The sequence below is a fragment of the Colwellia sp. MB3u-4 genome, from assembly GCF_014077065.1.
Lineage (GTDB): Bacteria > Pseudomonadota > Gammaproteobacteria > Enterobacterales > Alteromonadaceae > Cognaticolwellia.
The window spans coordinates 346,029-403,699 of record NZ_JACGVE010000075.1 but is presented as its reverse complement, the minus strand read 5'-3'; the positions used below and the strand labels follow the sequence as shown (position 1 = coordinate 403,699).

General features: G+C 39.4%; 52 protein-coding genes, 1 other RNA gene and 1 pseudogene (1 of these 54 only partly in view). 27 read left to right on the top strand and 27 right to left on the bottom strand.

Features of this window, described 5'->3' with window-relative positions; genetic code table 11:
* Positions 1-183: 183 nt before the first annotated feature.
* Complete coding sequence (locus H4J61_RS07910) at positions 184-1,152, bottom strand: class 1 fructose-bisphosphatase (RefSeq protein WP_182138138.1); 969 nt, start codon at positions 1,150-1,152, stop codon at positions 184-186.
* Positions 1,153-1,576: 424 nt separating this feature from the next.
* Here H4J61_RS07910 and H4J61_RS07905 point away from each other — a divergent pair, with 424 nt between their 5' ends.
* Together H4J61_RS07905 and speB are read left to right on the top strand one after the other, a co-directional pair.
* The gene (locus H4J61_RS07905; protein ID WP_182184612.1) at positions 1,577-4,012 is read left to right on the top strand and encodes a zinc-dependent metalloprotease; all 2,436 of its coding nucleotides are present in this window, start codon (positions 1,577-1,579) and stop codon (positions 4,010-4,012) included.
* A gap of 149 nt (positions 4,013-4,161) precedes the next feature.
* On the top strand, positions 4,162-4,977 hold the full coding sequence (gene speB / locus H4J61_RS07900; protein ID WP_182184611.1) for an agmatinase: 816 nt from the start codon (positions 4,162-4,164) through the stop codon (positions 4,975-4,977).
* 327 nt (positions 4,978-5,304) lie between these two features.
* Here the strand turns inward: speB and H4J61_RS07895 are convergent, their stop codons facing one another.
* Complete coding sequence (locus H4J61_RS07895) at positions 5,305-6,267, bottom strand: DMT family transporter (RefSeq protein ID WP_182184610.1); 963 nt, start codon at positions 6,265-6,267, stop codon at positions 5,305-5,307.
* A gap of 392 nt (positions 6,268-6,659) precedes the next feature.
* Here H4J61_RS07895 and H4J61_RS07890 point away from each other — a divergent pair, with 392 nt between their 5' ends.
* The 3 genes from H4J61_RS07890 to elbB are packed head-to-tail and all read left to right on the top strand — an operon-like array spanning position 6,660 to position 9,973.
* Positions 6,660-8,105: a PLP-dependent aminotransferase family protein gene (locus H4J61_RS07890; protein ID WP_182138142.1), complete on the top strand. Its 1,446-nt coding sequence runs from the start codon at positions 6,660-6,662 to the stop codon at positions 8,103-8,105.
* A gap of 21 nt (positions 8,106-8,126) precedes the next feature.
* Complete coding sequence (locus tag H4J61_RS07885) at positions 8,127-9,320, top strand: multidrug effflux MFS transporter (protein ID WP_182184609.1); 1,194 nt, start codon at positions 8,127-8,129, stop codon at positions 9,318-9,320.
* Entirely contained in the window at positions 9,317-9,973 is a 657-nt protein-coding gene (elbB, locus tag H4J61_RS07880; RefSeq protein WP_310649833.1) for an isoprenoid biosynthesis glyoxalase ElbB, read from the top strand. The genes H4J61_RS07885 and elbB overlap by 4 nt, the downstream gene beginning before the upstream one ends.
* Positions 9,974-10,038: 65 nt before the next feature.
* On the opposite strand, the gene H4J61_RS07875 is transcribed toward elbB, so the two are convergent.
* The 6 genes from H4J61_RS07875 to H4J61_RS17915 form a co-directional block, all read right to left on the bottom strand.
* Complete coding sequence (locus H4J61_RS07875; protein WP_182138144.1) at positions 10,039-10,230, bottom strand: oxidoreductase-like domain-containing protein; 192 nt, start codon at positions 10,228-10,230, stop codon at positions 10,039-10,041.
* Between the two features lie 123 nt (positions 10,231-10,353).
* Entirely contained in the window at positions 10,354-11,700 is a 1,347-nt protein-coding gene (gene accC / locus H4J61_RS07870; protein WP_182184608.1) for an acetyl-CoA carboxylase biotin carboxylase subunit, read from the bottom strand.
* A gap of 23 nt (positions 11,701-11,723) precedes the next feature.
* Complete coding sequence (gene accB / locus H4J61_RS07865) at positions 11,724-12,176, bottom strand: acetyl-CoA carboxylase biotin carboxyl carrier protein (protein ID WP_182138146.1); 453 nt, start codon at positions 12,174-12,176, stop codon at positions 11,724-11,726.
* Between the two features lie 85 nt (positions 12,177-12,261).
* Positions 12,262-12,717, bottom strand: a complete 456-nt coding sequence (aroQ, locus tag H4J61_RS07860; protein WP_182184607.1) for a type II 3-dehydroquinate dehydratase — start codon at positions 12,715-12,717, stop codon at positions 12,262-12,264.
* 596 nt (positions 12,718-13,313) lie between these two features.
* Positions 13,314-15,203 (bottom strand): protein-disulfide reductase DsbD, encoded by a 1,890-nt coding sequence (locus H4J61_RS07855; protein ID WP_182184606.1) that lies wholly within the window; start codon positions 15,201-15,203, stop codon positions 13,314-13,316.
* A complete protein-coding gene (locus tag H4J61_RS17915; protein WP_310650046.1) occupies positions 15,200-15,274 on the bottom strand; it encodes a hypothetical protein in 75 nt (24 codons plus the stop codon). Before H4J61_RS17915 ends, H4J61_RS07855 begins: the two co-directional genes overlap by 4 nt.
* 473 nt (positions 15,275-15,747) lie before the next feature.
* On the opposite strand from H4J61_RS17915, the gene H4J61_RS07845 reads away from it, so the two are divergent.
* The 8 genes from H4J61_RS07845 to H4J61_RS07815 all read left to right on the top strand — a co-directional run bounded on the left by H4J61_RS07845 (position 15,748) and on the right by H4J61_RS07815 (position 22,520).
* Positions 15,748-16,269 (top strand): FxsA family protein, encoded by a 522-nt coding sequence (locus H4J61_RS07845; protein WP_182184605.1) that lies wholly within the window; start codon positions 15,748-15,750, stop codon positions 16,267-16,269.
* Between the two features lie 118 nt (positions 16,270-16,387).
* Positions 16,388-16,678: a co-chaperone GroES gene (locus tag H4J61_RS07840; RefSeq protein WP_182138150.1), complete on the top strand. Its 291-nt coding sequence runs from the start codon at positions 16,388-16,390 to the stop codon at positions 16,676-16,678.
* Positions 16,679-16,749: 71 nt separating this feature from the next.
* Positions 16,750-18,396, top strand: coding sequence for a chaperonin GroEL (groL, locus tag H4J61_RS07835; protein ID WP_182138151.1), 1,647 nt, complete (start codon positions 16,750-16,752; stop codon positions 18,394-18,396).
* A 249-nt stretch (positions 18,397-18,645) separates the two neighbouring features.
* Positions 18,646-18,921 (top strand): type II toxin-antitoxin system ParD family antitoxin, encoded by a 276-nt coding sequence (locus H4J61_RS07830; protein ID WP_182138152.1) that lies wholly within the window; start codon positions 18,646-18,648, stop codon positions 18,919-18,921.
* Positions 18,908-19,198 (top strand): type II toxin-antitoxin system RelE/ParE family toxin, encoded by a 291-nt coding sequence (locus H4J61_RS07825; protein WP_182184604.1) that lies wholly within the window; start codon positions 18,908-18,910, stop codon positions 19,196-19,198. Before H4J61_RS07830 ends, H4J61_RS07825 begins: the two co-directional genes overlap by 14 nt.
* 24 nt (positions 19,199-19,222) lie before the next feature.
* Positions 19,223-20,311 carry a TOTE conflict system archaeo-eukaryotic primase domain-containing protein gene (locus H4J61_RS17910; protein WP_259363184.1) on the top strand — a complete coding sequence of 363 codons (1,089 nt, stop codon included), beginning with the start codon at positions 19,223-19,225 and terminating at the stop codon, positions 20,309-20,311.
* Positions 20,312-20,317: 6 nt separating this feature from the next.
* Positions 20,318-21,595, top strand: a complete 1,278-nt coding sequence (locus H4J61_RS18070; RefSeq protein ID WP_310650045.1) for a DEAD/DEAH box helicase — start codon at positions 20,318-20,320, stop codon at positions 21,593-21,595.
* Positions 21,596-22,016: 421 nt separating this feature from the next.
* Positions 22,017-22,520 (top strand): DUF3016 domain-containing protein, encoded by a 504-nt coding sequence (locus H4J61_RS07815; RefSeq protein ID WP_259363183.1) that lies wholly within the window; start codon positions 22,017-22,019, stop codon positions 22,518-22,520.
* Positions 22,521-22,714: 194 nt separating this feature from the next.
* On the opposite strand, the gene H4J61_RS07810 is transcribed toward H4J61_RS07815, so the two are convergent.
* On the bottom strand, positions 22,715-23,011 hold the full coding sequence (locus H4J61_RS07810) for a hypothetical protein (protein WP_182184603.1): 297 nt from the start codon (positions 23,009-23,011) through the stop codon (positions 22,715-22,717).
* Positions 23,012-23,329: 318 nt separating this feature from the next.
* Positions 23,330-24,358: an EF-P beta-lysylation protein EpmB gene (epmB, locus tag H4J61_RS07805; RefSeq protein ID WP_310650043.1), complete on the bottom strand. Its 1,029-nt coding sequence runs from the start codon at positions 24,356-24,358 to the stop codon at positions 23,330-23,332.
* Positions 24,359-24,404: 46 nt separating this feature from the next.
* On the opposite strand from epmB, the gene efp reads away from it, so the two are divergent.
* From efp to panP, 5 genes are all read left to right on the top strand, one after another.
* Positions 24,405-24,977 carry an elongation factor P gene (gene efp, locus H4J61_RS07800; RefSeq protein WP_182138155.1) on the top strand — a complete coding sequence of 191 codons (573 nt, stop codon included), beginning with the start codon at positions 24,405-24,407 and terminating at the stop codon, positions 24,975-24,977.
* 256 nt (positions 24,978-25,233) lie between these two features.
* Positions 25,234-26,175, top strand: a complete 942-nt coding sequence (locus H4J61_RS07795; RefSeq protein ID WP_182138156.1) for an ABC transporter ATP-binding protein — start codon at positions 25,234-25,236, stop codon at positions 26,173-26,175.
* A gap of 5 nt (positions 26,176-26,180) precedes the next feature.
* On the top strand, positions 26,181-26,954 hold the full coding sequence (locus H4J61_RS07790) for an ABC transporter permease (RefSeq protein ID WP_182138157.1): 774 nt from the start codon (positions 26,181-26,183) through the stop codon (positions 26,952-26,954).
* Between the two features lie 44 nt (positions 26,955-26,998).
* Entirely contained in the window at positions 26,999-27,688 is a 690-nt protein-coding gene (locus tag H4J61_RS07785; protein ID WP_182184602.1) for a tRNA (guanosine(46)-N(7))-methyltransferase TrmB, read from the top strand.
* 469 nt (positions 27,689-28,157) lie between these two features.
* Complete coding sequence (gene panP / locus H4J61_RS07780) at positions 28,158-29,786, top strand: pyridoxal-dependent aspartate 1-decarboxylase PanP (protein WP_182184601.1); 1,629 nt, start codon at positions 28,158-28,160, stop codon at positions 29,784-29,786.
* A gap of 115 nt (positions 29,787-29,901) precedes the next feature.
* On the opposite strand, the gene panC is transcribed toward panP, so the two are convergent.
* The 7 genes from panC to sfsA all read right to left on the bottom strand — a co-directional run bounded on the left by panC (position 29,902) and on the right by sfsA (position 36,122).
* The gene (gene panC / locus H4J61_RS07775; protein ID WP_182184600.1) at positions 29,902-30,750 is read right to left on the bottom strand and encodes a pantoate--beta-alanine ligase; all 849 of its coding nucleotides are present in this window, start codon (positions 30,748-30,750) and stop codon (positions 29,902-29,904) included.
* A 142-nt stretch (positions 30,751-30,892) separates the two neighbouring features.
* On the bottom strand, positions 30,893-31,687 hold the full coding sequence (gene panB, locus H4J61_RS07770; RefSeq protein WP_182138161.1) for a 3-methyl-2-oxobutanoate hydroxymethyltransferase: 795 nt from the start codon (positions 31,685-31,687) through the stop codon (positions 30,893-30,895).
* Positions 31,688-31,744: 57 nt separating this feature from the next.
* Positions 31,745-32,236, bottom strand: a complete 492-nt coding sequence (gene folK, locus H4J61_RS07765) for a 2-amino-4-hydroxy-6-hydroxymethyldihydropteridine diphosphokinase (protein ID WP_182184599.1) — start codon at positions 32,234-32,236, stop codon at positions 31,745-31,747.
* Positions 32,236-33,645 (bottom strand): polynucleotide adenylyltransferase PcnB, encoded by a 1,410-nt coding sequence (gene pcnB / locus H4J61_RS07760; RefSeq protein ID WP_220461212.1) that lies wholly within the window; start codon positions 33,643-33,645, stop codon positions 32,236-32,238. Before pcnB ends, folK begins: the two co-directional genes overlap by 1 nt.
* 120 nt (positions 33,646-33,765) lie before the next feature.
* The gene (gene gluQRS, locus H4J61_RS07755; protein ID WP_310650044.1) at positions 33,766-34,662 is read right to left on the bottom strand and encodes a tRNA glutamyl-Q(34) synthetase GluQRS; all 897 of its coding nucleotides are present in this window, start codon (positions 34,660-34,662) and stop codon (positions 33,766-33,768) included.
* 21 nt (positions 34,663-34,683) lie between these two features.
* Positions 34,684-35,124: an RNA polymerase-binding protein DksA gene (dksA, locus tag H4J61_RS07750; protein WP_182138163.1), complete on the bottom strand. Its 441-nt coding sequence runs from the start codon at positions 35,122-35,124 to the stop codon at positions 34,684-34,686.
* A 287-nt stretch (positions 35,125-35,411) separates the two neighbouring features.
* Positions 35,412-36,122: a DNA/RNA nuclease SfsA gene (gene sfsA / locus H4J61_RS07745; RefSeq protein ID WP_182184598.1), complete on the bottom strand. Its 711-nt coding sequence runs from the start codon at positions 36,120-36,122 to the stop codon at positions 35,412-35,414.
* A gap of 340 nt (positions 36,123-36,462) precedes the next feature.
* Here sfsA and pepB point away from each other — a divergent pair, with 340 nt between their 5' ends.
* Positions 36,463-37,770, top strand: a complete 1,308-nt coding sequence (pepB, locus tag H4J61_RS07740) for an aminopeptidase PepB (RefSeq protein WP_182184597.1) — start codon at positions 36,463-36,465, stop codon at positions 37,768-37,770.
* Positions 37,771-38,020: 250 nt separating this feature from the next.
* On the opposite strand, the gene H4J61_RS07735 is transcribed toward pepB, so the two are convergent.
* The 3 genes from H4J61_RS07735 to H4J61_RS07725 all read right to left on the bottom strand — a co-directional run bounded on the left by H4J61_RS07735 (position 38,021) and on the right by H4J61_RS07725 (position 39,530).
* Positions 38,021-38,422 carry a hypothetical protein gene (locus H4J61_RS07735; protein ID WP_182138166.1) on the bottom strand — a complete coding sequence of 134 codons (402 nt, stop codon included), beginning with the start codon at positions 38,420-38,422 and terminating at the stop codon, positions 38,021-38,023.
* A gap of 114 nt (positions 38,423-38,536) precedes the next feature.
* The gene (gene thpR / locus H4J61_RS07730) at positions 38,537-39,112 is read right to left on the bottom strand and encodes an RNA 2',3'-cyclic phosphodiesterase (protein ID WP_182184596.1); all 576 of its coding nucleotides are present in this window, start codon (positions 39,110-39,112) and stop codon (positions 38,537-38,539) included.
* A 211-nt stretch (positions 39,113-39,323) separates the two neighbouring features.
* The gene (locus tag H4J61_RS07725) at positions 39,324-39,530 is read right to left on the bottom strand and encodes a hypothetical protein (protein WP_220461210.1); all 207 of its coding nucleotides are present in this window, start codon (positions 39,528-39,530) and stop codon (positions 39,324-39,326) included.
* Positions 39,531-39,874: 344 nt separating this feature from the next.
* On the opposite strand from H4J61_RS07725, the gene hrpB reads away from it, so the two are divergent.
* The 3 genes from hrpB to H4J61_RS07710 all read left to right on the top strand — a co-directional run bounded on the left by hrpB (position 39,875) and on the right by H4J61_RS07710 (position 45,127).
* A complete protein-coding gene (gene hrpB, locus H4J61_RS07720; RefSeq protein WP_220461209.1) occupies positions 39,875-42,451 on the top strand; it encodes an ATP-dependent helicase HrpB in 2,577 nt (858 codons plus the stop codon).
* A gap of 218 nt (positions 42,452-42,669) precedes the next feature.
* On the top strand, positions 42,670-44,457 hold the full coding sequence (locus tag H4J61_RS07715) for an ABC transporter transmembrane domain-containing protein (protein WP_182184642.1): 1,788 nt from the start codon (positions 42,670-42,672) through the stop codon (positions 44,455-44,457).
* Positions 44,458-44,794: 337 nt separating this feature from the next.
* Positions 44,795-45,127, top strand: coding sequence for a PBPRA1643 family SWIM/SEC-C metal-binding motif protein (locus H4J61_RS07710; protein WP_182138169.1), 333 nt, complete (start codon positions 44,795-44,797; stop codon positions 45,125-45,127).
* 181 nt (positions 45,128-45,308) lie between these two features.
* On the opposite strand, the gene miaA is transcribed toward H4J61_RS07710, so the two are convergent.
* Positions 45,309-46,244, bottom strand: a complete 936-nt coding sequence (gene miaA / locus H4J61_RS07705; protein WP_182184595.1) for a tRNA (adenosine(37)-N6)-dimethylallyltransferase MiaA — start codon at positions 46,242-46,244, stop codon at positions 45,309-45,311.
* A gap of 175 nt (positions 46,245-46,419) precedes the next feature.
* On the opposite strand from miaA, the gene mrcB reads away from it, so the two are divergent.
* Together mrcB and H4J61_RS07695 are read left to right on the top strand one after the other, a co-directional pair.
* Positions 46,420-48,783, top strand: coding sequence for a penicillin-binding protein 1B (mrcB, locus tag H4J61_RS07700; RefSeq protein ID WP_182184594.1), 2,364 nt, complete (start codon positions 46,420-46,422; stop codon positions 48,781-48,783).
* A gap of 206 nt (positions 48,784-48,989) precedes the next feature.
* The gene (locus H4J61_RS07695) at positions 48,990-49,400 is read left to right on the top strand and encodes a hypothetical protein (RefSeq protein ID WP_182184593.1); all 411 of its coding nucleotides are present in this window, start codon (positions 48,990-48,992) and stop codon (positions 49,398-49,400) included.
* Between the two features lie 227 nt (positions 49,401-49,627).
* Here H4J61_RS07695 and H4J61_RS07690 read toward each other — a convergent pair whose 3' ends face one another.
* From H4J61_RS07690 to H4J61_RS07675, 4 genes are read right to left on the bottom strand one after another with little or no spacing between them, the layout of a single operon-like run.
* Entirely contained in the window at positions 49,628-50,200 is a 573-nt protein-coding gene (locus tag H4J61_RS07690; protein WP_182184592.1) for a BON domain-containing protein, read from the bottom strand.
* A 1-nt stretch (position 50,201) separates the two neighbouring features.
* Complete coding sequence (locus H4J61_RS07685; RefSeq protein ID WP_182138174.1) at positions 50,202-50,792, bottom strand: phosphoheptose isomerase; 591 nt, start codon at positions 50,790-50,792, stop codon at positions 50,202-50,204.
* Positions 50,793-50,834: 42 nt separating this feature from the next.
* Entirely contained in the window at positions 50,835-51,209 is a 375-nt protein-coding gene (locus H4J61_RS07680) for a YraN family protein (protein ID WP_182138175.1), read from the bottom strand.
* Complete coding sequence (locus H4J61_RS07675; protein ID WP_182184591.1) at positions 51,193-53,058, bottom strand: penicillin-binding protein activator; 1,866 nt, start codon at positions 53,056-53,058, stop codon at positions 51,193-51,195. Before H4J61_RS07675 ends, H4J61_RS07680 begins: the two co-directional genes overlap by 17 nt.
* Positions 53,059-53,135: 77 nt before the next feature.
* Here H4J61_RS07675 and rsmI point away from each other — a divergent pair, with 77 nt between their 5' ends.
* Complete coding sequence (gene rsmI / locus H4J61_RS07670; RefSeq protein ID WP_182184590.1) at positions 53,136-53,987, top strand: 16S rRNA (cytidine(1402)-2'-O)-methyltransferase; 852 nt, start codon at positions 53,136-53,138, stop codon at positions 53,985-53,987.
* 4 nt (positions 53,988-53,991) lie between these two features.
* Here the strand turns inward: rsmI and H4J61_RS07665 are convergent, their stop codons facing one another.
* Positions 53,992-54,645 (bottom strand): glutathione S-transferase family protein, encoded by a 654-nt coding sequence (locus H4J61_RS07665; protein WP_220461208.1) that lies wholly within the window; start codon positions 54,643-54,645, stop codon positions 53,992-53,994.
* A gap of 98 nt (positions 54,646-54,743) precedes the next feature.
* On the opposite strand from H4J61_RS07665, the gene rnpB reads away from it, so the two are divergent.
* Positions 54,744-55,179: RNase P RNA component class A (gene rnpB / locus H4J61_RS07660), an RNA gene on the top strand.
* 752 nt (positions 55,180-55,931) lie between these two features.
* Positions 55,932-56,285, top strand: a complete 354-nt coding sequence (locus tag H4J61_RS07655) for a hypothetical protein (protein WP_182184589.1) — start codon at positions 55,932-55,934, stop codon at positions 56,283-56,285.
* Positions 56,286-56,953: 668 nt separating this feature from the next.
* Here the strand turns inward: H4J61_RS07655 and H4J61_RS07650 are convergent.
* A pseudogene (locus H4J61_RS07650) lies at positions 56,954-57,671 on the bottom strand (IS3 family transposase) (it continues 401 nt past the right edge of the window).

The following is a 57,671-nucleotide window of genomic DNA, read 5'->3' as shown; positions in this document are numbered from 1 at the left end:
TGCTCTTGCCAAGGTTATTACTTTACCAACAACACAAAACTCCTGCCTTGTTCACCTGTTCTGTCGAGGTCTATAACAGTGTTTAATAACCATAAATCAGCCCAGTTAGCACAAATAAAAACACCTGAAATATTCAGGTGTTTTAATGCTTATATACATTGTTATATCGAGTAACTTTTAAGCTTATTTGTAATAAGCTAAACAGGCTTCAACTTCATTTTTAGAACCCATGATCACTTCAACACGTTGATGAATATCTGTTGGCTCAATATCCATGATACGCCCTTGGCTAGTCATGGCTAAACCACCGGCTTGTTCAATTAAAAAGCTCATTGGGTTGGCTTCATACATTAAACGTAACTTGTAGGGTTTTTCTGGGTTTCTATTATCAGCCGGATAGGTAAATATACCCCCACGGGTGAGAACACGATGAATATCACCTACCATAGCGGCAATCCAACGCATATTGAAGTTTTTACCACGTGGGCCAGTATCACCGGCAAGTAAATCACTAATGTAGTTTTGCATAGGTTGTTGCCAGAAACGTTGGTTTGACATATTAATAGCAAACTCTTGCGTATCTTCTGGCACTTGTAAATTGCGCTCAACTAATAAATAACCGCCATGCGTGCGGTCTAAAACATAAAAGTGCGTACCGCTGCCTGTGGTCATCACTAAGGTTGTTGATGGACCATAAAGTACATAGCCCGCGCAAACTTGGTGATTACCTGATTGTTTAAACATATCAGGATTGCTAGCGGCCATATCTGTTGGCGCTTGGTGAATGGAGAAAATAGTACCAATTAACGAGTTAATATCGATATTTGAGCTGCCATCTAAGGGATCAAATGAAACGATATATTTGCCATCTTCGACACCCGCCACTGACGTGTCTTCTTCTTCAGAAGACACGGCTTTGACAAAGCCTGATTCTAACAAAATATCTTTAAATAACTCGTTGGCAACAATATCGAGTTTCTTTTGCACTTCACCTTGAATATTTTCATCTAAGGTCGAGCCCATTGAGTCACTTAAGTGCCCTTGGCTAACTCGAAAGGAAATTTCTTTGGTGGCAGCTAAAATAGTTTCTATTAATGAAATTAAATCTAACGGTACATTGTCTTCACGTAAAGCGGGAGCTAGTCGTTGCATAGGGTTACCTAATTACTTTAGAGTCATACTCTTATGATAGAGCATATCGTATTTTATTTTCGATGTTATGATGTAGTATACCCATTACAATAAATAATCGAACATATAAAGTGTCCTAAATATCCAATATCTACGTTACTTTTAATCACATACGCTAGCTATGGTTCAATCAAGCCTAGGCTATATCGATGTAGGTACTGATGTTTAGTCTGCAACAATAAAATGTGTTCTTGAATATTTATTATTACTACTTGTTTATTACTTATTATTGCTCACTGATTTAATTCAATGGGTATTATCAAAAAATCAAAAGTTAATTTTGAACTGATTATAACAAAAATAAGCGTATTTTCAGTACTTCTAATCATTTTAATTTTAACTAAGCAGATAATTTATTTAGCTTTACTGACTACAAGGAGATGCAATGAGGTTTTTTATTAGGCTAATGGTGTTATTTTTTTACTGTGGCTTGTCAGCGCAAGTGCAGGCAAAAACAGAAAAAAGTTATACTGAATTTATTCAAGACAAACAGAGCCATCAAGGTTACTTTTCTTTTTATCTTGATGATAAAACAGGCAAAGTGTTTTTAGAAGTAGATAACTTTGAGCAAGAATTTTTATTTCAAAGTGGCTTGCCACAGGGGGTGGGTTCAAATGATATTGGTTTAGACCGTGGCCAATTGGGCGATACTCGGTTAGTGCGTTTTGAAAGAGTGGGTGATAAAGTGTTTCTGCGCCAACTCAACACTGATTATCGTGCTAATAGCGATAACCTCCTTGAACAGCAAGCGATAGATGAAGCCTTTGCTAGCTCGATTATCTGGGGCTTTAAGGTGAGTCATAGCTCAGCAGATAACCGTAAAACCTTAATTGATTACACGCCATTTTTACTCTCAGATATTCATAACTTGTCGGCACAATTAAAGCGTACTCAACAAGGCAGTTTTAAGATTGATGCCACGCGCAGTGGGGTTTATAAAAAGCGTACAAAAGCTTTTCCAAACAATACCGAATTAGAGGCTACTGTGACTTATAAAGGCACAGACGCTGGAGTGCACTTGCGCTCAGTAACGCCTGATGCCTCAGCGGTTACGGTTAACTTGCACCACTCGCTCATTAAGTTGCCAGATAATAGTTATCAAACACGAAAGTTTCATCCCTTTAGTGGCTTTTGGCAGCACGCCTATGCAGATTATGCCAGCGCCATTGATGAGCCATTGATTAAACGCAATATTCCTCGCCATCGTTTAGTTAAGAAAAACCCAGCCGCTAAAATAAGTGCAGCGGTAGAGCCGATTATTTATTACTTAGATGCCGGAGTCCCTGAGCCGATTAAAAGTGCCTTGCTAGATGGCGCGCGTTGGTGGGATCAAGCCTTTTCTGCTATTGGTTATAAAAATGCCTTTCAAGTTAAGCTGCTGCCAAGTGACGCTGACCCCATGGATGTTCGTTACAACGTTATTCAATGGGTACATCGCGCTACACGCGGTTGGTCTTATGGCTCATCAGTGATCGACCCGCGTACCGGCGAAATCATTAAAGGCCATGTCACCTTAGGCTCTTTACGTGTTCGCCAAGACTATTTAATTGCCTTAGGCTTAACGTCACCGTTTAAAAATGACAATACTGACACTAGCGCTATGAAAGCAATGGCTTTAGCGCGCATTCGTCAATTAGCGGCACATGAGGTTGGCCACACCTTAGGCATAGCGCATAATTTTGCCGCCAGTGTTAATAATCGAGCGTCAGTGATGGATTATCCCCATCCGTTAATTACCATTGAAAATGGCCAGATAAGCTTAGCTAATGCTTATGCCGAAGACATCGGTGAATGGGATAAATATGTGATTGCTTATGGTTATGCTGAGGTAGAAAAAGCGCAAGAAGCCCAGTTTTTGACTGAGTTAGTGTCAGCAACCCAGCAAAAGGGGCTGAAGTATATTTCTGACCCCGATGCACGATCGCAATCAAGCGCTCATGCTACAGGGCATTTGTGGGACAATGGTCAAGATGCGGCTACAGAGTTAAACCGTGTTTTAGCGGTTAGAGCACTAGCATTAGAAAACTTTGGTTTGAACAGCATACCGGTTGGTACGCCGATGTCTGAACTCGAAAAAATATTAGTGCCCATTTACAACTTTCATCGCTTTCAGGTACAAGCCGCAGCAAAATTAATTGCTGGTGTTAACTACGGCTATCAACTGCGCAGTGAACAATTTAGTAATCAGCAAACCAGGGTTGCAGGCAAATCTCAACAAGCAGCACTTGATGCCTTACTAGCAACGCTAACAGTAGAAACCTTAACACTGTCCGCTAAAATCACCGCCTTAATACCGCCTAAGGCCTATGGTTATAATCGCGATAGAGAAAGTTTTAATAGCCAAACAGGGGTAACTTTTGACCCCATCAGTGCCGCAGAGGCAAGTGCAAAACACACACTGTCGCTATTACTCAATGCCGAGCGACTAGCAAGATTGCAGCAACAAGCCATGCTTGATAACGATATTCCGTCAGTGGCATTTTTACTCAATAAACTGGTCAAAGGCACAGTAAAATCAGCGCCAAAAACCTCAACAGCCATGTTAGTGCAACAAAGGGTAAATCAGCAATTAATTGAGCATTTAATAGTGCTTTGGCATAGCCAAAATGTTGTGCCAGAAGTCAGAGCTGAAGTGTATGTAACATTAACGGATTTAGCCCTATGGTTAACCGATAAGCGCAGCACACGAAAATACCCAGGCTTTCGAGCGCACTTTCAGTTATTAGCTCAGCAAATTAATTACAGCTTAGCGCATGATAAGTCATCGACACCGGCATCCAATATAACACTACCACCTGGTTCACCAATTGGTAGCTATTAAATACTATTAGCTTAACGGCCAAACTGCATTGGTAATTAGAAAGAGTATAGATGAACCATGTTCAGTAGATAACTGAACATGCTTCATCATAAAAGGCTGTTACAAAAAGCTTATAAAAAGTTCACAAAAAATTCATAAAAGGCAATGAAATGGTAGAAAATCCAGTAGGTAAAGTCGCATTGTTAGGCGTACCATTTGATGACAACTCTTCCTTCGAGCGCGGCGCTGCCTTAGCGCCAAATAAGATTCGCGACGTGTTAAATCATGGTTCATTAAATGGTGCTACAGAATTAGGCGTGAACTTGCGCGAGTCAAAGCAATGGCTTGATGCCGGTGATGTCGACATAAGCTCGTCAGATAACTTTATCGATAAAATTGAACAAGGTTGTGACCAGTTACTCGCACAACAGACCCGTTTATTAACTTTAGGGGGCGATCACAGTATTAGTTATCCGATTCTAAAAAGTTACCGAAAATTTTTTGATAAAATCACCATATTACACATTGATGCCCATTCTGACTTGTATGATTCTTTTAAAGGCAATCGCTACTCAAACGCGTGTCCTTTTGCCCGCGTGATGGAAGACGGTTTATGTGAGCGCTTAGTACAGGTAGGTATACGGACATTAAATTTGCATCAAAATGAACAAATAGAAAAGTTTAAGGTTGAGTCATTAGAAATGCGCCATTGGCCTTTGGCCCAGCCGTTAGTATTTCAGCACCCAGTTTACTTATCACTTGATATTGATGGTATTGACCCCGCCTTTGCACCGGGCGTTTCACACCGAGAGCCGGGTGGTTTAACAAGTCGTGAAGTGATCAACCTTATCCATCAAATTAATACACCGCTGGTGGGCGCTGATATTGTCGAGTTTAATCCCAATAAAGATATCGATAATATGACCGCTCAGTTGGCGGCAAAGCTAGTAAAAGAGGTTGCGGGTAAAATGCTCATTGGTCTTTAATTTGACCTGTTATACCAATCTCACTAATTATCTGATCATTTTTACTGGTTAAAATAACCAACTACTGCGTTATTTATTTAATAATTAGAACAACTAGTTATTAAAATAAATGCCTTATATTTGGCCATTTTTCCTGCGTATAAAGTAGACCCCTAATTAATGAAATTGGTATTAATTTACACTAGCAAGGAAAAACAAGCACAGTAGCAGGGTAAGAAAAAACGGCGCTAAACCGGAAGGTGTTTAGCGCCGCGGTGCAATCGCACTTAGGGTAAAGTGAACTGTGCACAAAAAAGTTGACCGTTTGGAAAGTATTAAGCCTGATTATCAGCTCTGTGTCTTCAGTTTTGTTTGATTTACATCGGCTTCTTCTGCGCTATTTGTCTGTTTTTCTGTACAACTAGCAGCTGTTAGTTGCTTTTTAGAGCGAATGAGTACCACAAGATTACCGGCCAAAATAAATAATAAGCCTACGAAGGTATAAGTGGTCCATGCAAATCCTTCAACCACAGTTGAAATGATCACCGCCACCGCTGGAAACATCACTGAAGCATAAGAAGCCTTATGTGCACCAATGCGGTTAAGTAATGTTAGGTAGCTAGCAAAAGCAATAACAGAGCCAAAAATGCTTAAATAAAGTAATGAACTGATATAAGAAAATGTATAGTCAAAGCTGAAGTTTTTCCCCTGAGCCATAGCGATTATCGCCATAAAAATGGCACCGTAGGTCATGCCCCATGTCATTGCCGGTATTAGCGGTAGCTTTAGTTTTTGATTTCTCATTGACAGCATATTGCCAGTAGAGGCGACTAACGTACCCAGAATGCAAAATCCTAAGCCTAATAGCGTTTCAGCGCCTAATTGTGTGTCACTTACTTGTGGCCAAAACAGTGTCACTATGCCGAGTAATCCTAAGCTCCCCCCTAAGTAAACTTGTTTAGTGATATGAGTGCCGTACCAAATGCGAGCATTGAAGACATTAAAAAACATGATCATTGAAAAGGCAATGCAGGTTAATGCTGAGTTGATGTGTTGCTGTGCGCTATAGAGTAAATAATAGTTAAAGCTAAATAAAGTGACGCCAAAAAGAAAAAATTGAAGATGGTGACGCAAGGAAAACCTCAACCGCAAATTTTTAAGTTTACAGTAGGTAAATAAAACAATAGCAGCTAAACCAAAGCGATAGACGATAGACGCTTCTGGGGCAACATGACCTAATTGGTAATTAATCGCTATCCAGGTTGAGCCCCATATCAACACGGTAATTAAATATAAAAATGTGTTGTTCATTACAATCCCTTAGTATGTTTGCAAGTAAAGCACTCGCGATAAAAATTTAAATTACTCAGCTCAATACGGTAGTGATGACTTATGCACTGTGTAGTGATCGACATTATTTTTGTTTTTTGTTCTTTGTGCTTATTGTTTTTAACTAAGTAATAAAAGCTCAATACAACGAAGTGCTAAGGCATTAATCAATACGGTTTTATCCAATACTGTTTACCCGACATGCCATGTTGAACACCTTAGTTACCACTCTTATTCACTTTAATTTTAAACCTCATCACTAACATTAACAGGGCTTATGTTAAGTAAACGGTTTGTTAGTGACGGATAGACATTTTACCGATTTTTTGTTTTAATAACATATACAAAAAAATGAAAATGCAACCTATACAGTTATGCGATTAGTTGACAAATCATCCCCCTACTTTTTATATCAACAAGTGATCGACTTTGTTGAGTTTCAGCAACAAAGTGGCGCAATACGCCCAGGTGATAAACTACCCAGTTTACGTAAACTCAGTCGACAGTTTGAGATCAGTGTACCTACTGTCAAGCAGGCATACCTTGAACTTGAACGCCAAGGTAGTATTTCTGCTCGGCCACAATCGGGCTACTATTTAAAAGCTAAACAAGCACGTACTTTATTACCCATGCGGGCAATATGGGCGAGTTGTGAGCCGGCAGAAATATCATGCCGGAGTTTAATTGAGCAAGTTTATGACGCTGTGCATATGCCTGACTCAGTGGCATTAGGCATTTCTAATCCTGTTAATGCGCATCCGCCAGATAAAACCCTAGCAAGATTGATGCGCTCAGTGCTGAGTCGAGTGTCTGAAAAAGCGGTGAGTTATGGGCCGATTAATGGTGATCCTAAACTACGTTTGAATTTAGCCTTTCGTTATCAAGAACAGGGTGTTTCGGTTAATCACGAAGACTTAATTATTACCAATGGCGCACAAGAAGCCTTGTCTATTGCCCTGCAATGTGTGGCTGAACGCGGTGATATTATCGCGGTTGAATCACCTTGCTACTTTGGGCTTATCGAACTTATTGAAAGTTTGGGGATGAAGGCTTTAGAGGTTTACACCTGCACTGAAGACGGTGTTTGTGTTGTCGAATTAGCCAAGGTTATTAAACAACATTCAGTGAAAGTTTGCTTGTTTTCAAGCGCCATTAGTAACCCGCTAGGGTCAATGATGACCGATAAGCAACGACAAGCTATGGTCAAGTTACTAGAAAAAAATGACATTGTCTTAATTGAGGACGAAGTCTACAGCGACTTGTATTTTACTGAGCACCGGCCGGTGTCAGCACAGTTATACTCAGAAAAAGGCTTAGTATTAACCTGTTCATCTTTTTCAAAAACAGCGGCTCCGGGTTATCGAGTCGGTTGGTTGTTACCCGGTAAGTTTGAAGAAAAAGCTAAGCGTATCAAAAGGGCTCAATCATGCTCTACGTCAATGTTGCAACAATGGACATTAAGCGATTACTTGATGAGTGGCGAGTATGACCGGCACTTGCAGGTACTGAGAAAAACCCTGCGTTATAATTGTGAGCGCATGCGGGCGTTAATCGCCGAGCATTTTCCTGAGCAAGTGTGTATTTCAAAACCCAAGGGTGGCAGCGTTTTATGGGTACGTTGTCGTTCACATGTTGATACCAGCCAGTTTTTTAAACAAGCGATTGCCCAAGGCGTAAATTTTGCGCCCGGAGAGGTTTTTTCTCCCTCTGGAAAGTATAAAAACTATATGCGTATTAGCTATGGCGTACAATGGAGCGAAAAAATTGACCAAGCCATTCAAGTGCTAGGTCAATTAGTGTATGACTACCCTGAATCTTAAAAACACAAGGAAATAAGCGCAGTGACAGCGTACCGCACAAAAATATCATTAAAATTAATACTACCCTTATTAGCCGCTATTATCGCGGTATCTCCTTTGGCCATTGATATGTATCTTCCTGGCATGCCTGAGCTTACTCAATATTTTTCAACAAAAATGCCCTTAGTGCAAAATAGCTTAAGTATTTATTTATTGGGTTATGCAGTTGGCTTGTTAGTGTTTGGTCCCATGGCGGATAAGCATGCTCGTCGCACATTAGTCATGATAGGTTTATTGGGTTTTTTATTAACCACAGTGGCATTAACCTTTGCACAAAATATTGAACAATTTATAGCCTTACGCTTCTTTCAAGCGTTTATGAGTACAGCAGCCACAGTAGTTGTGCCCGGTATTATTCGACAGCTTTATGGCAAAGACACCGCGAAAGGACTGTCTTATGTCAGTATGATCATGATGTTGGCGCCCATGATAGCCCCCAGTATTGGCAGCGTATTACTGCTGCACAGTTGGCAAATGATTTTTTATGTCTTGGCGGGTTATGCTTTTGTTGTTTTTGTGTGCAGTTTTTATTATTTACCCGATGTTAAAACGATTAAATCGACAATCACCTATAGTGCCGTTGAGCGTTATAAAATTGTTTTTAGTAACCGTGCCGCTCGTTTTGATTTATTGACCGTTATGATGGCCTCGCTAGCCTTCTTCAGTTATATAACCGCCATTTCATTTGTTTATTTGACCGTATTTAAGGTTTCTGAATTTGAGTTTAGTTTGCTATTTGCGTTGAATATTTTGGCTTTAATGACCGCGCACTTTATCAACACACGGCTGGTGGGTAAGTTTGGATCTAGAAAAATGTTACGTTTTGGTGTTGTCCTCGCCTTTGTGGCGGTAACAAGTTTATTGCTGGCCAGTATATTTTCTTTATCGCTATATTATTATGTTGTGGCTATTTTGCCGTTAATGGGGAGTTTATCGATGATTTCGGTGAATGCTGACGCCTTAATTTTACAAGAATTTGCTGAACACGCTGGTACAGCCACAGCGGTAAATGGTACTTTGCGTTTTGGTATTGGCGCCCTAGCGGGTCCTATTTTAGCGATATTTTATAATGGCAGTACCTTACCCTTTGCCCTTTTAATGGCGGGGGCAGTTTATCTCGTGGTGATCTGTCAATTAATTCAAAGTAAGCTCAATGTAGCTTCGGAGGAAATGTGAAAAATATAGCGGTAATGTTATCAGGTTGTGGGGTCTACGACGGCTCTGAAATTCATGAGGCAGTGTTGACTCTGCTGGCGATTGAACAAGCGGGCGCTAAATATCGCTGCTTTGCGCCAAATATTAATCAACATCATGTGATTAATCATTTAACCGGTGAAGTGATGGCGAAAGAGCAACGTAATGTACTGGTAGAGTCTGCGCGTATTGCTCGTGGTGATGTTGAAGACTTAACAGAATTTTATATCGATGAGTTTGATGCCTTGATCGTACCCGGTGGTTTTGGCGCGGCAAAAAATTTATCTGACTTTGCTATTAACGCTGAAGCCTTTAAAGTGAATGAACAAGTGATGGCCGTATGCCAAGCATTTGTAAAGGCCAATAAGCCAGCAGGTTATATGTGTATAGCGCCGGTGATGATCCCACTCATTTATGGTGAAAATGCTCAAGCAACCATAGGTCATGATGTTGGCATTGCAAAAGCCTTAATCGATGTGGGCTTAGCGCACCAAGATTGTGCGGTTGATGATATCGTTGTCGATGCTGGTCGTAAGCTAGTGTCTACACCGGCTTATATGTTGGCAACAACGTTAACTGAAGCGGCTAGTGGTATTAATAAACTGGTGGCACAAGTGATCAAGATGATGGATTAACTCCTATTGAAAACCGAGTGTTTGCATTGAAAGCCTAAGCAGAATGAGGGTTTTATCTTTAGTGGCTAATCTTCATTTGATGGGATTTTATGCGCTTCAGCCGTTTTTAATGCGACTTGTTCTTTTAATGCGACTTGTTGTAAACGCCATTTTTTTCGTTCAGCGTAGTAATAATCCCATACACAAGGGTTACATGCACCACCGCCACAGCAGTCATCGTCAGCAGGGGGGCAAGGCTTTGCGAGTAATTCAGTCATAACGGTTACCGCTTTTTGCTATCAATAAAAAATCATTATAAATAAAAAAAGCTCTGCATGCAGAGCTTTTTTAGACCAAGCGATAAATGTAGCGCTAAGTATTATCCATTATGTCATTTGCTATTATTCTAATGCAGCCAGTTTCTTTTCAAGATAGTGAATATTAGCACCACCATCAATAAAACCTTGGTCACTTAGAATGTCTTGGTGCAAGGCAATATTGGTTTTAATGCCATCAATAATTAATTCACCTAATGCGTTACGCATACGCGCCATAGCAACCTCACGACTATCACCCCAAGTGATCAACTTACCGATCATTGAGTCATAGTTCGGAGGCACAGAGTAATCCGAATAAATATGAGAATCCCAACGTACACCTAAGCCACCTGGAGGATGAAAACGAGTGATTTTTCCTGGTGATGGCACGAAGGTACGTGGATCTTCCGCGTTAATTCGACATTCAATTGAATGGCCTGATATTTTAATATCGTCTTGCGTATAAGAGAGTGGTTGACCTGCAGCAACACGAAGCTGCTCTTTGATCAAATCAACACCCGTGACCATTTCAGTTACTGGATGCTCAACTTGAATACGGGTATTCATCTCAATGAAATAGAATTCGCCGTCTTCGTATAAGAATTCAAAGGTACCCGCACCACGATAGTTTATTTCGATACAGGCATTACAGCAGCGTTCGCCAATTTTTGCTCGCAGTTCAGCTGAAATACCTGGCGCAGGTGCTTCTTCAACCACTTTTTGATGACGACGTTGCATTGAACAGTCACGCTCACCTAAATGAATGGCAGCACCTTGGCCATCAGCCATGATTTGAATTTCAACATGACGTGGGTTTTCGAGGAATTTCTCCATGTAAACTACGTCATTATTGAAGGTCGCTCGTGCTTCTGATTTAGTCAGTTGAATAAACTCAATTAAATCTTCTTCACGGCGAACAACACGCATACCGCGACCACCACCACCACCAGAGGCTTTGATGATAACCGGATAGCCAATACGTCTACCGTGCGCTAAATTTGCTTCGACATCTGCAGTCAATGGACCATCAGAGCCAGGTACACAAGGTACACCAGCCGCTTTCATGGCTTTAATGGCTGAAACTTTATCGCCCATTAAACGGATACTTTCCGCCTTAGGTCCAATAAAGGCAAAACCTGATTTTTCTACTTGTTCAGCAAAATCAGCATTTTCAGCAAGGAAACCATAGCCAGGGTGAATCGCTACAGCGTCAGTAACCTCTGCAGCCGTAATAATGGCTGGAATATTTAAATAACTATCCATTGCCGCCGGTTTGCCAATACAAATGGTTTCGTCGGCTAACAATACGTGTTTAAGACTTTTATCGGCCGTTGAGTGCACAGCAACCGTTTTAATACCCAGCTCTTTACAAGCGCGTAATATTCTTAAGGCAATTTCGCCGCGATTGGCGATAACAACTTTATCTAACATGAAAATCCCCTTAAAGGTTGGGCTTATTCAATGATGAATAGCGGTTGATCAAATTCAATAGCGTCTTCGTTTACCGCTAAAATTTGTTTGATGACACCTGATTTATCAGCTTCAATTTGGTTCATCATTTTCATCGCTTCAAGGATACATAGTGTATCGCCAGAATTAACATGCTGGCCAACAACAGCAAATGCAGGTGCATCAGGCGAACCTGCTGAATAGAAAGTACCGACCATTGGAGAGCGCACAATATGTCCGGTTATTACTGGAGCCGCCGCTTCCGCTGCAACAGCCGGAGCAGGAGCAGGTGCTGCAAGTGGTGCTTGAGCTGGCGCTGCATGCATCATAGGAGCTGCTTGCATAATGGTGGCACCACGGCTAATGCGCACTGATTCTTCGCCTTCAGAAATTTCTAATTCGTTGATACCTGACTCTTCAACCAATTCAATTAATTTTTTAATTTTACGAATATCCATTTGAATACCTTTTTATATAATTTTTAAATTTATGTGTGTAAAACTTAAATGAATATCATCATTTAAGTACTTATTTATTAAGTGCTTATTTTTTGTTTTTTTCTAACCAATCTGTTGCCGCAGCCAAAGCATATTCATAGCCATTAGCGCCTAAACCGCTAATAACGCCTATAGCAATATCTGATAAGTAGGAATGTTGTCTGAACGGCTCACGCGCATGTACGTTTGATAAATGGACTTCAATAAAGGGTATACTAACCGATAATAAGGCATCTCTAAGTGCAACGCTGGTATGCGTGAAGGCCGCTGGATTTATAATAATAAAGTCTATTTTTTCGAAACTGGCATGAATTTCGTCAAGCAAAATATGTTCAGCATTTGACTGTTTATGACTTAGCTGCACATTAGCCTTAATGGCGAGGTCAGCTAAATTGGCCATAATATCAGTTAACGATAACGAACCATAAATAGTAGGCTCACGTTTGCCCAACATATTTAAGTTAGGACCATTTAGGACTAAAATGTTAAACTTTGTAGTCATCTTCGGTAAAAACACCCTGATTATTAAGTAATAGTAACATCATGTCATATTTAACTATGTGATTAAATTAAATTTGGCTTAAATGGCAAATTAATCTCATTAGCCGATTATTATAGTGTTTTCGCAGAATATAGCAGCAAAATACTGGTCTTATCACTTGGGGTGGCTATTAAATGATTGATTTTAGGTCAGTTATCATAAAACCAGCACACTAAATAGGGTGCTGGTTTTAATTAATCTATTGATTTATTGGGTTTTTTTTAAAACTAATCCAGCCGTTAGCTGTTATTTTGTGCTCTGTTGTTCAATACCCGGATGAAATTATTAACGTCTTATTTTTTAAAATGGCTGCCGTAATTTTGTTTTTTAGTTCATAAGCAGCAGCCATTAATATGATTTTAAATATAACGGCAGATACAAGGTCGTTATTTGTTAACCCGCTGCGGGCTATTCTCCTACGTGGCAGGTTTATGGGCAAAATGATATGGCCAGAGTGACTTACGTTTAGGTGAGCAGAAATTCGTATTACGACAATAAAAAATATTACGACAATAAAAAAGCGCCTTGGAGCGCTTTTTTATCATCATATTGACCCGTTAAGGGGTGAATGTTTTATCGACATGTGCTGAAAATTCATCAGCTTCCATAAAGCCGGTAACTCTGCGTTGTGATAATTCATTACCGGTTAAATCAAAGAATAAAATTGACGGCAAACCAAAAATTTCAAACTTAGACATTAACTCAACACTGTCTTTGGAACCTGTGTCGGTTAAATCTATTTGTAGTAATACCGTGTCTGCAAGCGCTTTTTGCACCTTGGCTTCAAAGAAAGTGTACTCTTCAAATTCTTTACATGCGACACACCAGTCAGCATAAAGATCCACCATTACGGTTTTTCCTTGTGCATTAGCGGTTGCAATCGCTTGATTCATTTCTGTTAAATTCTTTACATGCTCAAAGTCACGGAGTTCGGTTTGTGCTGAGACCAAAACATTGTTGGTGACGGGATAAACCAGTTGGTAGGCTTTATTGGCGCCGATAAAGAAAACTAAAAAGATTAAGATACTACGTAAACCAAAACCAAAGGTTTTAGCAGAGGCTTGATTGACAGTATAAAAGTAACCAGCAGTGGCTAAAATAAGCAGCACCCAAAGTATATCTATCACTATCAGTGGTAAGAAGCGCTCAAGCAAAAATATTGGCACGGCTAGCAGCAATAAGCCAAAAATATTCTTAATTACGTTCATCCAGTTGCCCGCTTTAGGTAGTAACTTACCACCCGAACTGCCCAATACTAGTAAGGGCAAACCCATACCTAAACTGAGCGCATAAAGTGCTGATGCGCCGAGTAATATGTCACCTGATTGGGAGATATATAACAGTGCACCAGTTAAGGGGGCGGTAGTGCAAGGAGAGGCAACTAAACCGGAAATGGCGCCCATTACTAGCACACCAAAATAAGAGCCACCTTTTTGATTACTACTTAGCTGATTTAGCTTGTTTTGCCAACTACTGGGTAGGGCTAAATTAAAGGTACCAAACATAGACAGTGCTAAGAAAATAAATAATAAACTTAAGGCAATAAGTACGACAGGGTGTTGAAACATGGCTTGAAATTGTGCACCGGCAATCGCCACCACAATCCCGAGTAAAGTATAAGTAACCGCCATCCCTTGTACATAAGCAAAAGATAAGGCAAAGGCTCTTTTAGTGGATAATTTCTCACCTTGACCGACAATAATACCCGTTAAAATTGGGTACATAGGGAAAACACAAGGTGTAAAAGACAAGAGTAAGCCACCCACAAAAAATGCCGCGAGTGTTAACCAGACACTGTCACTTTGTAGCATGTCAGCTAATTGGTGCTGTTCGCTGCTATTGGCATTATTACGTTGAATTGGGTTACTTTGACTATTGGTATTGCTTGTAGAACTAGCTGATTGGGTATTAATTTCATCTTCGCTATTAGACCCCAGTGCAGACAAAATGTTTTTAGCGTTGTTGGCAGGCGCGGCTATTTGTTTAACATCATTTACCTCAACCGTTTGCTTGGTCGGGGGATAACATAAGCCTTTTTTGGCGCAGCCTTGATAGCGAATAGTGACATTGGCATCACTTTGGGCTTGTGTAATGTCGATGGTAAAAGCGAGTTGGCCAGTAAAAATTTGTTGAACACCAAAAAACTCATCTTCATAGCGCTCACCTTGAGGTAAGTTGACGGGCACAATAGTGGCGTTTTCACTGGTAAATTTAAACTGGTGACGATACAAATAATAACCATCAGCAATATTAAAACTGACTTTTAATTGGTTTTTTTGTTGGTGGAAGTCAAAAATGAAAGCGTCATCAACTTTTAAAAACTCATTGTCATTACTAAAGAGTGATGCAGGCGTGTTAAAAATTGACTCTTGGGCATTTGCTAAGGGTGTTGTAGCAAAACATAAGCTGGTAAGTATTAACCAAAAAACAGTAACAATTTTTTTCATAACCGATATTTTAAAAACTCGTTGATCCAGTTTAAATATTGATGATCACCTTGCTGGATGTTCAAGGCGATAACTTCAGGAGTATCGTATGGGTGTAATGGCTTGATTATCTCATTAAGTCAATCAAAGCGTGCTCACTTATTTTGGTAAATAGTGCCACCTCTGCTCTACTATGTACACTTTATTGCCGGCGAAAAAACGATATAATATTCGCTAAACACTTGGCCAATTGGCGAGATTTTTACCTATCAAGTGCTCAGTAATGCCTTACGCTATAGCCATGCATTAACATTATGGTATTTGTTATATTGAAGCTAAAAGTAAAGCTAAATTATTTGAAATAAAGCTGAAAGAAAGCTCATGTTTGTTAAATTAGTGAATAACAACCTTAGGGGCAGTTTACGCTAATCTTTTTCAATCAGTAAGTATCAAGCCTAGGTTTGTATCAGACTTAATGATATTGGGCATAGCTAAAAAGATAGCTCGCTTGAAAAAGACCTGTTAACCCCCATATTAGTTTCATTAAAGATTATTAGGCACTGCTATGTTTCGGCTTTTATTTGTACTTTTTATTATTATTCCGATTATTGAAATTTTTGTTTTGATTCAGGTTGGCGCTGTTTTAGGCGTTTGGCCAACCATTGGCATGGTAATATTCACCGCGTGGTTGGGGGCAAAATATGTCCGACAACAAGGGATTTCAACCTTAAATTCGGTACAAACAAAAATGGCTCAAGGGCAAATGCCGTCAGATGAAATTGTTACGGCTTTAATGCTATTAGTAGCGGGCGTATTGTTGGTAACCCCCGGGTTTGTGACTGATTTTCTGGGCTTGAGTTTATTGATCCCTGCGGTTCGTCATACCATTGCCGGTAGCGTTATGTCACATATCTCCAGTAATAACGCAAACCAGCAAGGTTTTCAGTTTCACAGTCACAGTCACAGCCATGGCCAGAGCCAAAATCAAGATGATTTTTCCAAACAACCCGAAAGCCCGTTTCAAGAAAACCTTCAGCCACCACATGAAGGTCAAACTTTGGATGGTGAATTTGAGCGCAAAGATTAAAAAAAGATCAAGAGGGACTTGTGAAGTTTTATTTTATCCCCATCTTACTTCTACAAGCAAATAGCACCAAAATTTTAGTCCATTATTTTTATAAAATAAAACTTTTCTGGAGAACAAAATGAGTATTCGTCCATTACACGATCGTGTGATTATCAAACGTAAAGAAGTAGAATCAAAGTCTGCTGGCGGTATTGTATTAACGGGTAGTGCTGCTGAAAAGTCAACACGTGGTGAAGTCATTGCGGTAGGCAAAGGCAGAATGCTAGAAAATGGTGACGTGCGTGCCTTAGATGTAAAAATTGGCGACCAAGTTATCTTCAGTGAAGGCTACGGTACAAAAACTGAAAAAATTGATGGTGAAGAAGTGCTTATATTGTCAGAGACTGACATTTTAGCCATCGTCGAATAATTATTAATTTTTACCTATTATATTGTACTGATTAAGTTCGGTACAAATACAGTTTACAAGGAATCATGAAAATGGCAGCAAAAGACATATTATTTGGTAACGACGCACGCGCAAAAATGCTTAAAGGCGTTAACGTACTTGCAGATGCAGTAAAAGTTACTTTAGGCCCTAAAGGTCGTAACGTAGTTTTAGACAAATCATTTGGCGGCCCAACGATCACTAAAGATGGTGTATCGGTAGCGAAAGAAATCGAATTAGAAGATAAATTCGAAAACATGGGCGCACAAATGGTGAAAGAAGTTGCTTCTAAAGCCAATGACGAAGCCGGTGACGGTACAACTACAGCTACTGTTTTAGCACAAGCGATTGTAAACGAAGGTTTAAAATCAATTGCAGCGGGCATGAACCCAATGGATCTTAAACGTGGTATCGACAAAGCCGTTATTGCTGCAGTTGAAGCATTGAAAGGTTTATCGCAAGAATGTAGCGACAACAAAGCGATTGAGCAAGTAGGTACTATTTCTGCTAACTCTGACGAAACTGTTGGTAAAATCATTGCAACAGCAATGGACAAAGTTGGCACTGAAGGTGTTATTACCGTTGAAGAAGGTCAGGCATTAACTGACGAACTAGACGTTGTTGAAGGTATGCAGTTTGACCGTGGTTACCTTTCTCCTTACTTTATCAATAACCAAGAAAGTGGCAGTGTTGAATTAGAAAACCCTTTCATTTTATTAGTTGATAAAAAAATATCTAATATCCGTGAATTATTAGGCACACTTGAAGGTGTTGCTAAATCGGGTAAGCCATTACTTATTATTGCTGAAGATGTTGAAGGCGAAGCACTGGCTACATTAGTGGTTAACAACATGCGTGGTATCGTAAAAGTGGCTGCTGTTAAAGCACCAGGTTTTGGCGACCGTCGCAAAGCTATGTTACAAGACATCGCGACATTAACGAAAGCTACAGTGATTTCTGAAGAAATCGGCATGGAGCTTGAAAAAGCAACATTAGAAGATTTAGGTCAAGCTAAACGCGTGGTTATCTCTAAAGACAATACGACTATTATTGATGGTATTGGCGAAGATGCTGAAATTAAAGCACGTGTAGCGCAAATTCGCGGTCAAATTGAAGATTCTTCTTCTGACTACGATAAAGAAAAATTACAAGAACGTTTAGCTAAACTAGCTGGCGGTGTTGCGGTTATCAAAATTGGTGCAGCAACAGAAATGGAAATGAAAGAGAAAAAAGCCCGTGTTGAAGATGCATTACATGCAACACGTGCCGCGGTAGAAGAAGGCGTAGTTGCTGGTGGTGGTGTTGCCTTAGTTCGTGCAGCCGATGCTATTAAAGATTTAGAAGGTAGCAATGAAGACCAAACTCACGGTATCAACGTTGCTATCCGTGCAATGTCAGCTCCTTTACGTCAAATCGCCACTAACTCAGGTGACGAAGCCTCAGTAGTATTAAACCAAGTACGTACTGGCGGCACAGGTAACTACGGTTACAATGCGAGCAATAGTACTTACGGCGATATGTTAGAAATGGGTATTCTTGACCCAACTAAAGTAACGCGCAGTGCTTTACAGTTTGCAGCCTCAGTTGCTGGCTTAATGCTAACAACAGAAGCGATGATCACCGACGCACCTACTAAAGATGCTGGCGCCCCTGATATGGGCGGCATGGGTGGTATGGGCGGAATGGGCGGCATGATGTAATTATGCTTGTCTAAACTGTTAACTTCTTCGTTGCGTTATCGTTCGTTTAAGAAACACTAAACGTCACAATAAAGCGCCTTGAATTAAACAGTTTATCCTGCGCATAGATAGTCAAAATTATTTATAGCTCAAAATTGAAAAGCCCGAATAGAAATATTCGGGCTTTTTTTATTAACTTTGTTTCATCAAACTTGAACTATGCTCATATCATACACATAATGTGAAAAGGCAATAGTTGGAGTGTTAATTATGAATATTACTTTAGGTAAAGAGTTCGAACGAAGAATTAATGAAAAGGTGTCTGATGGTTTATATACCTCAGCAAGTGAAGTGATCCGTGATGGATTAAGGATGTTATTTGAGAAAGACGTTGCTAAAAACAAGCAACTTGAGATCTTACGAGAAGAAGTAGCAAAAGGTTTTGAACAGCTAGCTGCAGGTGAATCGTCAAATCACAATGTCATGGATATATTTGAACAAGCCTCCCTTGCAGTAGATAGTAAGTCTACCAATGTCGAACTATAGGTTATCTCCTTTAGCTGAAGAATATTTATTTAAAATAATTTCTACGACAATTGAGTCATGGGGTAATGAGCAAGCAAGAGTATATGCTCAGACCATAGATGCTGCATTATTAAAACTTGCTCAATATCCTGATTTTGGTAGAGAAAGAAATGAAATTTATAATGGTGCTAGAAGCTTTCCTGTAGAAAAACATATTGTATTTTATCAAGTCAGTTATATCGGTATTGATGTTGCTCGTATTCTTCATCAACGTATGGATCTCTCAAAACATTTCTAATCGTATTTTGGTAACATTATAATCATGCCAAAAAGCCATATTAATAAACTTGCCAAAATAGATGCTCGTCTTCAATTATTAAATGAAGAGCGGCTTGCTTTGCTTAATGATCGCCAAGCGTTAATAACGCAACATGAAGCTGAATTAGCCCAAAATTTTAATCTACACGCCTCTCCTGAATCTAAAGTTGACCTTTTTCTTTCATATTTTAAAGGCCGTAACGATGTTTACCCATTTAGATGGGAATCAAAAAATGGTAGAAGTGGCTATTCACCTGCTTGTTGGAATGAATGGAAGCCAAAGATTTGCAACAAACCAAAAATTAGTTGTACTGAATGTAAAAATCAGCACTTTAAAGTACCTGACCACCAAGCCGTTTATCAACATTTGAAAGGGTTTAAAACCATCGGCATCTATCCTCTATTAATTGATAATTCAACATATTTAATTGCAGCTGATTTTGATAAAGAGGACTGGTTTGATGCTACATCTGCATTTGCAACGACTTGCGAATCATTAAATATTCCCTACCTATTAGAACGTTCAAGAAGTGGGAATGGTGGTCATATATGGATCTTCTTCTCGGAAGCTGTAGCTGCGAGTGATGCTCGGCGATTAGGCAATGGTTTACTTCGTAAAACAATGGAACTCTATCCGTTACTATCATTTGATTGCTTCGATAGGTTATTTCCCAATCAAGATATTATGCCAGAGGGTGGTTTTGGTAATCTCATTGCATTACCACTACAGCTAGAGCCAAGAAAAAATAACAATAGTGTTTTCATTAACAAAGAAGGAATTGCTTATAATGATCAGTGGTCAATATTGGCAGCTACTCGAAAGCTAACTAAATCTCAGCTTCAATCAACGTTGAATCAGTTAAACTCTTATATTGAAAGAGTGCTAGATGACATCGCAAAGAATGAACCATGGAATAAACTTAACGATGATGACAGCATTAAGATCAATGATTGTCCTTCGATGGTCACATTAACGCTAGCTGATCAATTATATGTTCCAATCGCTAATTTACCTGGAAAACTGACCTCTAAACTAAAGCATTGTGCAGTATTTTCTAATCCAGAGTTCTACAAACGACAAGCCTTACGCTGATCAACGATTGGTACAAGTCGATATATTTGTTCCGCACATATAGAAAATGGTTATTTAATCTTACCTAGAGGTTGTTTAGCTGAAGTTACTCGCACCATATCAGGCCAAAAAATAGAGATTGAATATATTGATAAACGATTTGAAGGTAGCCAACTAGAAAAAATAAAGTTCACGGGAAAACTTAAAAGCCAGCAGAAAAAATCTGTTGATGCTTTATTTGCACAAACAAATGGTGTTTTTGTTGCATCGACGGGTTTTGGTAAAACCGTTACAGGATTAGCTCTTATCGCAAAAAGGAAGGTGAATACCTTGATTTTGGTCCATAACCGCCAATTAGCGGAACAATGGCTTGAACGGATAAAAGTATTCCTAGCGAACGTGGAAGTTGGTTCATTATTAGGTGGTAAAGATAAGCTGACCTATGAAGTTGATGTAGCTACTTATCAAAGCCTAGTTAGCCGTACTGGAATAGACATTAAACCTTCAATTGAAAAATATGGGCAAATATTAATAGATGAATGCCACCACTTGCCTGCATCAAACTATGAGTGTTTGATAAAGTCAGTGCATGCTAAATATATTCACGGGTTTACCGCAACACCTAAACGCCAAGATGGTTTAGAAAAATTAATGCACTTTCAAATCGGCTCTGTGCTTTATAAGGCCGCAACAACTACCAGTAGCTTTGAACAATATGTAAAGGTAGTTAAAACTAATACTTGTTTCCCTCCAGAATGGTTAATTCTTGAAACTAAACCACATATATCTCAAGTTTATAAACACTTAGTTTGTGACCAAGCTAGAAATGAAATGATTGTTAACCACATCAAGCAGTCCGTGAATAATGACAGATCAGTCATGGTGCTTACCGAAAGAAAAGAGCATATTGAATTACTTGCTAAAATGATGACTGATAAGGGTATAAAGGTTGTTGAACTGCATGGCGGTATTTCAACAAAGCAAAGGCAGGAACGAATAGCTTTATTATCTAACAAGGCAGAGGGAGATGAAGCTTTAGTCATATTGGCTACAGGAAAATATGTTGGTGAAGGTTTTGATCTACCGTATTTAGATACTTTATTCATAACATTACCGATAGCTTGGGAGGGGATCTTGGCGCAGTATGCGGGACGAATTCAGCGAGAATGGAGTAATAAAACTGTTATTCAAGTTTACGATTTTATTGATGATTTCCCTACATTACAGCGGATGTGGAAGAAACGAGAAAAAGGTTATAAAGCGCTAGGATATCAATTGGATGAACAAAAAAACTTATTGATTTAGAGGGGAAAAGGATAAAAGGTGAGGGTAGGGGTATAATCAGAGGTATTTAGTTTGCTGTATTTTTTGAGTCCTTATCTGTGTGGTCCTAGCTCGTATGGGTGTCATGATGTAAGTTTTGCACCTTTTGTAAGCTCGTTATAAACGTGTTAATAAATAGGCTTGAATTAAGCACTCAAGTCAGTTGTTTTATAAGAAAAAACTGACTGATAAAAATAAATAGATTGCTCCTTCAATAGGGGGGGCAGACTAAAAATTATTTATACTGTAGATAATATTAGCTACGTGCCTATGATATTAATGGGGTGTGATACAGGGTTATAAATCCGCTTAAAATGGTATAACACAATCATTAACAATTAGATCGATACTTTTCTTAGCTTCTACGGTCTACTATTATACTGAAAACAATAAAGAGGATGAAATGATGAATAAATTTATGACAGGTTTATTAGGCCTTGTTGTCGTTTTAATATCAGCGGCAACAGCACAAGCGGCGCAAGTTGAAGTTAGGTGGACAAATCCTGACAAGTATTCTGATATTGATGCGGGTCAAGAACATCGTCAACATTTTAAAGACAGAACCTTTAAAGCCTTTGAAGAGCATTTTGCTAAAATGGCTGAAGCGCTACCAGAACAACAAAAATTAGTTTTTGATATAACGAATCTAGATTTAGCCGGCGATGTTAATTTTGGTGGTACGAAACGTATTCGCATAATAAAAGATATCTTTTTTCCACGTATAGAGTTCAGTTACCAGTTATTGAATGCCGATAATACTGTGGTTAAAAGCGCAGAGGTTTCATTAAAGGATATGGGGTTTTTAATGCATAGCAGTTTTAGATATCGTAATGAATCGTTAAGTTATGAAAAAGATATGCTTAATGATTGGTTTAGAAAGACCTTTGAAAATGACATGATTAAATAGCCTGATTTTTCTAATCAGAGCAGTGTAATCAAAGCAGTCTGATCAGCGTTTTTCATTAGCATTTTAAGTAATGATTGTGCCAGCTAAAATTTCTTAGTTGTCAGCTTTAAGTGAAAAATCATCAGTAAAATATAAAATTTAAGGCATAAAAAAACGCAGTTAAGCTGCGTTTTTTGGTTTTAACTTTTGGCTATTTAGCTTTGTTCAAGCTTAGCTAGTACCATAAATAACTGCTCTATTTTTTTTACAATATCGATCAGTGCTTGCTGATCTGAGGTTTTTTGCCAATAAACCAAATCATTGGCTACTTCTTCAACATATGGCTGAAAAGTATTGGCTGAACATTTAAAGCCAGCGTCTGGGGTAAATATTGCCGCAAAGCCTGCTTGTTTGGCTTCACGTAATGTAGTTAATGTGGCGTCTGCCGCCAGTGACTTCTTTAAAATGATCGAAATATTATCGATTAATTGTTTGTGTACCGCTTCGCTCATAATAACTCATCTTCGTTTCTTGTCTTCAATGGCGCTATTATGCCTAATTGATTGGCATTTTGTTAGCTTCTAAGATAATTTCTCTAACAAGTTTTGGCATTAAATTAAAGTGAATATTTACATAGCCAATGTTAGGTCAAATTGTTCTTAGGTTTTGTTCGCTGCTCCCGCAATTTCTCTAACCAATTTTGGCATTAAATTATGGTGATATTTATATCACCAAGGTTAGGTTAAATTGTTTTAGGTTTTGTTCGCTGCTCCCGCAATTTCTCTATCCAATTTTGGCATTAAATTATGGTGATATTTATATCATCAAGGTTAGGTTAAATTGATGGGTGTTTTATTCGCTTCTCCCGCAATTTCTCTGACAAGTTTTGGCATTAAATAGCCAGGTAAAATCGCCATTAGCTGCAAAGTGATTTTTTTTGCCTCTGCTTCTGTGACATCAAAATGAGCGACGCCTTGCACTTTATCAAATAAATGTAAGTAGTAAGGCTGAATACCAACATCAAATAAGCCTTCACTTAGTGCTGCTAGCGTGTTGGCGTTGTCATTAATGCCTTTTAACAATACGCTTTGATTAAATAGTGGAATTCTGGCCGCAAGCAAAGGTTCAATAGCCTGTGAAACGTTAGCGTCGATTTCGTTGGCATGATTGACGTGAAAAACAATCACGGGTTTAAGTCTTGTTAAGCTTAAGGTTTTAACCAAAGCAGGCGTTATACGCTGTGGAATAACGATGGGTAAACGGGTGTGAATACGTAACCGTGTCACGTGGGGGATTTTTTCAATTTCGGTAATTAACCATTGCAAGTGATCGTCACTGGCCATTAACGGGTCGCCACCGCTAAAAATCACTTCGTTGATTTCTAAATGCTGTTCAATATAGCTAAGGGCTTGTTGCCATCTTTCTTTATTTGGGCTGTTATCGGCATAAGGAAAGTGGCGGCGAAAACAGTAGCGACAGTTAATTGCACAGCCTGTTTTTACCATCATTAATACCCGATGTTTATATTTATGCAGCAATCCGGGGGCAACGGTGTCATGTTCTTCTAGTGGATCTTCGCTATAACCGTCAGTTATTGAGAACTCTAAATCTAATGGCATAACTTGTTTTAGAATAGGGTCGTTGATATCGCCTTTTTTAATGCGAGACAATAACGGTCGCGGCACTCGCACCGGAAATAGTTTACGTGCAGCAAAGTGCTGTTGATAGCTTTTTGGTGAAATTTCGACCAACTCTAACAAGGTTTTTGGGTCGGTAATAACATTTGCCAATTCTTTTTGCCAAGAAGTGTGCAATTTATCGCTGATTTGGGTTATTATTTGCGGCATTTCTATATTCAATTTTTAACCTTTGCGTGTACTGCGTGAACGAACGAGCATAATAATTATGGCTAATTTTAGCACTAACCAGTTCAAAGCTGGACTTAAATTAATGATTGATGGTGAACCTTGTAACATTATCGATAATGAAATTGTAAAGCCAGGTAAAGGGCAAGCATTCAACCGTATTAAAATTCGTAAGTTAATATCTGGCAAAATATTAGAAAAAACGTATAAATCAGGTGAAAGTGTTGAAGGCGCCGATGTGATGGATTCAGAGTTAGGTTATTTATATGCTGATGGTGAGTTTTGGCATTTTATGGATAATGTAACCTTTGAACAAGTGGCGGCCGATGAGAAAGCCGTGGGCGATGTCGCTAAGTGGTTAGCAGAAGGTGATATTTGTACCATTACATTTTGGAATGGTAACCCTATTTCAGTCGAGCCACCGAACTTCGTTGAATTACAAATTACTGAAACTGACCCTGGCCTAAAAGGTGACACCGCAGGCACTGGCGGTAAACCGGCAACACTGGCAACTGGCGCCGTTGTACGTGTACCATTATTTGTTCAAATAGGTGATGTGGTAAAAGTTGATACGCGCAATGGTGACTATGTGTCACGTGCGGGTAAATCTTAAGTTTTAGCTACTATGCCGAATGACAAAAGCCTGCATTTTGCGGGCTTTTTTGTTGCCGAGCAATTATACCCTTGCTTAAATTAATGGCATTTTTCTACCGTGGCAAGGCAAATGCCTTAACCACAATTTTTTACTCGTTCGCCATTATTACTTGGTAACTTACTCAGTGCGTTTTGGCGAAAGAACCATGCATTATAAGTTGAAAATGACCAATTTGCCCCCACGTTAAAGGCACGCAATTTTTTTAAGGTTCGCTATGCAATCAGCATTAAAAATATCAGGATTAAAGAAAACCTATAAAGGTGGTTTTCAAGCACTTAAAGGTATTGACCTGACGGTTAAACAAGGCGATTTTTTTGCTTTGCTTGGCCCCAATGGCGCCGGTAAATCGACCACTATCGGCATTATTATGTCATTAGTGAATAAAACGGCAGGTAAAGTTGTTGTTTTTGGGCATGATATTGATCAAGAACTTGAAACAGCGAAAAGCTTTATTGGTGTAGTACCGCAAGAGTTTAACTTCAATCAATTTGAGTCGTTAATGAAAATCTTGGTTAACCAAGCAGGTTACTACGGGGTAGAGCGTAAATTAGCGGTTCAGCGAGCTGAGAAATATTTAAAAAAATTAGACTTATGGGATAAACGTAATGACTCGGCCCGTATGCTTTCAGGTGGCATGAAGCGTCGGTTAATGATTGCTCGAGCATTAATGCATGAACCACAAATGCTGATACTTGACGAACCTACTGCCGGTGTAGATATTGAACTACGCCGCTCAATGTGGGAGTTTTTACGTGAGCTTAATCAGCAAGGCATTACCATTATTTTAACCACACATTATTTGGAAGAAGCTGAGATGCTTTGCCGAAATATTGCCATTATCGACTCAGGTATTATCGTTGAAAATACCGATATGAAATCTTTATTAGCTAAATTGGATGTAGAAACTTTTGTTTTTGATTTAAAGCCAAATAGTGTGCCAACAGCCTTGGCGGATTTTAGCTCTAGAGTGATTGATGATCACACATTAGAAGTGGACGTTAAAAAAAGTCAAACCATTAATGCTGTGTTTATTGATCTCAATAAACAAGGTATTGAAGTATTAAGTATGCGAAATAAAAGTAATCGCCTAGAAGAGTTATTTGTGGGTCTAGTCGGTAGCGGTCAAGCAGCGAGCAAAAGCGCGGTTAAGGAATAAGTATTATGGCATCATCTAGAAATATCATTGCGCTTAAGAGTATTCTGCACAAAGAAATACACCGCTTTATGCGTATTTGGGTGCAAACCTTGGTTCCACCAGCGATTACCATTAGTTTATATTTTGTTATCTTTGGCTCGTTAATTGGCTCGCGCATTGGTGAAATGGGTGGCTTTGATTATATGTCATTTATTGTGCCCGGTTTGATTATGATGAGTGTTATTACCAACTCATATTCTAATGTCGCCTCGTCATTTTTCAGTGCCAAGTGGCAACGAAATGTCGAAGAAATGCTGGTGGCACCTGTACCTAATTGGGTGATTGTGGCTGGCTATGTGGGCGGCGGAATGGCACGAGGCATGTTAGTAGGCAGTATAGTGACGCTAGTATCTATGTTTTTTGTTGATATACAAATACATAACATTTGGGTGATTATTACCACAGTAGCACTTACCTCAGCTACCTTTGCTTTAGGGGGCTTAATTAACGCCATTTTTGCTGGTAGTTTTGACGATATATCTATTATCCCGACTTTTATATTAACGCCACTGACCTATTTGGGCGGGGTGTTTTATTCGATCAGTTTGTTACCTGATTTTTGGCAAGGTGTATCGCAAATCAATCCGATTGTGTATATGGTCAGTGCTTTTAGATATGGTTTTTTAGGTATTTCTGATGTGAGTTTGACCTTGTCATTTTCGGTATTAGGCGTGCTTATTGTGAGTTTGTACACTATTGCTATGGTGTTAATTACTAAAGGTATTGGTTTAAGAAGTTAAGCTTAACCACTAGCTAATAAATTGAAATTTATAGGTAAAAAGTAATGAGCGATACAGAAATAACCGGTGACTCAAGAATGATTGAAACTAACCAACCCGACATACATGAAAAGTTGGTTGATATCATTCATAAGCATATTGAGCATCCATCACGAAAGCCAATACAGGCACACACTCAGCAAGCATTTGATGAAATTAACGCTATTGTGCTCGCATTTTCGGGCGAAGTTATTCTTGATTCCTGTTGTGGTGTTGGCCAAAGTACGCGCTTATTAGCCAAGCAAAATCCAGATGCCTTAGTCATAGGGGTAGATAAATCTGCCCATAGAATTAACCGTAATGTTGATGAAGTTCAGCATGATGACGGTCAAGGCAGAGTAGAGAATTATCATTTGATCCGCGCTGATTTAAATGACTTTTATCGCCTTGTTGTGACGGCCAACTGGCAAATAAGTCAGCATTATATTTTATATCCAAACCCTTGGCCAAAAGCTAAGCACGTACAGAGACGCTGGCACGGTAGTGCTGTTTTTCCACAAATTATTGCTGTTGGGGAAGAAATTATTTTACGCAGTAACTGGCGACTTTATTTAGAAGAGTTTCAACTGGCCGCGAGTATATTTTCTTTGCAAGGTGATATATCAGCGATTAATGATGCTGAGCCGTTAACGCCATTTGAAGCAAAGTATCAAGCGAGTGGACAGCAATGCTGGCAATTGCGTATTTTTAAGTAACGACAGCGCTAAACTAAAAACAAAAAATTGGTTAAATTAACAAATTTTTAGCCAATTTATAGCGTCTCAATATACAGTGTTAAGCTGCTTTTTATTGTTTTTATTATATATTTCATTTAGTTATGTTTTTGGCCTGAATGTTGATATTACTTTAGTATATCAACTTGTAATTTAGGATGAATAACATGACAAACAATATTAAAAAAACCGTTTTTATGCTGGCATTAAGCAGCTTGGCAATTGTTGAACTGGCTTTGGTTTATATAGCAACTTTAGTGGGTTAAGTACTATTTTAGCTAAGTATTACCGCTAAAATCAGGTGAGTTAAATTGAGCTTTATTTGGTTTAATCTTAGGTTTAAAACTCAATTTTGATTGAAAAAACGAGACTTTTGCTTGATTTTTTATTACAGTGCCGCTCATATATAAATATCAACTTACTCAAGGTAAGTCGTTAATAGTGAATAAATATGACGGTGAATAAACGCGCGGCAAAAGCGTCTGAAGAGTCTTTACTGCGCATCTTTACCATTCCTGTCGCACCTGATTCTACATTAGGTCGAATAGAGAATGAGATGTCGCAAAACTTGGCAGGCTTTCTTGGCGCACATATAGCGGCAACAGAGCAAGCGTTGAGCGAAATTGAAAAAGATTTTGCTGATTCGCAGATCCCTGAAGAGCCGGCTTTTGTTTCTGATCACATGCAGCACTTGCTTGACAAGTTGGTGTCTCAGTCTGTGCATACCTCAAGTCCAAGTTTTATTGGCCATATGACCTCAGCACTGCCTTACTTTATTTTGCCGTTGTCAAAGTTGATGGTGGGCTTAAATCAAAACTTAGTCAAAATTGAGACCTCTAAAGCCTTTACCCCGATGGAACGACAAGTTCTCGGTATGATGCATCGTTTAGTTTATCAAGATGAAGCACCATTTTATCAACAGTGGATGCACAGCGCTAATCACTCCTTAGGCGCATTTTGCTCAGGTGGCACTGTCGCTAATTTAACGGCACTTTGGGTTGCGCGTAACAACTTACTAAAACCTGACGGCGACTTCAAAGGAGTAGCACGTGAGGGCTTATTTAAGGCGCTTAAACACTATCAGTATGATGGCTTAGCTATTTTAGTCTCGGCTCGTGGTCATTACTCACTGAAAAAATCAGCCGATGTACTTGGCATAGGCCAAGACAGCGTTATTGCTATTCCAACCGATGAAAATAATAAAATTGACTGCCAATTACTAGCGGCTAAATGTCAGCAATTAGCCAGTGAAAATATTCATGTACTCAGTATTGTTGGTGTCGCAGGGACAACGGAAACTGGTAATGTCGACCCGCTTGATAAAATGGCCGCTATTGCCCAACGTTATGGCGCACATTTTCATGTTGACGCCGCCTGGGGTGGAGCCACTTTATTATCGAATAAGTATCGCCCCTTATTAAAAGGCATTGAGTTAGCTGACTCGGTGACTATCGACGCACACAAGCAAATGTATGTGCCGATGGGCGCTGGGCTAGTGGTGTTTAAAAACCCAGCCTCGGTGGCCGCTATTGAACATCATGCGGAGTACATTTTACGTAAAGGTTCGAAAGATTTAGGTAGTCATACTTTGGAAGGCTCACGCCCAGGTATGGCAATGCTGGTATATTCTGCCCTGCACGTGATCAGTCGCCCTGGCTATGAAATGCTGATTAATCACAGTATTGAAAAAGCACATCATTTTGCTGAGCTAATAGCGCAGCACCCTGATTTTGAACTGATCACTAAACCTGAGTTATGCTTATTAACTTATCGCTATAATCCTGCCATTGTACAAAAATTGTTGGCGCATGCTGATGATGTTGAGCAGGAAAATATCAATGAATTACTCGATAAACTGACCAAGTTTATTCAAAAACGCCAACGTGAAAATGGTAAATCTTTTGTTTCTCGTACCCGTATTGAAGTGAAGAAATATCAAGGGCGTAAAACCTTAGTTTTTCGTGTTGTATTAGCCAATCCATTGACCTCAAAAGCTATTCTTCAAGATGTTTTAGCCGAGCAAACAACCTTGGCACAAGAAAGTGAAAGCTTTTTGCCTTTGTTACTGGCGATGACCTAAACATTTTTATCGGCAAATAAAAAAGCGACTACCCTAAGTAGTCGCTATAATGTTTACTGCGTTATAAAGTTATACAAAGTTATACATTCATATAGCTATCCAGTCATAAAATAACTTAAGCTAATGTTACTCGTAGGTTATCGATTAACCGTGCTTTACCACAATGCGCGGCCGCGAGAATCACCAGTTCTTTATCGTCTTTGCTTGCGGGTTGTAAAGTGCGCGCGTGACAAATATGAATATAATCAGTTTTCATGCCAGCCATATTAATATTACTGGCCGCTTTTTGCGCTAAGCCAACAAAGTCATCGTTGCTTCGTATTGCTTGAGCAAGCCACTTAAGGTTTTGACTTAAAGCGGGCGCTATGTTTTTTTCTGCTTCGTTGAGATAATTATTACGTGAGCTTAACGCTAAGCCTGAGGCTTCTCGCACGGTTTCAACGGCTATTATCTCAATCGGCATAGATAAGTCTTCCACCATGGTTTGAATAACTTGCACTTGTTGATAGTCTTTTAAGCCAAAGCAGGCAATATCGGGTTGCACTAAATTAAACAACTTACAGACAACTGTTGTTACACCACGAAAATGTCCAGGGCGACTTTCACCACAATAGTGTTGAGAAACATTCGGTACTTCAACGTAACTTTGTTGGTCTAATCCCTTGGGGTAAATAATCGCAGGCGTTGGCGTAAATAATAAGTCGCAACCCGCGGTAAGTAATTTCTCTTGATCCGCCGCCATAGTGCGCGGGTAATTACCGATATCTTCAGTAGCGCCAAATTGCATTGGGTTAACAAAAATGCTGGCAACTACTTTATCGGCAACCAATTTCGCTTTTTCTACTAAGGCAATATGCCCTTGATGTAAGTTGCCCATAGTGGGAACAAAAGCAATTTTAAGTCCTTGTTGGCGCCAAAGATTAATTTCGCCACGTAAATTCGAAATTTGTTCAATTGTTTGCATGGTTATTCTACTTTCTACTCGGTGTGAATGTTGAAGGCTTAAGCTCTAATGACGATGGCTTTTATAGCCAACAGATTCATTAATTGCTCAGCTTCTAATGGTCGACATAATATACTGCGTATTTGTGTAACAGATATGTTGGCTAGGTGAATATGTGCTCAGGGCCTGGAAAGTTGCCTTTACTGACTTCATCAATATACAGCTCTACTGCCTTTTTTATATCGCCAGTATCGATTAAAAAGTTACGTGAAAACTTAGGCATATAACTACATGATATGCCTAAGGCGTCATGCATCACTAAAATTTGTCCATCGGTATCTTTACCTGCCCCTATACCTATGGTTGGTATAGATACGGCTTGGGTAATCGCTTTACCTAGGCTACTTGGAATGCACTCTAGCACTAATAATTGTGCACCGGCAGCCTCTAATGCTTTGGCGTTTTCAATCATCTCTAGGGCTTTGTCGCTTTCTCTACCTTGTACTTTAAAGCCACCAAAGACGTTAACCGACTGGGGTGTTAAGCCTAAATGGGCACAAACAGGGATACCGCGCTCAACTAAGCCTTTAATGCTGGCTTCTAACCACTGGCCACCTTCTATTTTTACCATGCTGGCACCGGCTTGCATTAGCTTAGCGGCGTTTATATAGGCTTGTTCGGTAGTTGCGTAACTCATAAAAGGCATGTCAGCGATAATAAGGCTGTTTTCCACACCACGTTTTACACAAAGTGTATGATAAGCCATATGGTCGATATCAACGGGTAGGGTATCGTCATGGCCTTGTAAAACCATGCCTAGTGAGTCACCGATCAATATTGCGTGAATACCTGCTTGATCGAATATTTTCGCGAAACTGGCATCATAGGCGGTAATAGTGGTAATTTTTTCACCTTGTTGTTTCATTTTCTGCAAGGTGGCGGTGGTTATTCTGGCCATAGTATTTCCGTTGGTTATGATGCAGCATTAATTTTTGCTACTTTTAGAGCTGTTATTCTAACTTAACTTACTGTGAATTTTTAGTCCATTTATATTAATCTGGTCAGCCAGTTCTTGAATATTATCACCATCAGGTAACATTAAGTTAGGCGCTATTTCTGCCAGCGGTAGTAGCACAAATTCTCGTTGTTTTAAGCCATAGTGCGGAATGGTTAAGCGTTCAGTACTTATCACTTGCTGGGCAAATAACAGTATGTCTAAATCTAGTACCCTAGCGCCCCAACGATTATCTTTGCGAACACGACCGGCAGTTTGCTCAATATGTTGTAGTTGATCAAGTAAGGCAATGGCACTTAGGCTGGTTTCAATGGCGACCACAGCATTCATGTAATCAGGTTGATCTTGTGGTCCCATTGGGCGACTAAAATATAATGAAGACACTTGGCTAACCTGACAGTTCTCTAACTGCGTTAGTTTATCTAACGCAGAAGATATTTGAGCTTGCGGATCAGCTAAATTACTGCCTAAACCAATATAGGCTAAAGTCATTAGGTTTCGCTACTAGCGCTTTCTACCCGAGGTTTTTTGCGCTTACGCGTGGTGCGTCGAGGGCCATTCTTACTAGGTACAATGCTTTTTATCATCACTTGTTGTGTGTCGGTATTAGCTTCTTGAAAGTCTCCCCACCACTTAGCTAGTTCTTGCAGAGAGCCTGGCTCGCTTTGACTAATGTTTGGCTGTTCAATTTCAGCGCGCAGTAATAAAAAGTCATAACCGGCTCTAAACTTAGGGTGTTCAAGTGCTTTAAATGCGCGTTTACCATCTCGGCGAACTAACTTCTCTTGTAAAATCCAAATGTCTTTCATTACGGCTTGAAAACGTTTGGGTATAGCAATACTGCGCTGTTGCTCTGACATTACTTCACTTAAGGCGCCAAAAAATGCATCTTGTGGTGTTAGTTTGGCTTCACGATTTAATCTTTGTATCTGCTCTTGCATCGGATACCAAAGCATAGCCGCAAATAAAAATGCTGGGGTAACACGCTGGTCATTATTAACTCTATGATCCGTGTTTTTCATCGCCAAACTGATAAAATCAGCTAAATAAACTTGAGATTTTTGATTCAGTTGTTGATCAACGGCAGGGAAGAAGTATTGAAATAAACTGTAATCACGCAGCAGTTCAAAGTTTGCTAACGCTTTGCCAGACATAAACAGCTTTAAAAACTCTTCAAACAAACGCGCAGGTGGAATATTAGCCATCAGTGGTGCAAGCGTTTTTATCGGCGCTTCGGTGTCAGAATGAATTTCCATATCTAATTTTGTCGCAAAACGAATAGCACGTAACATTCTAACGGGGTCTTCACGATAGCGTGTTTCAGGGTCACCAATTAAGCGAATTTGTTTGGCGTAAACATCAGCGACACCATTGGCAAAGTCATAAACTTTAAAGTCTTTGGCTGAGTAATAAAGTGCATTAATGGTAAAGTCACGACGTTCGGCGTCTTCTTCAATACTGCCATAAATATTGTCACGCAATAACATGCCGTCTTCACTTTGCTTTGAGGTTTTTTGGCAATTTTTTTCTTCATCGCTATCGTGATGGCCCCTAAAGGTGGCCACTTCAATAATTTCACGACCAAAAACAATATGGGCAAGACGAAAGCGACGACCAATAAGTCGACAATTACGAAACAATTCTTTAATTTGCTCAGGGGTTGCGTTGGTGGCAATATCAAAATCTTTAGGTTCAAAACCTAAGATAATATCGCGAACACCACCGCCCACTAAGTAAGCGTCATAGCCGCCTTTATTTAAGCGATATAATACCTTTAAGGCATTATGACTAATGTGTTTTCTAGATACAGGGTGCTGATCACGTGAAAGTATAATAGGCTGTTCAAATGATGGCTGCTTAGAATTTTTTTTTCGTGCTTTTCCGAGTACTTTTTTACACAAATTGATCACGCTTTTGATAATGGTGGACCCCAGTTTTATCGATAAATTTCCCGCGCAATGATATAACAGTGTAAACGAAAAGAGAATGGAAACAGTGTGAAAAGTCGACGTTAATTGTACTTATAAAACTATTTCTTGTGATTTTGGTACTTGAGTGATCGACCAGTGGGTGATTGCCCAAGTTAAAAGCTCAGTCACATTGGCTTGTTGTAATTGTTCAGGCGGCTGTTGACCCAAAAAATTTAAGGCGGCAAATAGTGAAGGCACTGGGTTTTTTTGATCAATTTCTGGGGCGTTATTTTGCTTACTGAGTTTAAAGCCTTGCGGAGTTACCGCCAGTGGAAAGTGACCAAACTTAGGGGTATTATGCTGTAAAATTTGATAAAAACTTAATTGCCTTGCTGTGGGTTCAAGTAAATCACAACCACGGATAACATGGGTAATACCTTGATAGATATCGTCAACAACAACCGCTAATTGATAGGCAAATAGGCCATCTTTTCTTAAGACAATAAAGTCTTCTTGAGCGAGTTTAGCATTGCAGGTGACTGAGTGTTGAATAAGGTCGTGATAGTGCGAGATACCTATAGTGTTAATCACACGAATAGCACTAGCATTTTTGGGCTGTGATAAGTGTCGACAATGGCCTTGGTAGATTCCACCTGTGGCTTTAATTTGGGCTCGCGTACAGCGGCAATAATAACTGAGTTTTTCTTGGGCTAATGCGGATAATACTTCACGATAAACTTCACTTTGTTGGCTTTGGTAAAGTACGTCTTCATCCCAGTGTAAACCATAGTTTTCCAGTGTGGTTAATATTTCAGCACTGGCGCCGGCCTTTTCCCTAGGTGGATCAATATCTTCAATTCTTACTAGCCATTGGCCGTGATTATGCTTGGCATCTAGATAACTTGCTAGCGCAGCAATTAATGAACCGAAATGTAATAAGCCGGAAGGCGAAGGGGCAAAGCGGCCCCGATAGTGACTGGCAGTATCGGGTCGCAAAGACTGGCTGATATCAAACAAGGTTGAGGGCTTTTAACCCGCGAGTTGACGTTCTTTGATTTCTTGTAATGTTTTACATTCAATGCAAAGATCAGCGGTTGGGCGGGCTTCTAAACGGCGAATGCCAATTTCAATGCCACAAGAGTCACAAAAACCAAAATCATCATCTTCAATAAGTTGTAAGGTTTTCTCAATTTTCTTGATTAGTTTACGTTCACGGTCGCGTGTACGTAATTCAAGACTGAACTCTTCTTCTTGAGCCGCACGGTCAACAGGATCAGGGAAATTTGCTGCTTCATCCTGCATATGCGATACGGTACGATCAACTTCTTGGCGAAGTTGTACACGCCACGCATCTAGAATTTTTTTGAAATGTTCTAGTTGCGCGGCATTCATGTATTCTTCTTTAGGCTTTTCAACGTAAGGGTTGACACCTGCTAATGCTAAAATACCTAATGTTTTCTGTGCTGGCATGCTAATTCTCCTAGCCCTAAATCGATGAATACTGGTTACGTCATGTAACTTCATCGCTTGGTTGCAACGGCCAATTCATACAGGCCCAAAATATCCCACATATATTGTGCTAACTTATATAAAATTCAAGGCTTAATTGATAAATAATTAGGATAAAATATAAAGTTTTTTTTAAATATTACGGCTGTTTAAATTTTAACCAAGATGACAATAAAATTTGAGCAAGCTCTTTTAGCAAGTTTTTAACCCTCTCGTCAATCATTATTCTTGCTATTTTTTTGTTATCACTAAAATGTGACCGGTACTTTGTTCGCTAACGTAATAGTAAAATTATGTTTTTCTTTTTGAAAAGTCGCTTTGTAAGCTATGATTTCAACACCTCGTTGGCTTGCTTCATGCAGCAGCTCTGCGTATTTAGCATCAATATGTGCTGCAGGCTTAACATCTTTTATGCCTGAATGTAGTACCGCAAATAAAAGAACGGCTCTGTGGCCGTTTTCTGCCATGACCATTAACTCGCGTAAATGTTTTTGCCCTCGCAAAGTCACCGCATCTGGAAAATAGCCCTGATCTTCTGCTAATAAAGTCACGCTTTTGACTTCGATGAAAGTCTCTTGGCCACTTTTATCGGTCAGGTGAAAATCAATCTTACTATTTTCGTCGCCATATTTAACTTCGCGCTTTAATGTTTTAAAACCCTGTAGTTCAGAAATGGTGCCATTTAAAATGGCTTGTTCTGCCAATTGATTCGCCCGCAATGTATTCACACAAATAAAATGATCTTCTTGGGTCTGTGTTAACTCCCAACTAAAGGGGTATTTGCGTTTGGCGTTGTCTGAGGTGCTAAACCAAACCGTATCATTAGGCACCGCACAGCCACTCATCGCACCGGTATTGGCAACATGAATGGTGCAATCGCTACCATCTGCTAAGGTGATATCTGCCAAGAAACGTTTGTAGCGCTTAATTATAGTCGCTTTTGTTAAATTAATTTTCATTACATATTTTCATTAGATATTATAAGTCATCAGGCTTATTACATGTTACGTGATGAGCTGTTGAACTGCTAATTTCTCTCAACAGGCTTTACTGTCTTTATAACTTAGTCATAAAAAATGACTTAGGGATAAAAATGACTTAGGGATAAAACACAGTTTAAGACCATAAAATTGTTTCCCGTACTTAATTTTCAGTAAGCAATTCAGTAAGCCATAGAATAGAAAATCTGTATTGGTCTTTAGCGAATCAGCTGCAAAGGTTAATTGTTTAGCGGTATGTTGCCGGTATGGTGCAACGGGTATAGACTATTAGCTTAACATTAAATGCAAAGGCGATAACATGACCACAGCTAATTCTGCTTCAGTATCAATAACCTTAACCACTAGTAATAACGCACAAGGTTGGCAGCAAGATAAAACCCTACAAATTACCCATGATAATATTGCCATTTACTTACCTCAAGACGCAGCCCATCGCTTACGCCAAATTCAAATGGCTGCGCGTAAAATAGAAAAATTAGATATTGAGCATGCCTCGCTTCAGGGTGATGCCTGGGATGAAGCGAGTCAGTGGGCTTTTGCGCTTGGATTTAGTTGTGTTAACAAACTAGAGAATATCAGTTTTTGTGGTGAGCCAGCGTTAATTGAACGTTTGCATAATAAGCTCGCTGTTTATGCTTGGAGTCGCGACTTAACTAACCAAACACCGGCTGAACTTTACCCCTTAAAGTTGGCACAATTAACCTCAGACTATATTAAAAACCTTGCCCCTAATCATGTTTCTACTCGTCTGATTCAAGGTGAAGAACTCAAAGAGCAACAATGGATGGGTATCTACAATGTAGGTAAAGGTAGTGTTAATAAGCCATGTTTGCTCGAGCTTGATTTTAACCCAAGTGCTGATGAAAATGCGGCAGTTACTGCTTGTTTAGTGGGTAAAGGTATTACTTTTGACAGTGGTGGTTATAGTCTGAAAAGCAATGTTGGTATGTTTGATATGAAGTGTGACATGGGCGGTGCAGCTGTTGTTGCTGGTGCGTTGGCATTGGCAATCAAACAAGGTTTGAACCAAAGGGTTAAGTTATACCTCTGCTGTGCAGAAAATATGATCAGCAGTAATGCCTATAAACTTGGCGACATTATTACCTATAAAAATGGCGTTACTTGTGAAGTGGCTAACACCGATGCCGAAGGCCGTCTTGTGCTAGCTGATGGTTTAATGGCCGCTAGTGAAACGGGTGCGCCAATGATTATTGATGCGGCCACCTTAACCGGTGCTGCTGTGATGGCCACTGGCGGTGATTACTCTGCTTTATTCGCGCTTGATGATAACGTGGCGGCAAAAGCGCAAGCATCAGCAAAAACCACCGGTGAAGCATTATGGCAGTTTCCTTTAGAGTCTTGGCACCAAGATAAATGCCCATCAGCATTTGCTGATACAGCCAATAGCCGCACAGCAAAAGGTGGTGGGGCTGGTGGTGCGAGTAATGCCGCAGGATTTTTATCACGCTTTGTCGATAACGACGGTGCTGGTTGGTTACATTTTGATTTAGCCGGCGCTTATAATGGTGCTGAATCTAGCTTATGGGCCGCAGGTGCAACAGGTCTTGGTATTGCTACGATTGCAGACTTGATCACTAAGCATTAATTTTTTAAAGGCAGGCTTTGACCAGGCTAAGTGGCAGTTACTTGCTTTTACGAGTAGCGAGCAAAGCGCTTGTCACTAAGCAAACTGACATTTACTCAGCTTTTTATGGTCTTTTAAAACCTCAATTTAAAACCTCAATTTAAGATATGAAAGCAGTGCTAGAAAAGATATTTTCTAGCACTTTTTTATATAGATTACGATGGCTTGAAGGGCCTGGTATTGATGAGGACTGTTAACTTTTTAATGCGCTTTAGTGTTGTTGTAAATACTGTTCTAACCAAGACTTTGCACTGTCTAGATCACTAAAGACATAAAAGGTAATGTTACAGGCTTGGTAAATCCGTCCTAGCTGTAACTGCTGAATATCAGCAGTGCTACTGTCAATTAATACACTCGCATTGGCGATTAAGCCATGTTTTACGCGGTATTTGTTGACCTTGATTAAGGCGTCTTCCGCTTCAGGTGAAAAAACACTATTGCCATAAAAAGCAATTAATAAGCCCCACGGTTGGCCGGAAAACTGTTCACAAGCACCATACATATCCTTAATATATTTTTCGGTCACGTGCGCATTAAATGGGCCAAAAGCTTCTACTTGTAAAATGTTCGAGCGCGATGCTATTGAATATTTATCTTCAACTATTGTTTCCATTGTGCAAACTCCATTTCAACCAAAGGGGGGAACAGTAGTAGCAGTATTTTACGTGCTTGCCAAGTAAGCATGTTTTCGAAAAATTGCCAATTTAAATCTCTTTAAAAATCAAGGCTAAAAATTTATTGTCCATGTTTGAACTGGTTCGTACCTAACACCTAGGGCGGTCGAGTATGAATGATATAAGCTAAAGCTAGTAATGCTCAGTTGTTGTTTAAATACGCTTTGTTGAAGGTGTTTACATAGTGCGGGTAATGGCGTTTTTGCTTTGCGATAAAGGCTTAGGTGCGGTTGGTAGCTCCTGTTTTTAAGCGCAATATTACTGTTCAAGCTTAATTCAACCACAGTGCGCTGTAAATATATTAACCAGTCGGGACAGCTTGCGGGCATCAGGTGTAATACCTGCGCCTTTTTAAAATAACCTAGCTGTGACAACAGGATAGATGAGACCTTGCTTTGTTGTATAAGAGGTTTTAGGCGCTGTTGCATCAAACCATGCTGTTGGCTAATTAATTGCGCTACACTCGCTTGTTGTTGCGGGGCGATACAACCTAAAAAGACCAAAGTAATATGAAAGTTTTGCCTGTCGATGGGTTTAAATGGCAAAGATAAATGTTGCTCGCGCCATTGGGCAATTTTGACTTTATCTGTGTCGACAATATCTAAGGCAATAAACATGCGTTTTTTCATCAATATTTCCATTTTAGCGACTTAAAAAAATGATAGTAAAGCTTCTACTCATCTCATTAACCTGGTGACCATGCTTGGAACTTCCCGCGATTCAACGGACATTAAGCATAAGTAGTGTAGAGTTTATTCGCTATATATTTTGTATGACTACTATATTCAGGTTGCTGAAATAATAGTAGTAAGTCGTCGCTGATCTTCATATTAATAAAGTCTATTTGCTTTTCTGTGATTTGATTGATTCGTAAAGTGTTTTCAGAACAGCTCTACATTCTTCTTTGTCTTTCATTGAGCCATTATGGCAGACAGATTTTTGCGTATCCTTACCTATTTCAAAGTTACGCTGAACACCATGATGAACACATGACGATAAGAAAAAAACACAGGCCAAGAAACTGATGATTTTAATTTTTTCTTCCATAACGTTAATTAATATACTTTAAGCAAGGAGTCGAATTCAGCTAAAATTATATTCAACACGGAATGATGCGAAAGGAGAGATATTTAATTTTATAGAAATGTTCTACAATCCTAGAAAAGCGTCACTCTTATACCGATAGTATTTCAGCTACTAAATTTGAGAAAGCATATTTTTCTGAGTTAAAAACTGTCGAGTGAAATATGGGAAGTTCAAGTTTAACCAAAGATAAATAGCATAATCAAAAGTAACAAGTTAAAGCATAGTACATAGAAGATAGCAGATGCGTTAACTTGTTGACTTCATATAAGTGATAACAACTTGTCAGTCAATTACTGCGCCGCTAATTGACGTGTTTTATCATTTATATTTTTATACCTATAAAAAATCCAAACAACCAAAATATAAAAAGTAGAGTCCATAAAATTAACCTTCCAATTAATAAAATATTAGCCGACCTTTTACAAGAGTTAAAAAGTAACCAGAGTGTGGTGTTGCAGGCAGAACCCGGGGCAGGTAAATCTACTGTCGTGCCGCTGGAGTTATTAAAAGCTGACTTTTTGAATGGTCAGCGAATTATTATGCTTGAGCCTAGACGAATGGCAGCAAGGTCAATTGCTCATTACTTAGCGAAGTGCTTGGGTGAAAAGGTTGGTGAGACTGTTGGTTATCAAGTAAAAAATGACAAAAAAATATCAGCTGCCACAAGGCTTGAAATCCTAACCGAAGGAGTATTAACAAGGCGACTTCAATCAAACCCTGAATTAGCAGGTGTTGGCCTTATAATATTTGACGAGTTTCATGAGCGGTCGATTAATACTGATTTGTCACTTATGTTATCTCTGGAAATTCAACAAGTCATTCGTGAAGATCTTCGCCTTTTAGTGATGTCTGCTACATTAGATACAAATTTAGTATCAAAGTACCTTGATGACGCACCTGTGATGTTATGCAAAGGAAGGGCTTATCCAGTTAGCGTTTTTCATCAAAAAACTGATAAAAAACAGTTGGCATCGAATGTCTGTAAAGCAATATTTAATGTTATTGAAGATGAGGGAGATATTCTTGTATTCCTCCCTGGCGTTGCTGACATAAAAAGGTGTATTGCACATGCTGGCACAGTATTTTCAGAACACAATAAACTTAAACTGGTGTCATTACATGGTTCATTACCATTGGAAGAGCAGGAAAAGGCGATTGCATTAGCACCATCAGGCGTTAGGAAAATTATTTTCACAACCAATATCGCAGAAACCAGCTTAACTATCGAAGGTATTACCTGTGTCATTGACTCAGGTCTGGAAAAGAAACTTATTTTCAATCCGTCAAGTGGCATGTCAAAGCTGACGACAACCCATATATCAAAAGCGTCAGCCGAGCAACGCAAGGGGCGAGCAGGTAGGTTATCTGCAGGAAAATGTTTAAGGTTATGGAGTGAATCCGAACATATATCGCTAAAAGACTACCAAGAAGAAGAAATTTTGAATGCAGATTTAGCTGATGCCGTGATAGAGCTAGCAAGCGCTGGACATTCAAATTATGAGGAAATTAATTGGTTAACACCTCCGCCAAAAGCTCATTATGACTCAACTCAAGATTTGCTGGTAACATTAGGTATGCTTGATAAATCAGGAAAAATCACAAGGCTTGGAAAGCAAGCAAGTGCTCTGCCTATCCACCCAAGGCTAGCTAAGATGATGTTGGCAGCTAATGGTAACCAAGAGCGTGAAATTGCTTGTAATATTGCTGCTCTCTTGTCAGAACGAGATATATTGCAAGGGAGTGATAGTGCTGATTTCTTGATGAGATTACAGGTTCTTATTGAGAACGCGGCGGGTCATGTTAATAAAGCCTATGTAAATAGAAATACGTTAAGAACGGTAGTTAAAGATGTTCAGACACTGCAGTCATCTATAAAACATAAAAAAAGCAAAGTAGATATTTCAGATATTTCAGACATTGCAGCATATTTGTTGCTTCTAGCATTTCCGGAAAGGTTGGCTAAAAGACGTTCAGCTAATAGCAATAAATATCAACTAGCCAATGGTAAGGGGGTTTTTCTCGCAGAAGATGATCCTCTTATTAATCATGAGTATTTAGTGGTTAATGATTGCGATGCGCAAAAAAAAGAAGGTCGAGTTTTTAGTGCGATTACTTTTAATAAAGATATTTTATCTGAAAAGTTTTCTCAGGAAATGTCAGAACAAATAGCCTATGAGTTAGCCGCAAACAATAGCCGTGTATACGCCAGGGTATTGAAAAAATATGGCAGTTTAATCATCGAAGAAACAAGAAGTAATGATGTGCCGACTGAATTCATATTAGACAGTATTAAATCCTTGATAAAGACAGATGCTAGAAACATATTAAGCTGGACTCAAGAGTGTGATGATTGGATGAAAAGGGTGTTATGGCTTGGGGGTAAAGTGGAAGGCTTTCCTGTGTTATCAGAGACTTTAATTATGAACACTGCTGAAAATTGGTTATTACCATATGTTTCCAATATTAAAAAAATATCGGATTTAAAACGAGTGAAAATATTACCCCTATTATCATCATTATTAACATATGAAGAATCAAAAGTACTTGAGAAAGAAGCTCCCGTAATTTATACAACACCTAGCAACAAAAAGGTTTCAATCATTTACGACAAAAATTCAGAGCCAACAGTCTCAGTCGTATTGCAAGAATTGTTTGGTGAGCTTAAATCTCCAATGTTAGCAGGTAATAGCATTGCACTACGCTTTGAATTGTTATCACCAGCGCGAAGACCAATACAAATAACCAGTGATTTAGCCAATTTTTGGGGTGGCTCATATGTCGAAGTTGCAAAAGACATGCGAGCTAAGTATCCCCGCCATAGATGGCCGGTTGATCCCTTTTCTGAACAAGCAGGTAGCTCTAGAAAAAAACGAATGACATAAGCATCTATATCAAATAATAATTGTTGAGATTTCAAGGTGCTAATGCGTTAGCGCTAGGTTAACTAAATAAGTCATGACTGTATTTTCACTAAGCGTTTTTAAGCCGCTTTATTATCGCGTGTCTACTTGAAATAGGCATTTTTATAACCATCTTAAGTATAAGATTATCCTACTGGAAAGCCACTGTGAGCGACAACAGCCAAACCATTAATCAGCCTATCTCAAATAATAGCTCGGCAAAAAAAAAGCCTAAAGCATTCAGCAGTCTGTTACCTATTTTCGCTTTTATAAAACCATATAAGCTAATGTTAGCCATGGCCTTATTGGCTTTATTAGTCACTGCAGCGGTTAACTTGTCTTTAGGACAAGGGGTAAAGTTTGTTATTGATAACGGTTTTATTGCGGGTTCAGTTGAACAATTGCAATCGGCTATTTTAGCTTTAATCGGCTTAATTAGTTTGCTGGCCGTTGGCACTTTTAGTCGTTTTTATTTAATGTCTTGGTTAGGTGAACGGGTCAGCGCTGATATGCGCAAAGCGGTGTTTAATCGCATTGTTACTTTGCATCCTAGCTACTTTGAAGAAAACCGCAGTGGTGAGCTAATGTCGCGTTTAACCACTGACACCGCCTTATTACAGTCTATTATTGGTTCGTCTTTTTCAATGGCACTGCGCAGTATATTATTACTTATTGGTGGCTTGGTGATGTTAATGGTCACTAATTTTAAATTAACCCTTTTTGTGGTTTTTTCAGTACCCATTATTTTAATACCTATGATGATTTATGGTCGTAAAGTTAGGAAATTAGCAGAAAGTTCACAAGATGCTATTGCTGATGTCGGTACTTATGCCGGCGAAATTATTCAAAATATAAAAGTTGTGCAAAGTTATACCCATGAAGTAAAAGAACAAGATGCTTTTGCCCATGAAGTAGAGAAGGCATTTTCTGTCGCCAAACAGCGCGTAAAGCAACGTTCATTCTTGATCGCTATTGTTATTTTTCTTACCTTTGGGGCGATTAGCGCCATGTTGTGGGTGGGCGGTATGGACGTGCTAAAAGGGCAGATGAGTGCTGGCGAATTAGGCGCCTTTATTTTTTACGCCATCATTGTTGCTATGTCTGTCGCCACTATTGCTGAGGTATACGGTGAATTACAACGAGCAGCAGGCTCAGCCACTCGGCTGTTAGCATTACTTGAGATTGAAAGTGATATTAAAGAGTTAGTTTCTCCACAAGTGATGAATAATCATGCTCAGTCGGTGATCAGCTTTAAAGAGGTTGACTTTTGTTATCCATCACGGCCAGACAGTGCAGCACTTCATCAGATAAATTTAGCCATACCGACGGGGAAAATTGTGGCATTAGTCGGGCCATCGGGTGCAGGTAAAACAACGTTATTTGAATTGTTACAACGATTTTATGACCCTCAAAAAGGCAGTATTAGTTTTAATGATATCGACATCACTGAGTTAAAATTAACTGATTTACGTCAAGCCATGGGTATGGTGCCGCAGCATCCGATACTGTTTAGCTCTGATGTCTGGCACAACATACGTTATGGTAAGCCACAAGCGAGTGATGAAGAGGTTATTAGCGCAGCGAAAAAAGCCCATGCCCATGAGTTTATTGAACAATTACCCCAAGGTTACGCGAGCTTTTTAGGTGAACAAGGGGTGCGATTATCGGGTGGTCAAAAGCAGCGTATTGCTTTAGCCCGAGCTATTTTAAAAGACCCTGAGGTATTACTGCTGGACGAAGCAACCAGCGCTTTAGATGCAGAAAGTGAATACCATGTGCAAGCCGCATTAGATGAATTAATGACCAATAGAACAACATTAATTATCGCGCACCGATTAGCTACTGTGATTCATGCAGATTTAATTGTGGTGATGGATCAAGGGAGAATTGTTGATCAAGGCGATCATAAATCGTTGTTAAAAAGCTCGACTCTATATCAAAGGCTTTGTGAGTTACAGTTTGATAAAGCCAATGCTGAGGCTAATTAATCACGCTGTTCGACTCTTTTATCGCTGAATTTTTTCTAAGTGTACCAGCTAAATTAACACCCAAGTGCTAACGAATATCAGTTGCTATGCAGCCAATCGCCATGTTTTTATATTAAGGACATTAAGCCAATATCTCGCTATTGGCTTAATTTTCTAATCAAGGATCTGTACCCCGTTGGCTGATGAGCAAAAAATTTAATATCACCCCACCTTTCCCTAAAAGCTAGGCAAGGCTTAAGTTCCTGCATTCAACAGTCGACTATTTTACGTTTTACGTTATACTGCCGCGCTCAAACCTAGTATTTAATTTTTAGTTTTTCATTTAGCGGAGTTCATCATGCACGATCTGTATTACAAAGGGCGTATCCATACCAGAGTAAACCATGTAAAAACAGGTTATAACACTAAGCGTGCTGTTAAGCTTGGCACAGAAAAACACCCGTTAACGCTAGTAGTGACGAGTGAAGAAAAGAAATTAGAAGTCGCCATATTAGTTGCCGATAATGAACTTTTTGCTAATATCACGGTAGATAGCACCGCTGATGAAGATATTATTGAACTGAGCGCGATACTGAACAAACCAAGCACCACTAGGTTTGACAAAACGCCCAACCGTAATGATCCTTGTTTATGTGGTAGTGGCAAAAAATATAAAAAGTGTTGCGGTTAACCAAACACTATTTTTCCACTTACTGTAAAGCTGACGCTGCTCTAAGTTTTATGAGCAGCGCAGGCTAAGCCCATCTGTATTATCATCTTTATTAGCACAGGTTACTCGGCTAACTTTTTCTCAGTTAATACCTAAGCTTACAAAGACCATTTTTAGTCGAAAACGGCTAAATTTTATTGTGCTATGTTTTGCACTCATTCGTAGTATTTGTGGTATTTAAGCCTGCTATCACTGCCATGGCTTGTGCAAGCGTATTTTTATCTCCGTCTAGCCAATGTATTTTAGTGCCATTTCGTTCTAACCGTCGCAGCCAAGTGTCTTGTTTTTTAGAAAATTGATGAATAGCTGAGTTCAATTTTTGAAAACAGTCATTCTCGCTTAATTGCCCCTGTAAATGTTGGGCAATAAAACGATATTCTAAGCCGTAAAAATATAAGGTTTGCCAACTAACCCCTTGGGCATGTAACTGTGCTACTTCTTCAATAAGGCCTTGTGCCATGCGTTGCTTTAAACGCAAGGTTATACGTTGTCGAATAACCTCTCTGGGCCATTTTATGGCAAATATAAGTGGCTTGAGTGCGGGAAAGTCATTAATTTTATCTTGTGCTGCTAGCTCACCTTCAGCTATTTCAATGGCTCGTACCAGTCGTTCACGTTCGATAAGATCTGTGGTGTTATGCAGATTAGGTTTAAGCTGTATTAACTTTTGAATTAATTGCTCATGACTTAGCCTAGCTAATGTTGACCTAAGGGCTTTATTTTCAGGCACGGCAATTAAGCGATAGCCTTTTAAGATTGAATCAACATAAAGCGCTGAACCGCCAGCTAAAATAGTCAGCTTATTTTTTAAGTTTATTTGCTGATGGGCATTAATAACATCTTGTTGAAAATCAAAAATATTATATTCGTAACCAGGGTCAACAATATCAATTAAGTGATGGTTAATTTCTTGGTATTCATCAAGGTCTTTACCGCTGCCAATATCTAAACCGCGATAAACTTGTCGAGAGTCGGCGGAAATTATTTCACCATTTAGCCTTCTTGCTAGCTCTACTGCCAGTTTGGTTTTCCCCGACGCTGTTGAACCAAGCACAACGAGCATGTTAAATGCAGACATAGTTAACCTTTAGCCATTGGTAGTGAGATAAAAGCAGAATTATATCGTTAATTTCGTCGTTATGCTTGTGAGTTAAGTACTATTTTAAAACGATAAAAATTATCGTTTGGGATCTCGTCTTAGCTAGATTATTATAAGGGCTTAATCGCATATCCTTGAGGCTTTTTAATAACCTATGACAGTCAAAAAAACTGCACAAACAGCGACCAAAAAATCAAAAAGTGACCAAGCTAATAGCGCAAAAAAACCAGAGGATATGCGCAATAACCGCTTGAGAAGTGTTATTCGTTGGTCATTTTGGCTGATAGTGAAAATAGCTGTTATCGCCATATTTGTACTATTTCTCTATAGCATTTATCTTGATGGTAAAGTGCGCGATAAGTTTGAAGGTCAGCGTTGGCAGGTGCCTGTTCAGGTTTATGGTGCGATAGAAAGTTATCAGCTAGGTAGTGAGTTACCCCTGACTCACTTAAAGCAGTCATTAATCGCTAATCGTTATAAAAAAGTTTTTGATGTTAGACGCCCTGGCGAGTTTGCTTTATCAAAAACTCGCGCCATTATTTATCGTCGCGCTTTTGATTTTGGCGTTGGTATGGAAGTGGCAACAAAAATGACCATAGATTTGGCTAACGGTCATGTGCAAAAGTTATACCTTAACGATAAAAAGGTTTCGCAACTGAGGTTAGAGCCACTTTTATTGGATAGAATTTTGCCTGAAAGCAAAGAAGACCGCGTTTTGGTGTCCTTGCAAGCGGTGCCAACAAAATTATTAGACACCTTATTGTTAATTGAGGATCGTGATTTTTATTTTCATCATGGCGTTTCACCCTTAGGTATTTTACGGGCACTGTACCAAAACCTTAAGGCAGGGCGAACGGTACAAGGTGGCAGTACCTTAACGCAGCAACTGGTTAAAAACATGTTTTTAACGCGCGATAAAACCTTATGGCGCAAAGCTAATGAAGCCATTATGGCGCTGATATTAGAGTATCGCTATAGCAAAGATCAATTATTAGAAGCCTATATTAACGAAGTCTATTTAGGCCAGCATTATGCTAATGGCATTTATGGTTTTGGCCTCGCCGCTGAGTTTTACTTTGGCAAGTCAATTCAATCACTTAACTTAGAACAAATGGCGATGATTATTGGCCAAGTCAAGGGGCCTAGTTACTATGATCCTTGGCGTTTTCCAGCGCGCACTATCAAGCGTCGAGATCTAGTTTTAAGGCTAATGTATCAACAAGAAATTATTGCCCAATACGAGTTTGAGCGTGCGGTCGAGTCGCCGTTATCGATCAGAAAAAAACGTCGGGTAAAACAGCAAAAATTCCCCGCCTATCTGCAATTAGTCAAAGCCGAATTAGCGCGGCATTTATCCCAATATGAGCAGCAATCTGGCGTTAGAGTGTTTACCGGTTTTGCCATTAATCAACAACTGGCATTACAAGCCAGTATTGATCAAACCTTACCGAGTTTAGAGCAAGAGTCGGGCGCTGAACTACAAGTGGCGATGGTAGTGTCTGATTTTAAAACCGGTGCGGTTCGTGCACTAGTGGGTGGGAAAGAAGCGGGCTACGCAGGTTTTAATCGTGCGCTACATGCTAAGCGACCTATTGGTTCTTTAATTAAACCTGCGATATATATTGCGGCGTTAGAGCGTTATCAACGCTTTAATTTAGCCACTTTAATTACCGATAAAGCGATTACCTTGTCAACTGAAAACGGCCAAGCTTGGCGGCCGAAAAATTACGATGGTCAGTATCGAGGCCAAGTGCATTTAATTGATGCCTTAGTATCAAGCCTTAATGTGCCCACGGTGAATTTAGGTATGGCGTTGGGTTTGGACAATGTTGCTCAAGCTATTCATCTGTTGGGTTATCAGGATGATATTGTTACTCGTCCGTCAATGCTGCTTGGGGCATTAAATATGTCACCAATGCAAATAAATCAACTCTATATACCTGTTGCTAATCATGGTGTTGGTGAAACGTCACATGCAATTGAGCGGATAGTCAGCGCCCGTGGTGAAACCTTATGGCAGTTTCAGGCTTTAGAGCAGGCGATTATCTCAACGCAAGCGGCTTATTTACTTAACTTTGCCTTAAATAAAGTGACCACGTCAGGCACGGCGAGTTCGTTAACGTGGCGGCTTAAAGATAAAAAAATAGCGGGTAAAACAGGCACAACCAATGACCTGAGAGACAGTTGGTTTGTTGGCTATGACAATGAAATTTTAGTCACCACTTGGGTAGGTCGAGACGATAACAAGCCAACTAAATTAACCGGCAGTAGTGGTGCACTGGTATTATTTGCTGAATTTATGCAGAAAACAGGCGCGGTTAGTCGTCAGTCTAAAGTACCAGCAAGTGTTGAATTAGTGCGCTTTGATAATAAAAGTGGTCGGGCGGTTAGCCAAACTTGTGAAAATTCGCAATTACTGCCTGCCGTTACCACTGGCCTGATTTATGAGAAACAGTGCGAAGCAGATCCTAAAAATATTAAGCAGAAATCTTGGCTAGAAAAATTATTTGGCGCTTAGTTTTATAGTGAATTCAACTGCTAAGCTTTTAGCGGGTAATTTTCGCTATTTTGTTGTTTGAATAACCCCGTTTTCAGCACTATGGTTAATAGATCGTGTATAAAAGTGGTTGTAAATTAACGCCACTTAAGCAACCAAGCTACAGTAGAAACAGAGCTAAAAAGTAGCAGGAAAGGAGTTAAAAGTAGCTAGGTAAAAGGAGCAGAATGAAACATAGATTAAGCTTTGGTTACTTCACATTGCTTACTGAAAATATTGTTGAAGTTATTATCGATGAAGGTATTGAATTGTCACTTGAAATGATTGAAGAGTGTGATGTTTTTTTTAAAGCGCATATCTTTGGTAACTTTGGCATGCTGATCAACAGAGTTAATGAATATAGTTATAGTGATGAAACGCGATTATGCCTAGGGTTTTATGAGGGCTTAAAAGCCATTGCCTTTGTTTACTATTCAGCTAACAGCCAAGTTATTGTTGAAGAAATAAATTTATTACAGGTATATGAACAGTGGAATAGTTGTATTTTTTCTGGCTTAGATCTTGAAAGGCAACAGGCATTTCAATGGCTAAAAGGTGAGTTGTTAATGGCTAATGACCAAGCTGCAAACATTGGCTAACCTTAATTTAGAATTTAGAATTAAGAATTAAGAATTAAGGGTGAATATTTTTCGTAAGCGATAAACAAAGAAAAACTTAACGTAAAAAGCAAACCATTCGGTTTGCTTTTTTATGTTCAGGAAGAACGGTATGTCACGATCACATGGATGTGAAAGAGTGACGATGTTCAGGCTTCCCAGACATCCTTTTTTGCAATATATTAGTGTTTTAGACGTTCATTTAAGCGCTAATCTAGGTATTCAAATATTTTAAATACTCGGTTAACACCACCCGCATTGCGCGCAATATCTACCGCCATAGTCGCTTGTGCTTTAGTCACCAAGCCCATTAAAAACACTTCGCCATTTTCTGTTATCACTTTAATATTGGTGGCGTCTAGTTTCTCAGCACCAAATAAAGAAGCTTTTACTTTTGACGTTAGCCAAACATCACTAGTTTTTGTGATAAAAGATATGGTGTTGCTAATACGAATTTGGTTATGTAGTTGCTTAACACCATTCACCCCATTAATGGTTTTGATAGCTTGATCGCGCAAATAGCTATTTGGCGCTTGTCCAATAACTAGCACACTGCCATTAACACTCACCACTTGTAGGTTGGTGTTGTCACTTAACGCGTCTATTTGCGTGAGTTTTGCATACGCATCGAGTTCAATTTTTTGGTCGTCTATTTGATTACCCAAAGAACGATTATCAGTTGCCATACTCGCACCACCAACAACGCCAACAACCGCGACAGCAACACAGCCTTGCAGTAACACAGCAAGGGTGATTATGCTTACAATTGATTTTATCGACATACTAAGCCTCAGTTTGCGGAAATAATGTAGTATCTATGATGTCACATAAGCAATGAATAACCACTAAGTGGACTTCTTGAATTCGTGCTGTACGACTTGACGGCACTCGAATTTCAACATCATTTTCGCCTAGTAGGCCAGCAATATCACCACCGTCACCACCGGTTAAAGCAATGATTGGCATATCACGAGAAACGGCAATTTCGATCGCTTTGATCACGTTGCGAGAATTGCCACTGGTAGAAATAGCGAGCAATACATCACCATTGTTACCTAATGCACGCACTTGCTTAGAATAAATCTCATCAAAGTGATAGTCATTACCAATAGAGGTAATAGTTGAGCTGTCGGTTGTCAGAGCAATGGCTGGCAAGGGTGGACGTTCAGTTTCATAACGATTTAATAGCTCGGCGGAGAAATGCTGGGCATCAGCGGCTGAGCCACCATTACCACAAGCTAATATTTTATTGCCGGCTAATAGACTTTGTACCATTGCCATGCCAGCTTGCTCAATTGGCCCTGCCAATAATTCGCTGGCGGCAATTTTTGTTTGTATGCTTTCAGTAAAATTACTTTTTATCCGTTCTAACATGGTGGACTTAGCTCCGTGGTTTCATTGCTTAAAAAGCATTAATTAAAAGGCATTTTTAAGCCAAGTAATTGCTGGGTTATTAATATCGCCTTGCATCGCAATAACATCGAATCGGCAAGGGGTATTATATTCATTTAATCCGGCCTGTTGCAGGTAAAATGCCGCACATTGTTTAATTTTTTGCTGTTTTTTAACAGAAACAGCGGCAATAGCGCCACCAAAGTGATTATTTTTGCGATATTTCACTTCTACAAACACCCAAACGTCATTTTCGGTCATGATTAAATCAATTTCACCACGACGATTTTGAAAATTACAGGTCTGTAATACTAGCCCCTGTTGGCTTAAATAGTGGGCGGCTAATTGCTCACTATTCTTACCTGTGGTTACTGTGTTGGTTTTATTGGTCCATAGCAATTTCTTGTACCTTGCTGCGACTGTATTTGCCCCAAATTAGGCTGCGCGTCAAAATATTATCAACGCCCAATTGTAATATACCGGTTTGACCATAATGGCGGACATAAGTTTTATTTTGCATAGTAGAAACTTTGTCTACTAACGCTAAACTGTCAAAGCCCATGGCAAAAATGCTTTGCAAGCTGTCACTGCGATTAGGCCAAAGTTTTTTTGCTTGTGCGGCTAAGACTTGGTTTTGTTGTTTACTTTTTAACTGCCAAGGCATTTCAGTAAATATTAGCCCAGATAAATCACGATTATCACTTTTGTCTATTTTTGAGCTGTGACTGCGCGAGCTAGCATAGACCGGAATTATATCAGCAAAAGGGCTGATATTAACGTCAATATAAGGCTTTAACAGCTTGGTTTCTAGCGGCAAACCCACGACGTAAATCATATCAATATCTCGACGGTTACGTAATTCACTTTGAATGGAATATTTTATATGGCGATTTAGGTCTTTTGTGCGTTGCTGGCTTAGATCAACGCCAAGGCTGGCCTTAAGTTGATTTTGCATTTTAGCATCACTATTAAAAAATACAATTTCTGGTGCCTTACCCGTGATATGTTGCCATTGTTGGCTGAAGGTCTGCGCGATGCGACGACTGGCACTGTCTTGATGGCTTAATATTATAGGGTATTGATAATGTTGACGACTGAGCGTAGTTGCCGCTTGTATCGCTTCATCTTCTGGTCGCATTGATAGCGCAACCTGATGAGGTAATAAGCTAGTTGCTGATGGTAAATTAAGTAATAACGTCGGTGTTGTTATCTCGGTTTGGGCTAAATAGAGGTTAACATTTTCCTTTAGTAGCGGGCCTATAACATAGTCGATTTTTAGTTCGGTCAGCTTGGCATTTAACGTGGTCATATCTAAGGTTGTTGAATCAATAAAGTGTAAGGTTTTAGCGCTATTAATATTGTAAGCGGCCAGGATACCTTGTTGTGCTACTTTGCCGGCGCGTTCTTGTTTACCTGAAAGCGGGATAATAATGGCAATGTTTTGATATTCGTTAGTTAATGTGGGTGGTTGTTGTCGTAACCTTGCGACAATATATTGCGCAGGGTGGCTGCTAAACTCTCGTTGCCATTGGCGTAAATAGCGTTTGAATCTTGCGTCGTCATCACCAAATTGATTGGCAAAAGAAAGCAGTTTGCTCCAACCTTCAAAGTTTGGCGGCGACATTTTAATTAGCTGTTGGTGCTGCCAAGGTGATAGCTGACAAAGTTGTTGCCAAATAATGTCAATATCGTACTCAGTTGCCGGTGAGCTTTCAGCAAAGGCTCTTAAGTTTGCATCTAGTGCGGCAATGGGCAGTTTTCTTTGTGTTTGCACTGTGGTTAATGTTTGAAAATAATCAAGGCGATGAGTCAGTTGCGCTTTTTCTTTAATATTATTTGCGTTTTCCAGTGCGAGATAAGCATCAGGTACTCTTGCCAAGGCTAATAAACTTTTAGCCTCAATGATAGCTAGGCGATATTGCTCTGTTGATGATGACACTAAGCCATTGAGTTGCTTAGCTAACCAAAGCGCTTTATGGGGTTTAGCCTCTGCTAAATATAACTCACTGGCGTTTAATAACGAGCTAAGGGCTTCATCCTGCTGGTTGGCTGATATTTGTGCTGTCGCTTGTGCAAGCTGTTGCTCAGTGGTTAAATCTGTTGCAAGCGCTGGCATAACTTCAGCTTGTTTTTCAGCTGACTCTGTTGGTTGACTTAGCTTAGTTGTTGAACAACTGGCCAAAATAGCCACTGTTGCCAACGCACAAAGAGCACTTTTATAAGATGAAAACCATTTAGTGAGTGTCAAAGTTAATAAATCCATACTTTTTAATAGTGCTTTATAATAAACTTCATCCTCTTCAGTCTCAACACAAGTATTTTATTATGTCGGATTCTCAAATTCAGCCCAGCACCTTATACATAGTTGCCACTCCTATCGGCAATCTAGGTGATCTTAGTCAACGGGCGCGGGATATACTCGAACAGGTAGATATTATTGCCTGTGAAGATACTCGGCATACCCAACGTTTGTTATCCGCTTATGCGATTAAAAATAAAACGATGTCGATGCATGATCATAACGAGCGTCAACGCCAAGAACAAATTGCCGTCTTGTTAAAAGAAGGTAAAAGCATAGCTTTAGTGTCAGACGCGGGCACGCCGTTGATCAGTGACCCAGGATTTCATTTGGTACGCCATTGCCGCCAGCAAGGGCTTCAGGTTTCGCCGATTCCAGGCGCTTGTGCGGCCATAGCGGCGCTGTCTGTCGCGGGCTTACCCACCGACAGATTTACCTTTGAAGGTTTTTTACCCTCAAAAACAGGTGCGCGACAATCGACATTAAACGCATTGGCCAACGAAACACGTACCATGGTGTTTTATGATGCGCCACGCCGCGCCATTGATACCGTTGAAGATATCGTTAAAACCCTGGGCGGTGAACGCTACGTGGTAATGGCGCGAGAATTAACCAAAACCTTTGAAACCATTCATTCAGACACGGCCGAAAATCTATTAAGCTTTTTACAAGCAGATCCTAATCAGCTTAAAGGTGAAATGGTGCTCATTATCGAAGGGATAAAAATTGATCCCAATGATATTCCCGCTCATGTGGTGGCAACCTTGAAGTTACTGCTGTCAGAAATGAAGCCAAAAAGAGCTTGTGCTATTGCGGCAGAAATTCATGGGGTGAAAAAAAACGCGCTTTATGAATATGCTTTAGCCATGAAAGAGTAGCGGCTTAGCTTATGTCTATTGGCTTTATGGTGTAATGACTGTTTTGTTCACCGATATCTTTTACCGCTATAAAGCCCTCTCTGCTTTTAAGCCTTTGTAAGTAATCTTGAGTTTGTGGCTGATAGTGTTTGGCTAGCCCGAGTAGTTCACCTAAATAAAGCGCATAACCGACACTAATATCGGCAATGGTAAAGCGATTGTCGACCAAATAGTGATGGTTTTCTAAATGGCTATTTAAGCGCTTTAAGCGCGCTAAATACCAAATGGCGTAATCTTTAACTACTTGTGGCTGTTGACGTTCAGGCTTTTCAAACTGGCTGTATCGCAAGACTAAGGTTTGTGGGAATGTCAGTGTAGCATCACTGCTAAAAAGCCAATTTAGGTAGGCACCGTATTCTGGGTGTGATGCAGGTAAACTCAACTGAGTTTGCGAGTAACGCTCTACTAAGTATAACAAGATAGCACTTGATTCGGTCAGCGTGGTAGCGCCATCTTTAAGAAAAGGTACTGTGCCTAAAGGATTAGTCTGTAAATAAGCTTTGTCTAAAAAACGCGGTGGGAATGGCAAAGTGTGCAAGATGTATTCAAACTGCATTTCTTTTAAAGCCCACAAAACACGAAGTGAGCGAGTATTGTGGCAATGCCAAAGTTCGATCATAAATAAAGCCTAAGTCATTTTTAGCTTACTATAACAGCAGATCTATACCCGTGATATTTAATTTAGACCTAAGTGAATATATCGGGTAGAATGCGCCCTGAGTTGACGAGACAATCGCTGCTTTATCGTTGTACCGCTTATTTTTAATAAGTGGTAAACAGATAGAGGGGAGGAAAGTCCGGGCTCCAATGAACAGGGTGCCAGGTAACGCCTGGGGGGCGCGAGCCCACGACAAGTGCAGCAGAGAGAAGACCGCCGATGGTTACTTTTTCGAAAGTTTCACAGGTAAGGCTGAAAGGGTGCGGTAAGAGCGCACCGGATTGCTGGTAACAGTAATTGCAGGGTAAACTCCACCCGGAGCAAGACCAAATAGGGTTTCATGACTATGTTAACGCAAGTTTTCATAGTATAAGCGTGGTTCGCGTGGAAACCGGGTAGGTTGCTTGAGCTATAGAGCGATTTATAGCCTAGACGAATGATTGTCACTCTTCCTCGGAAGAGATACAAAACCCGGCTTATGCGTCATCTCACCAATTTTAGACACCGCTTGATCTGTTGTTAATAGTTCAAGCGGTTTTCTAAAATCCTTTTATATCATTCCTACATTAAAAAAATGATACACGGTTGGTCACACAGCACTGATTTTTGTACTCCTTCTTCTACGCGTAAAACTCCTCTCAAGTTTATGTTTCATATTTCTGTTCGAAAGTCATTTAGGCTCAAGTTTTTCCAGATAAACTTTTCAGCTCAATATCAATTCGTTAAAATATCAAATTATTGGTACATGGACAGTTATAGGGTTTTAAAAAATTGGCCAACTTGAGGCAAAGTGTAGGAAGTGACAGGTGTTAAGTATTTATACCTTAGAAAAAATATTTTTATGTGAGAGTTAAAGTGCCAACGCGCCTTGGTGCAAGGAAACAAGGCTTTGCTTACGAGCTAAGAAACTAAGTGTTGCTGTGGTTATTTTAGAGCGAATTTTACTTATTGTATTGAGGTTAAAGCACTTGTTATTAGCTCAAGAACACTAGACACTGACTCAACTTATTTGCAGTTCTCACAAATCAAGGATGACATGTTAAAGCAGTTAGAAATATTCGATATTGACCCCATAATAGCTAAACTTGAGCAAGGTTATAGTGATAAAAGTGACATACACTCAATGCATTATCACACAACACCTTGTTAGGTTTGGATGATATATTTAAAGAGTAAGGCCTTTATATTGGGCAAGCATCGGATATTAAGAATTTGATAGCGATTATAAATGCGTTTGAGGTTTAAAAATGAATGAATTTGTTGGCAAGTGGCGTATAACTGAAATGGAAGTTTGGGCACAAGATATGGTGGATTTAATTGAAGAAGGTTATTTTTACTTTGATGAAAATGACCAAGGGAAATTTATTTTTTGTGCTGTAAAAGGTCATTTAGATGTTGCTGTTAATACCCGAATACCAGAACTAGAGTTTTCCTGGGAAGGCACTGATGATGCAAGACCTGTTAGTGGCAGAGGTAAGATAGAATTTCCAACACCGTTTGAAGGCGAAGGTATTATTTATATTCATAATGGCGAGAGTTCAATATTCAGTATTAAACGGATAAAACAAACTGTGACTGATAATGTGGTGAAATTTAGGTAATGTCTATGACAAGTTATTACGTTGAGTTCAATCGGTGAATGCAACACACAGGTTAAATTTTTCAAGTGTCAGAATTTTTACAGTCAGCTAAAGGCCATGCTGCTGACCTTATAGTTATCCGAACTAATAAAAAGAGTTTTCGTATTATTTTTTGTCAAGAAAGTGTGTGTTTTTGACATTAGTTTAAAGCTTTTAGCCACATATTTACTAATGCATTCTTTTGGTAACCTTACTGATATATTTTAGTAAAACAACGATAGAACCTCTACAAAACTCATTAATAATAAGCACTGCGAACAAAGAGGTTTTTCCTCAAACCCCTTGAAGCTGTTAGATGTTGGGGGGAATTATTTATATTACAAACACATGTAAAATGGCTTGCACAATCACTTAAAAATATTTTGTTTTTTATGACCGAATATAGAACTAAAAGCTAGATCAAGCGGCAAATAAAGAAAAAACACCAGAGTAATTAAATCAATAGTTTATGCTTAATTTAAACCAAACAAAAAACGCACCTATAAGGTGCGATGACTAACCATTTGAATTACCTTTGTTTTATCGTAACAAACCGAACTGAGTATCAAATAAAATTGTCAAAAATTGGTATATTAACGATACGTGATTTGGGATATAATGACATCGTTAACTAAATTGAGACACCCTAGTTAAACAACCATTTTAAATTCTACGTGCATTAACTCAAAATTATTAGGACTGTGGTAATCCAAATACGAATGAGGTCGATAGTTGTTGTACCACTTCGTTATGTAATTCAATATATCTTGCTGTGCCTCTGAGCACGTTTGGTCACCTTTTCAATGTACCCGTTCTTGCTTTAAGCTTTTGAAGAAGCCTTCAGCTACCACATTATTTCAACAGCAGCCTTTTTTGCTGATACTACCAACCAACCCGTGAAACGTTAATAATCGACGATATTCATCACTGGCATACTGAACACCCTGATCTGAATGAACGATCAGACCAACTTTGGGTTGTCGCTGCCATAACGCCATTGTTAACGCATCACAAACAAGTTTAGCTTTCACTCTAGAGTCCATGCTTCAGCGAACAACCTTGCGTGAATATAAATCAATTACAACAGCAAGATATAACCAACCTTCTGATACCCAAACGTAGGTGATGTCCTGAACCCAGCCTTGATTAAGCTTTTCTAGGTTGAAATTCTGTTCAAGTTTATTTTCATATACAGGCTTTTTATGTTTTCTTTTCGTGGTCGCCTTGTACTTCTTTTTGTAGCGAATCTAGACATTAGCTGCCTTCATCAACTGAGCAGATTTTCTTCGACTCACAGAAAAACTAAGCGCGTTCAATACCTTTTGCATACGACGAGAACCATACGTGTTGTCACTATACACAGTGGCG

What these genes read in the sequence shown, in the direction of transcription:
- H4J61_RS07910 (WP_182138138.1), bottom strand. Translation starts at nt 1,152, where the DNA reads ATGCAACGACTAGCTCCCGCTTTACGTGAAGACAATGTACCGTTAGAT.
- H4J61_RS07905 (WP_182184612.1), top strand. Translation starts at nt 1,577, where the DNA reads ATGAGGTTTTTTATTAGGCTAATGGTGTTATTTTTTTACTGTGGCTTG.
- speB (WP_182184611.1), top strand. Translation starts at nt 4,162, where the DNA reads ATGGTAGAAAATCCAGTAGGTAAAGTCGCATTGTTAGGCGTACCATTT.
- H4J61_RS07895 (WP_182184610.1), bottom strand. Translation starts at nt 6,267, where the DNA reads ATGAACAACACATTTTTATATTTAATTACCGTGTTGATATGGGGCTCA.
- H4J61_RS07890 (WP_182138142.1), top strand. Translation starts at nt 6,660, where the DNA reads ATGCGATTAGTTGACAAATCATCCCCCTACTTTTTATATCAACAAGTG.
- H4J61_RS07875 (WP_182138144.1), bottom strand. Translation starts at nt 10,230, where the DNA reads ATGACTGAATTACTCGCAAAGCCTTGCCCCCCTGCTGACGATGACTGC.
- accC (WP_182184608.1), bottom strand. Translation starts at nt 11,700, where the DNA reads ATGTTAGATAAAGTTGTTATCGCCAATCGCGGCGAAATTGCCTTAAGA.
- accB (WP_182138146.1), bottom strand. Translation starts at nt 12,176, where the DNA reads ATGGATATTCGTAAAATTAAAAAATTAATTGAATTGGTTGAAGAGTCA.
- aroQ (WP_182184607.1), bottom strand. Translation starts at nt 12,717, where the DNA reads ATGACTACAAAGTTTAACATTTTAGTCCTAAATGGTCCTAACTTAAAT.
- H4J61_RS07855 (WP_182184606.1), bottom strand. Translation starts at nt 15,203, where the DNA reads ATGAAAAAAATTGTTACTGTTTTTTGGTTAATACTTACCAGCTTATGT.
- H4J61_RS07845 (WP_182184605.1), top strand. Translation starts at nt 15,748, where the DNA reads ATGTTTCGGCTTTTATTTGTACTTTTTATTATTATTCCGATTATTGAA.
- H4J61_RS07840 (WP_182138150.1), top strand. Translation starts at nt 16,388, where the DNA reads ATGAGTATTCGTCCATTACACGATCGTGTGATTATCAAACGTAAAGAA.
- groL (WP_182138151.1), top strand. Translation starts at nt 16,750, where the DNA reads ATGGCAGCAAAAGACATATTATTTGGTAACGACGCACGCGCAAAAATG.
- H4J61_RS07830 (WP_182138152.1), top strand. Translation starts at nt 18,646, where the DNA reads ATGAATATTACTTTAGGTAAAGAGTTCGAACGAAGAATTAATGAAAAG.
- H4J61_RS07825 (WP_182184604.1), top strand. Translation starts at nt 18,908, where the DNA reads ATGTCGAACTATAGGTTATCTCCTTTAGCTGAAGAATATTTATTTAAA.
- H4J61_RS17910 (WP_259363184.1), top strand. Translation starts at nt 19,223, where the DNA reads ATGCCAAAAAGCCATATTAATAAACTTGCCAAAATAGATGCTCGTCTT.
- H4J61_RS07815 (WP_259363183.1), top strand. Translation starts at nt 22,017, where the DNA reads ATGATGAATAAATTTATGACAGGTTTATTAGGCCTTGTTGTCGTTTTA.
- H4J61_RS07810 (WP_182184603.1), bottom strand. Translation starts at nt 23,011, where the DNA reads ATGAGCGAAGCGGTACACAAACAATTAATCGATAATATTTCGATCATT.
- efp (WP_182138155.1), top strand. Translation starts at nt 24,405, where the DNA reads ATGGCTAATTTTAGCACTAACCAGTTCAAAGCTGGACTTAAATTAATG.
- H4J61_RS07795 (WP_182138156.1), top strand. Translation starts at nt 25,234, where the DNA reads ATGCAATCAGCATTAAAAATATCAGGATTAAAGAAAACCTATAAAGGT.
- H4J61_RS07790 (WP_182138157.1), top strand. Translation starts at nt 26,181, where the DNA reads ATGGCATCATCTAGAAATATCATTGCGCTTAAGAGTATTCTGCACAAA.
- H4J61_RS07785 (WP_182184602.1), top strand. Translation starts at nt 26,999, where the DNA reads ATGAGCGATACAGAAATAACCGGTGACTCAAGAATGATTGAAACTAAC.
- panP (WP_182184601.1), top strand. Translation starts at nt 28,158, where the DNA reads ATGACGGTGAATAAACGCGCGGCAAAAGCGTCTGAAGAGTCTTTACTG.
- panC (WP_182184600.1), bottom strand. Translation starts at nt 30,750, where the DNA reads ATGCAAACAATTGAACAAATTTCGAATTTACGTGGCGAAATTAATCTT.
- panB (WP_182138161.1), bottom strand. Translation starts at nt 31,687, where the DNA reads ATGGCCAGAATAACCACCGCCACCTTGCAGAAAATGAAACAACAAGGT.
- folK (WP_182184599.1), bottom strand. Translation starts at nt 32,236, where the DNA reads ATGACTTTAGCCTATATTGGTTTAGGCAGTAATTTAGCTGATCCGCAA.
- dksA (WP_182138163.1), bottom strand. Translation starts at nt 35,124, where the DNA reads ATGCCAGCACAGAAAACATTAGGTATTTTAGCATTAGCAGGTGTCAAC.
- sfsA (WP_182184598.1), bottom strand. Translation starts at nt 36,122, where the DNA reads ATGAAAATTAATTTAACAAAAGCGACTATAATTAAGCGCTACAAACGT.
- pepB (WP_182184597.1), top strand. Translation starts at nt 36,463, where the DNA reads ATGACCACAGCTAATTCTGCTTCAGTATCAATAACCTTAACCACTAGT.
- H4J61_RS07735 (WP_182138166.1), bottom strand. Translation starts at nt 38,422, where the DNA reads ATGGAAACAATAGTTGAAGATAAATATTCAATAGCATCGCGCTCGAAC.
- thpR (WP_182184596.1), bottom strand. Translation starts at nt 39,112, where the DNA reads ATGAAAAAACGCATGTTTATTGCCTTAGATATTGTCGACACAGATAAA.
- H4J61_RS07725 (WP_220461210.1), bottom strand. Translation starts at nt 39,530, where the DNA reads ATGGAAGAAAAAATTAAAATCATCAGTTTCTTGGCCTGTGTTTTTTTC.
- H4J61_RS07710 (WP_182138169.1), top strand. Translation starts at nt 44,795, where the DNA reads ATGCACGATCTGTATTACAAAGGGCGTATCCATACCAGAGTAAACCAT.
- miaA (WP_182184595.1), bottom strand. Translation starts at nt 46,244, where the DNA reads ATGTCTGCATTTAACATGCTCGTTGTGCTTGGTTCAACAGCGTCGGGG.
- mrcB (WP_182184594.1), top strand. Translation starts at nt 46,420, where the DNA reads ATGACAGTCAAAAAAACTGCACAAACAGCGACCAAAAAATCAAAAAGT.
- H4J61_RS07695 (WP_182184593.1), top strand. Translation starts at nt 48,990, where the DNA reads ATGAAACATAGATTAAGCTTTGGTTACTTCACATTGCTTACTGAAAAT.
- H4J61_RS07690 (WP_182184592.1), bottom strand. Translation starts at nt 50,200, where the DNA reads ATGTCGATAAAATCAATTGTAAGCATAATCACCCTTGCTGTGTTACTG.
- H4J61_RS07685 (WP_182138174.1), bottom strand. Translation starts at nt 50,792, where the DNA reads ATGTTAGAACGGATAAAAAGTAATTTTACTGAAAGCATACAAACAAAA.
- rsmI (WP_182184590.1), top strand. Translation starts at nt 53,136, where the DNA reads ATGTCGGATTCTCAAATTCAGCCCAGCACCTTATACATAGTTGCCACT.
- H4J61_RS07665 (WP_220461208.1), bottom strand. Translation starts at nt 54,645, where the DNA reads ATGATCGAACTTTGGCATTGCCACAATACTCGCTCACTTCGTGTTTTG.
- H4J61_RS07655 (WP_182184589.1), top strand. Translation starts at nt 55,932, where the DNA reads ATGAATGAATTTGTTGGCAAGTGGCGTATAACTGAAATGGAAGTTTGG.